47 protein-coding genes (1 of these 47 running past the window's edge) are annotated in these 57,671 nt (G+C 70.7%); 16 read left to right on the top strand and 31 right to left on the bottom strand.

The annotated features are described in order from the left end of the window. Positions 1 to 538: 538 nt before the first annotated feature. Positions 539 to 1,489, bottom strand: coding sequence for a LacI family DNA-binding transcriptional regulator (locus tag BN2660_RS03495; protein ID WP_091227386.1), 951 nt, complete (start codon positions 1,487 to 1,489; stop codon positions 539 to 541). 152 nt (positions 1,490 to 1,641) lie between these two features. Here BN2660_RS03495 and galT point away from each other — a divergent pair, with 152 nt between their 5' ends. Genes galT through galE form a run of 3 tightly spaced genes read left to right on the top strand, consistent with a single transcriptional unit; the run spans position 1,642 to position 5,181 of the window. Then, complete coding sequence (galT, locus tag BN2660_RS03500) at positions 1,642 to 2,871, top strand: galactose-1-phosphate uridylyltransferase (RefSeq protein ID WP_255305007.1); 1,230 nt, start codon at positions 1,642 to 1,644, stop codon at positions 2,869 to 2,871. Then, a complete protein-coding gene (galK, locus tag BN2660_RS03505; RefSeq protein ID WP_091227391.1) occupies positions 2,868 to 4,163 on the top strand; it encodes a galactokinase in 1,296 nt (431 codons plus the stop codon). Before galT ends, galK begins: the two co-directional genes overlap by 4 nt. 40 nt (positions 4,164 to 4,203) lie before the next feature. After that, entirely contained in the window at positions 4,204 to 5,181 is a 978-nt protein-coding gene (gene galE / locus BN2660_RS03510; protein ID WP_091227394.1) for a UDP-glucose 4-epimerase GalE, read from the top strand. A gap of 24 nt (positions 5,182 to 5,205) precedes the next feature. Here galE and BN2660_RS03515 read toward each other — a convergent pair whose 3' ends face one another. Genes BN2660_RS03515 through BN2660_RS03525 form a run of 3 tightly spaced genes read right to left on the bottom strand, consistent with a single transcriptional unit; the run spans position 5,206 to position 8,626 of the window. Beyond that, positions 5,206 to 6,531 carry an MFS transporter gene (locus tag BN2660_RS03515; RefSeq protein ID WP_091227396.1) on the bottom strand — a complete coding sequence of 442 codons (1,326 nt, stop codon included), beginning with the start codon at positions 6,529 to 6,531 and terminating at the stop codon, positions 5,206 to 5,208. Next, complete coding sequence (locus BN2660_RS03520; protein WP_091227398.1) at positions 6,528 to 7,445, bottom strand: polysaccharide deacetylase family protein; 918 nt, start codon at positions 7,443 to 7,445, stop codon at positions 6,528 to 6,530. Before BN2660_RS03520 ends, BN2660_RS03515 begins: the two co-directional genes overlap by 4 nt. After that, entirely contained in the window at positions 7,445 to 8,626 is a 1,182-nt protein-coding gene (locus BN2660_RS03525) for an ROK family transcriptional regulator (RefSeq protein WP_091227400.1), read from the bottom strand. Before BN2660_RS03525 ends, BN2660_RS03520 begins: the two co-directional genes overlap by 1 nt. 181 nt (positions 8,627 to 8,807) lie before the next feature. On the opposite strand from BN2660_RS03525, the gene BN2660_RS03530 reads away from it, so the two are divergent. Genes BN2660_RS03530 through BN2660_RS03540 form a run of 3 tightly spaced genes read left to right on the top strand, consistent with a single transcriptional unit; the run spans position 8,808 to position 11,054 of the window. Beyond that, the gene (locus BN2660_RS03530) at positions 8,808 to 9,275 is read left to right on the top strand and encodes an Lrp/AsnC family transcriptional regulator (RefSeq protein ID WP_091227402.1); all 468 of its coding nucleotides are present in this window, start codon (positions 8,808 to 8,810) and stop codon (positions 9,273 to 9,275) included. A gap of 28 nt (positions 9,276 to 9,303) precedes the next feature. Then, positions 9,304 to 10,710, top strand: a complete 1,407-nt coding sequence (locus tag BN2660_RS03535; RefSeq protein ID WP_091227405.1) for an NAD(P)/FAD-dependent oxidoreductase — start codon at positions 9,304 to 9,306, stop codon at positions 10,708 to 10,710. After that, entirely contained in the window at positions 10,707 to 11,054 is a 348-nt protein-coding gene (locus tag BN2660_RS03540; RefSeq protein ID WP_091227407.1) for a cupin domain-containing protein, read from the top strand. The genes BN2660_RS03535 and BN2660_RS03540 overlap by 4 nt, the downstream gene beginning before the upstream one ends. A 118-nt stretch (positions 11,055 to 11,172) precedes the next feature. Here the strand turns inward: BN2660_RS03540 and BN2660_RS03545 are convergent, their stop codons facing one another. The 7 genes from BN2660_RS03545 to BN2660_RS03575 all read right to left on the bottom strand — a co-directional run bounded on the left by BN2660_RS03545 (position 11,173) and on the right by BN2660_RS03575 (position 18,568). Further along, positions 11,173 to 12,168: a hypothetical protein gene (locus tag BN2660_RS03545; RefSeq protein WP_091227410.1), complete on the bottom strand. Its 996-nt coding sequence runs from the start codon at positions 12,166 to 12,168 to the stop codon at positions 11,173 to 11,175. Between the two features lie 245 nt (positions 12,169 to 12,413). Continuing rightward, positions 12,414 to 13,883 carry a carboxylesterase/lipase family protein gene (locus tag BN2660_RS03550; protein WP_091227412.1) on the bottom strand — a complete coding sequence of 490 codons (1,470 nt, stop codon included), beginning with the start codon at positions 13,881 to 13,883 and terminating at the stop codon, positions 12,414 to 12,416. 70 nt (positions 13,884 to 13,953) lie between these two features. After that, a complete protein-coding gene (locus tag BN2660_RS03555; RefSeq protein ID WP_176697076.1) occupies positions 13,954 to 14,961 on the bottom strand; it encodes a DNA-methyltransferase in 1,008 nt (335 codons plus the stop codon). Continuing rightward, the gene (locus tag BN2660_RS03560) at positions 14,940 to 15,989 is read right to left on the bottom strand and encodes a lipoate-protein ligase LplAB (RefSeq protein ID WP_091227415.1); all 1,050 of its coding nucleotides are present in this window, start codon (positions 15,987 to 15,989) and stop codon (positions 14,940 to 14,942) included. The genes BN2660_RS03555 and BN2660_RS03560 overlap by 22 nt, the downstream gene beginning before the upstream one ends. Positions 15,990 to 16,054: 65 nt before the next feature. Beyond that, complete coding sequence (locus BN2660_RS03565; RefSeq protein WP_091227418.1) at positions 16,055 to 16,792, bottom strand: DUF1684 domain-containing protein; 738 nt, start codon at positions 16,790 to 16,792, stop codon at positions 16,055 to 16,057. Positions 16,793 to 16,925: 133 nt separating this feature from the next. Then, the gene (locus BN2660_RS03570; RefSeq protein ID WP_091227421.1) at positions 16,926 to 17,780 is read right to left on the bottom strand and encodes an alpha/beta fold hydrolase; all 855 of its coding nucleotides are present in this window, start codon (positions 17,778 to 17,780) and stop codon (positions 16,926 to 16,928) included. Between the two features lie 50 nt (positions 17,781 to 17,830). Beyond that, positions 17,831 to 18,568 (bottom strand): copper homeostasis protein CutC, encoded by a 738-nt coding sequence (locus BN2660_RS03575; protein WP_091227424.1) that lies wholly within the window; start codon positions 18,566 to 18,568, stop codon positions 17,831 to 17,833. A gap of 82 nt (positions 18,569 to 18,650) precedes the next feature. Between BN2660_RS03575 and BN2660_RS03580 the strand changes: the two genes are divergently transcribed. The 3 genes from BN2660_RS03580 to BN2660_RS03590 all read left to right on the top strand — a co-directional run bounded on the left by BN2660_RS03580 (position 18,651) and on the right by BN2660_RS03590 (position 20,946). Further along, positions 18,651 to 19,091 carry a MarR family winged helix-turn-helix transcriptional regulator gene (locus tag BN2660_RS03580; protein ID WP_091227426.1) on the top strand — a complete coding sequence of 147 codons (441 nt, stop codon included), beginning with the start codon at positions 18,651 to 18,653 and terminating at the stop codon, positions 19,089 to 19,091. A gap of 5 nt (positions 19,092 to 19,096) precedes the next feature. Then, positions 19,097 to 20,440 carry an MFS transporter gene (locus tag BN2660_RS03585; protein ID WP_091227428.1) on the top strand — a complete coding sequence of 448 codons (1,344 nt, stop codon included), beginning with the start codon at positions 19,097 to 19,099 and terminating at the stop codon, positions 20,438 to 20,440. 71 nt (positions 20,441 to 20,511) lie between these two features. Continuing rightward, positions 20,512 to 20,946 (top strand): hypothetical protein, encoded by a 435-nt coding sequence (locus BN2660_RS03590; protein WP_091227430.1) that lies wholly within the window; start codon positions 20,512 to 20,514, stop codon positions 20,944 to 20,946. 157 nt (positions 20,947 to 21,103) lie between these two features. On the opposite strand, the gene rocD is transcribed toward BN2660_RS03590, so the two are convergent. The 8 genes from rocD to BN2660_RS03630 all read right to left on the bottom strand — a co-directional run bounded on the left by rocD (position 21,104) and on the right by BN2660_RS03630 (position 31,476). After that, on the bottom strand, positions 21,104 to 22,339 hold the full coding sequence (gene rocD / locus BN2660_RS03595; RefSeq protein ID WP_091227432.1) for an ornithine--oxo-acid transaminase: 1,236 nt from the start codon (positions 22,337 to 22,339) through the stop codon (positions 21,104 to 21,106). Then, positions 22,336 to 23,226, bottom strand: coding sequence for a dimethylargininase (ddaH, locus tag BN2660_RS03600; protein WP_091227434.1), 891 nt, complete (start codon positions 23,224 to 23,226; stop codon positions 22,336 to 22,338). The genes rocD and ddaH overlap by 4 nt, the downstream gene beginning before the upstream one ends. 174 nt (positions 23,227 to 23,400) lie before the next feature. Next, the gene (locus BN2660_RS03605; protein ID WP_255305008.1) at positions 23,401 to 24,501 is read right to left on the bottom strand and encodes an NAD(P)-dependent alcohol dehydrogenase; all 1,101 of its coding nucleotides are present in this window, start codon (positions 24,499 to 24,501) and stop codon (positions 23,401 to 23,403) included. A 1-nt stretch (position 24,502) separates the two neighbouring features. Next, entirely contained in the window at positions 24,503 to 24,733 is a 231-nt protein-coding gene (locus tag BN2660_RS03610; protein WP_091227436.1) for a helix-turn-helix transcriptional regulator, read from the bottom strand. Beyond that, positions 24,733 to 25,167 (bottom strand): hypothetical protein, encoded by a 435-nt coding sequence (locus BN2660_RS03615; RefSeq protein WP_091227438.1) that lies wholly within the window; start codon positions 25,165 to 25,167, stop codon positions 24,733 to 24,735. Before BN2660_RS03615 ends, BN2660_RS03610 begins: the two co-directional genes overlap by 1 nt. A 1,046-nt stretch (positions 25,168 to 26,213) precedes the next feature. Then, positions 26,214 to 29,981, bottom strand: coding sequence for a proline dehydrogenase family protein (locus BN2660_RS03620; protein WP_091227440.1), 3,768 nt, complete (start codon positions 29,979 to 29,981; stop codon positions 26,214 to 26,216). A 91-nt stretch (positions 29,982 to 30,072) separates the two neighbouring features. Continuing rightward, positions 30,073 to 30,912 (bottom strand): Rossmann-fold NAD(P)-binding domain-containing protein, encoded by an 840-nt coding sequence (locus BN2660_RS03625; RefSeq protein ID WP_141651230.1) that lies wholly within the window; start codon positions 30,910 to 30,912, stop codon positions 30,073 to 30,075. 3 nt (positions 30,913 to 30,915) lie between these two features. Next, positions 30,916 to 31,476, bottom strand: a complete 561-nt coding sequence (locus BN2660_RS03630; protein ID WP_091227442.1) for an acyl-CoA thioesterase — start codon at positions 31,474 to 31,476, stop codon at positions 30,916 to 30,918. 130 nt (positions 31,477 to 31,606) lie between these two features. Here BN2660_RS03630 and BN2660_RS03635 point away from each other — a divergent pair, with 130 nt between their 5' ends. Then, positions 31,607 to 32,113, top strand: coding sequence for a GNAT family N-acetyltransferase (locus tag BN2660_RS03635; RefSeq protein ID WP_091227444.1), 507 nt, complete (start codon positions 31,607 to 31,609; stop codon positions 32,111 to 32,113). A 132-nt stretch (positions 32,114 to 32,245) separates the two neighbouring features. On the opposite strand, the gene BN2660_RS03640 is transcribed toward BN2660_RS03635, so the two are convergent. From BN2660_RS03640 to BN2660_RS03650, 3 genes are all read right to left on the bottom strand, one after another. Further along, the gene (locus BN2660_RS03640; RefSeq protein WP_255305009.1) at positions 32,246 to 33,514 is read right to left on the bottom strand and encodes a cytochrome b/b6 domain-containing protein; all 1,269 of its coding nucleotides are present in this window, start codon (positions 33,512 to 33,514) and stop codon (positions 32,246 to 32,248) included. 401 nt (positions 33,515 to 33,915) lie between these two features. Then, the gene (locus tag BN2660_RS03645; RefSeq protein WP_091227447.1) at positions 33,916 to 34,887 is read right to left on the bottom strand and encodes an electron transfer flavoprotein subunit alpha/FixB family protein; all 972 of its coding nucleotides are present in this window, start codon (positions 34,885 to 34,887) and stop codon (positions 33,916 to 33,918) included. 1 nt (position 34,888) lies between these two features. Continuing rightward, a complete protein-coding gene (locus BN2660_RS03650) occupies positions 34,889 to 35,665 on the bottom strand; it encodes an electron transfer flavoprotein subunit beta/FixA family protein (protein ID WP_091227449.1) in 777 nt (258 codons plus the stop codon). Between the two features lie 110 nt (positions 35,666 to 35,775). Here BN2660_RS03650 and BN2660_RS03655 point away from each other — a divergent pair, with 110 nt between their 5' ends. The 3 genes from BN2660_RS03655 to BN2660_RS03665 are packed head-to-tail and all read left to right on the top strand — an operon-like array spanning position 35,776 to position 37,224. After that, on the top strand, positions 35,776 to 36,312 hold the full coding sequence (locus tag BN2660_RS03655) for a MarR family winged helix-turn-helix transcriptional regulator (protein WP_091227452.1): 537 nt from the start codon (positions 35,776 to 35,778) through the stop codon (positions 36,310 to 36,312). A 1-nt stretch (position 36,313) separates the two neighbouring features. Further along, positions 36,314 to 36,784, top strand: a complete 471-nt coding sequence (locus BN2660_RS03660) for an SRPBCC family protein (protein WP_091227454.1) — start codon at positions 36,314 to 36,316, stop codon at positions 36,782 to 36,784. After that, positions 36,781 to 37,224 (top strand): YdeI/OmpD-associated family protein, encoded by a 444-nt coding sequence (locus BN2660_RS03665; RefSeq protein ID WP_091227456.1) that lies wholly within the window; start codon positions 36,781 to 36,783, stop codon positions 37,222 to 37,224. Before BN2660_RS03660 ends, BN2660_RS03665 begins: the two co-directional genes overlap by 4 nt. Positions 37,225 to 37,348: 124 nt before the next feature. On the opposite strand, the gene BN2660_RS03670 is transcribed toward BN2660_RS03665, so the two are convergent. From BN2660_RS03670 to BN2660_RS03685, 4 genes are all read right to left on the bottom strand, one after another. Continuing rightward, positions 37,349 to 38,125 (bottom strand): enoyl-CoA hydratase-related protein, encoded by a 777-nt coding sequence (locus tag BN2660_RS03670; RefSeq protein ID WP_091227458.1) that lies wholly within the window; start codon positions 38,123 to 38,125, stop codon positions 37,349 to 37,351. A 140-nt stretch (positions 38,126 to 38,265) separates the two neighbouring features. Further along, entirely contained in the window at positions 38,266 to 39,171 is a 906-nt protein-coding gene (gene mmsB / locus BN2660_RS03675) for a 3-hydroxyisobutyrate dehydrogenase (RefSeq protein ID WP_091227461.1), read from the bottom strand. Next, on the bottom strand, positions 39,168 to 40,349 hold the full coding sequence (locus BN2660_RS03680) for an acyl-CoA dehydrogenase family protein (protein ID WP_091227463.1): 1,182 nt from the start codon (positions 40,347 to 40,349) through the stop codon (positions 39,168 to 39,170). Before BN2660_RS03680 ends, mmsB begins: the two co-directional genes overlap by 4 nt. A 48-nt stretch (positions 40,350 to 40,397) precedes the next feature. Further along, a complete protein-coding gene (locus tag BN2660_RS03685) occupies positions 40,398 to 41,900 on the bottom strand; it encodes a CoA-acylating methylmalonate-semialdehyde dehydrogenase (protein WP_091227465.1) in 1,503 nt (500 codons plus the stop codon). 149 nt (positions 41,901 to 42,049) lie between these two features. Here BN2660_RS03685 and BN2660_RS03690 point away from each other — a divergent pair, with 149 nt between their 5' ends. After that, positions 42,050 to 44,089 carry a beta-galactosidase gene (locus BN2660_RS03690; RefSeq protein ID WP_255305010.1) on the top strand — a complete coding sequence of 680 codons (2,040 nt, stop codon included), beginning with the start codon at positions 42,050 to 42,052 and terminating at the stop codon, positions 44,087 to 44,089. A 64-nt stretch (positions 44,090 to 44,153) separates the two neighbouring features. Here BN2660_RS03690 and pulA read toward each other — a convergent pair whose 3' ends face one another. After that, positions 44,154 to 50,177 carry a pullulanase-type alpha-1,6-glucosidase gene (gene pulA, locus BN2660_RS03695; RefSeq protein ID WP_255305011.1) on the bottom strand — a complete coding sequence of 2,008 codons (6,024 nt, stop codon included), beginning with the start codon at positions 50,175 to 50,177 and terminating at the stop codon, positions 44,154 to 44,156. An 824-nt stretch (positions 50,178 to 51,001) separates the two neighbouring features. Continuing rightward, positions 51,002 to 52,186, bottom strand: a complete 1,185-nt coding sequence (locus tag BN2660_RS03700) for a thiolase family protein (protein ID WP_091228034.1) — start codon at positions 52,184 to 52,186, stop codon at positions 51,002 to 51,004. A 156-nt stretch (positions 52,187 to 52,342) separates the two neighbouring features. Here BN2660_RS03700 and BN2660_RS03705 point away from each other — a divergent pair, with 156 nt between their 5' ends. Continuing rightward, the gene (locus BN2660_RS03705) at positions 52,343 to 52,930 is read left to right on the top strand and encodes an antibiotic biosynthesis monooxygenase (protein ID WP_091227470.1); all 588 of its coding nucleotides are present in this window, start codon (positions 52,343 to 52,345) and stop codon (positions 52,928 to 52,930) included. A 197-nt stretch (positions 52,931 to 53,127) separates the two neighbouring features. Here the strand turns inward: BN2660_RS03705 and BN2660_RS03710 are convergent, their stop codons facing one another. Further along, positions 53,128 to 54,027: a LysR family transcriptional regulator gene (locus BN2660_RS03710; RefSeq protein WP_091227472.1), complete on the bottom strand. Its 900-nt coding sequence runs from the start codon at positions 54,025 to 54,027 to the stop codon at positions 53,128 to 53,130. Positions 54,028 to 54,120: 93 nt separating this feature from the next. On the opposite strand from BN2660_RS03710, the gene BN2660_RS03715 reads away from it, so the two are divergent. Continuing rightward, positions 54,121 to 54,786 carry a type 1 glutamine amidotransferase domain-containing protein gene (locus BN2660_RS03715; protein WP_091227474.1) on the top strand — a complete coding sequence of 222 codons (666 nt, stop codon included), beginning with the start codon at positions 54,121 to 54,123 and terminating at the stop codon, positions 54,784 to 54,786. 791 nt (positions 54,787 to 55,577) lie between these two features. On the opposite strand, the gene BN2660_RS03720 is transcribed toward BN2660_RS03715, so the two are convergent. Together BN2660_RS03720 and araA are read right to left on the bottom strand one after the other, a co-directional pair. Continuing rightward, the gene (locus BN2660_RS03720; RefSeq protein WP_091227477.1) at positions 55,578 to 56,507 is read right to left on the bottom strand and encodes an aldose 1-epimerase family protein; all 930 of its coding nucleotides are present in this window, start codon (positions 56,505 to 56,507) and stop codon (positions 55,578 to 55,580) included. After that, positions 56,507 to 57,671: the 3' portion of an L-arabinose isomerase gene (araA, locus tag BN2660_RS03725; RefSeq protein WP_091227479.1), read on the bottom strand. It continues 353 nt past the right edge of the window; the window shows 1,165 of its 1,518 coding nt (coding positions 354-1,518); its start codon lies off the right edge, out of view; its stop codon occupies positions 56,507 to 56,509. Before araA ends, BN2660_RS03720 begins: the two co-directional genes overlap by 1 nt.

The following is a 57,671-nucleotide window of genomic DNA, read 5'->3' on the forward strand; positions in this document are numbered from 1 at the left end:
CCTCACGGCGCGCGGGGTCAATTACGCACCGCAGACGTGCCACTCGGATGCTCTGTTGACCCCGCAGCGGACGACGGATGCTCTTCTGACCCCGCAGCAGACGGCGGGGGGGCCCGGCCCCCCGGTGGGCGGCGGGGCGGGTCGCCAGGGGCGTGGTCGCCGACCTCCCGGCGCGCGGGGTCAATACCGCATCGGAAACGCGCGATTCGGGTGCACTTTTGGCCCCGCAGCGGACGAGGGGAGCACTTTTGGCCCCGCAGCGGCGACGGGTGGTGCCGCCCGGGTGGGCGGCGGGGCGGGTCGCCAGGGGCGTGGTCGCCGACCTCCCGGCGCGCGGGGTCAATACCGCATCGGCTACGTGCGATTCGGGTGCACTCTTGGCCCCGCAAGGGACGACGGCCAGCCTAGCTCACCGCACGCGGGGTCAATAACGCATCGGAAACGTGCGATTCGGGTGCACTCTTGGCCCCGCAGCGGACGACGGGTGCACTTTCGACCCGCAGCGGAGAGGCGACCCGGCAGCGGACGCCCGGCCGCGTCAGCGGGTGCTGGCCCGCTCGACGAGGAGGGTCGGGACGACGGCGGATGCCGCGCCGGCGGCATCCCCCTCGATCTCGGCGACGAGGAGCTCGACGGCACGATGGGCGAGCGCGCTGAAGTCCTGCCGGATCGTCGTGAGCGGAGGGCGGTAGTTCGCGGCATCCGGCACGTCGTCGAACCCGACGACCGCGACGTCCTCCGGCACCCGTCGCCCCCGCTCGGCGAAGGCCCGCAGCAGACCGAGTCCCATTTGATCGTTGGCGCAGAAGACGGCGGATGCAGCGGCAAGCGCGTCGCCCGCGGCGTAACCGGCATCCGACGACCAATCCCCGCGCACGACCGTGGGCGGCTCGATCCCCGCGGCCCCGAGGGTGTCGCGCCAGCCCCGCTCGCGCTCGGCGGCCGCGAACGAATCGGCCGGACCCGCGAGGTGGCGCACGGTCTCGTGACCGAGGCTCAGCAGGTGAGCGGTCGCCGCCGCCGCGCCGCCGACGTGGTCGCTGTGCACGGCGATCAGATCGTCCGACGCGGGGGCGTCGACGACGACCAGGCGCAGGCCCGCGGGCCGCTGCGCGGCGGGCACGAGCGCAGAGGCCTCGTTCAGCACGATGGCGCCGTCGACCTCCTGCGCGGCGAGGCGGTCGAAGGCATCCGCGACACTGTCTCCCGCGGTCACGAGGGTGAGCGCGTAGCCGCGCTCGGCGGCCGCTTCGGCGGTGGCCTGCAGCATCCGGGAGTTGCCCACCGTGGCGAGCGTGGTCACGACGAGGCCGATCGTCTGCGATCGCCCGGTGCGCAGTGCACGGGCGGCTCGGTGCGGCCGGTATCCGAGCTCCGCCATCGCCTTCTCGACGCGTGCGCGGGTGGCCGGATCGACGCGGGGGCTGTCGTTGACGACGCGGGAGACGGTCTGTCCTGAGACGCCGGCCCTGCTGGCGACCATCGCCATCGACACCCGCCCGGAGCTGGCCGATGCGGAGCGGCGTCGTCGGGGGCGATCGACACCGAGCGCGAGATCGTCATCCCTCACGGGGCCACCCTCCTGCCGTTCACAACTCCGGAATATTGACGTTACCACGGCGATGTGCCTACCATGTTGACGTGAACACGCCGAATCTTGCTGAGTTGTGCACCGAGCCCCTGACCGCCGGCATCGTCAAGCGGGCGACGACGCTCGCCGACGGTCGCGAGCTGATCTACTTCGACGACCCCGACACGATACTGGGCCCCGAGCGACGCGTCGACGCCCGCACGCTCGACACACGCGGCGAGACCGCCTCGATGCGGCTCGATGTGCTGACCGGCGATTGGATCACGGTCGCGGCGAACCGGCAGAACCGCGTGATGATGCCGAGCGCCGACGCCGACCCGCTCGCCCCGCAGACGCCGACCAATCCCTCCGAGGTCCCATCCCGCTACGACGTCGCGGTCTTCGAGAACCGCTCCCCCGCGTTCGGCCCCGCCCTCGCCGAGGCGATCGGCGCCGCCCCGGCCGCGAGCGACCCGCCCCGCGGACTCGACGACCTGGGCGCCCTCAACCTCGGCCGCACCCGCACCTCGGTCGGACGCTGCGAGGTCGTGTGCTTCAGCCCCGAGCACACCGGGTCGTTCGGCACCCAGTCGGTCACGCGCGCACGCACCGTGATCGAGGCCTGGGCCGACCGCACGGCCGCGCTGTCGACCCTCCCCGGCATCGAGCAGGTCTTCCCGTTCGAGAACCGCGGCGAAGCCATCGGCGTCACGCTGCCGCATCCGCACGGCCAGATCTACGCCTACCCCTACGTGACACCGCGCACGACCCGGCTTCTCGACTCGATCGACCGCACCGGCCCCGACCTCTTCTCGCGCATCCTGGAGTTCGAGCAGGCCTCCGAACGCGTCGTGTTCCGCGGAGAGCACTGGACCGCGTTCGTGCCCTTCGCCGCCCGCTGGCCGCTGGAGGTGCACCTGATGCCGCACCGACACGTCCCCGACTTCGCCGAGACGAGCGAGGCCGAGCGCGACGAGCTCGCCCCGCTGTACCTGCGACTGCTCCGCGGAGTCGACGCGCTGTACGACACCCCCACCCCGTACATCGCCGCGTGGCATCAGGCACCCGTGCACACCGGCCGCGACAGCGTGCGCCTGCACCTGCAGCTCACCAGCCCGCGGCGCGCGGCGAACAAGCTCAAGTTCCTCGCCGGATCCGAGGCCGCCATGTGGGCCTGGGCCGCCGAGGTCACCCCCGAGACCGGCGCGGCTCGCATCCGCGAGGCGATCGCGAAGGCCGACGCGGCACACGATCTCCACCGGAACGTCGACACCGAGAACGCAGACGAGGCCTCCGCATGACCGCTCACGATTCCACACCCGCATCGACGACGGATGCCGCCGCCACCGCGCTCTTCGCCGAACTCACCGACCGCACGCCCGACGGCGTGTGGTCGGCGCCCGGACGCGTCAACCTCATCGGCGAGCACACCGACTACAACGAGGGGTTCGTGCTGCCGTTCGCGATCCCCTATCGCACGGTCGCCGCGGTCGGCATCCGTGACGACGGCCGGATCCGGGTCGCCTCGACGTTCGCCGACGAGGAGGTCGAGGTCGCTCTCGACGACCTCGACGAGCTGTTCCCGGCCCTTCGACAGGCTCAGGGACCCACCGGGGAGCCGGCTCAGGGACCCAGCGGGGAGCAGGCTCAGGGAGCCACCGGGGAGCAGGCTCAGGGACCGGATGACCGAGAGAGGCTCAGCGTCCCCGAGTGGGCGGCGTACCCGCTCGGCGTCGCGTGGGCGCTGCGCCAGGCGGGAGCGAGCGGGCCCGGCGTCGACATCGCGATCGCCTCCGACGTCCCGGTCGGCGCGGGGCTCTCGTCGTCGGCCGCGATCGAGGGAGCCACGGCATCCGCCCTCAACGACCTGTGGAACGCCGGGCTCGACCGCACCGCCCTCGCTCGCATCGGCCGTCGTGCCGAGAACGAGGCCGTGGGCGCGCCGACGGGCATCATGGACCAGATGGCGTCGATGCTGGGCGAGCCGGATGCCGCGATCTTCCTCGACTGCCGGTCGCTCGAGGCCGTTCTCGTGCCCGTCGGCATCGCCGAGGCGGGCCTGGCGATCCTCGTCATCGACACCCAGCTGAAGCACGCCCACTCGACCGGCGGCTACCGTGAGCGCCGCGCCTCATGCGAGCAGGGCGCCTCGATCATGGGCGTGCCGAGCCTGCGAGACGTCTCGGTGAACGACCTCCCCCGCGCGCAGGAGCTCATGGACGACGTGACCTTCCGCCGCGTGCGCCACGTCGTCACCGAGAACCAGCGCGTACTCGACACCGTGCGCGTGCTGCGCGAGGACGGCGCCCGCGCCATCGGCGACCTGCTCGTCGCCTCGCATGCCTCGATGCGCGACGACTTCGAGATCTCGATCCCCGAGCTCGACACCGCCGTCGAGACCGCGCTGGCGGCCGGAGCGCTCGGCGCGCGCATGACCGGCGGCGGATTCGGCGGAGCCGCGATCGCGCTGGTCGAGCAGGATGCCGTGCAGGCGGTGTCCGATGCCGTGAACGCCGCGTTCGCGGCATCCGGCTACTCGGCCCCCGCCGTCTTCACCGTCACCCCGGCCGCGGGCGCGCACCGCGACGCCTGAGATACTGAATTCTCCCCTTCTCCACCACCAGAGGAGCACCATGTCCTGGATCGTCACCGGCGGCGCCGGCTACATCGGCTCGCACGTCGTCCGCGCACTCGCGGATGCCGGACTCACCCCCGTCATCCTCGATGACCTCTCCAGCGGGGTGCCCTCGTTCATCCCCGACGGCGTGACGTTCGTGCAGGGCAGCATCCTCGACCGCGAGCTCGTGGAGAAGACGCTCCGCGAGCACGACGCCGACGGCGTCATCCATGTGGCCGGATACAAGTACGCCGGAGTCTCGGTGCAGCGCCCCCTGCACACCTACGCGCAGAACGTCGAAGGCACCCGCGTGATCCTCGAGGCGATGGAGGCCGCAGGAGTCGCCAACATCGTGTTCTCCTCCTCGGCCGCCGTGTTCGGCACCCCCGACGTGCCGCTCGTCGTCGAGAGCACCGAGAAGAAGCCGGCCAGCCCGTACGGCGAGTCCAAGCTCATCGGCGAATGGCTGATCCGCGACCAGGCGGTCGCGACCGCCGACAGCGACACGCCCCTGCGTCACACCTCGCTGCGGTACTTCAACGTCGTCGGATCGGCCGACCCCACGGTCTACGACGTCAGCCCGCACAACCTCTTCCCGATCGTCTTCGAGAAGCTCATCGCCGGCGAGACGCCGCGCATCAACGGCGACGACTACGACACCGAAGACGGAACGAACGTGCGCGACTACGTGCACGTCGGCGACATCGCCGCCGCGCATGTCGCGGCCGCGAAGCGCCTCGCCGCCGGTGAGTCGATCGAGCCGGCGTACAACCTCGGCTCCGGCGACGGCCTCAGCGTGAAGCAGATCATGGATGCGATGGCCCGCGTCACCGGCATCGACTTCACCGCCGAGATCGGCCCCCGCCGCCCGGGAGACCCCGACCGCATCGTCGCCACGGGCGAGCTCGCCGCCCGCGACCTCGACTGGAAGATGCGGTACTCGGTGGACGACATGGTGCGGACGGGCTGGGAGGCGCGGCGTTCCGCCGTGTGAGTCCGGTGGTCCCGGGCTCCGGGATCACAGGTCGCGGGTGCGGATCGGGTAGAGGAAGAAGCACAGCCACCCGAGGGCCGAGAATGCCATCGGCACGACGGCGACCATCAGGCGGATGCCGCCGTCCACGGTCTCGGGCTGCGCGTCGCCGAGGGAGGCGTCGAAACCGGATGCCGTGAGCACGGCCGCCGCGACCACCGCCTGGAGCACCACGGATCCGCGCACCACGAAGCCGTTCACGCCGAAGTAGGCGCCTTCGCGGCGATGGCCCGTGCGGGTGGCGTCCTCGTCGATGATCTGCGCGAGCACGACCTCGAGCAGCTGCAGCAGACCGCCGACCCCGACCCCCACCGCGACGCCGACCAGCGCGGCGGCGAGCACGCTCGACGGCAGCAGGTAGCCGAGCACCGCGACCCCGAACACCGCGACGCTCCACAGCAGCGCCGAGCGGGGCGAGGTGCGCCGCACGACGGTGCTCCAGAGCACGATCGACGGGATGGCCGTGACGAAGATCGCCCCGAGCAGCAGACTCCCCTCGCCTTCGGCCGCGTGCAGCGAGTACCGCACGTAGAACGGGAGCGCGGCGAGGATCACAGCGATCGCCGTCTGCACGCACAGCGAGCCGAGCACGTACGGCACGAACGCGCGATTCGCGAAGGTGTACTTCAGCTGATCGCCCCACCTCATGGCCTCGGACGCGGCCTCGGGCACCCGACGCTCGATCATGCCGCCGCAGAACGACCACACGAGCAGCACCAGGCAGACCGCGCTGAGCACGATCGCCATGCCGGGCCAGCCGATGGAGCCGTACAGCACCGGCGCGCCCGCGGTGCCCAGCACCATGCCGAGGATCGCGAAGATCTGCCGCGGCACATTGCCGCGGGCACGCTCCTCCGTCGTGCGGAAGATCTCGGGGAACAGCGCCGAGATGTTCAGCACGACCACGACGAACGCGATGTCGTAGACCGCCACGACGACCAGGAACCAGACGATGAGACCGGCGGTCGGCAGCTCGGGCGGCATCCACACCAGTGCGAAGGCGGCCACGAGGGGCACTATGCCGATGCCGATCCAGGGGATGCGGCGGCCCCAAGGGGTGCGGATGCGATCGGACACCGCCCCGACGACCGGATTGAGCACCGCATTCAGCACCCCGTGCGCGATCATCGCCGCGGCCACCCATGCCGGTGCGACGCCGAGCTGCGTGACGTAGAAGTACACGACGAACGCCGAGAACGTCTGCGACATGAGCTGGGTCGGGAACCCCGATGCTCCGAACGCGATCGTCTGCGCCCGGGTGGGTGCGGCATCCAGACGTCTGTCGCGCAGACGGGACGTCACCGAGGTCATGCGCGGTCTCCGTTCCGTCCGTCGCGCTGCAGGTCTCGCAGCGCCCGCCACCCCAGCCGGATCAGCCCCTCCTCCGCGATCGTGTGCAGCACGAGGGGATCGGACAGCAGGCGCAGCTCCTGGCCGCGTTTCGCGGCGGCGACGTCGACGACGGCTCGCAGCTCGTCGTCATCCACCATCGGATGCAGGTAGATCTCGGTCACCCCTGGCGGGATCGAGCGCAGCAGCGCGATGAAGTCGTCTCTGACCTGCTCGTACGTCTCACCCGGCGCGGCCTCGAACGGGTGGGTCCACAACCGGTCGATGATCTCGACGCCGAGCGCATCGGCCGCAGCGGAGGCGGCATCCAGCTTCGCGTGGAGCTCGGGATCGGCCCCCGAGCCCTCCACGCTGCGCGGCAGCCGGAACGGCAGCCCGTGACGGGCTGCGAGCTCGAGCACCGGGCCGAGGAAGTCGCGGCCGGTGAGCAGGCCGTACACCGAGCCCATGTGGTTGTCGAGATGGGTGACGTCGGCGCCCGCGTCGAGGGCCGCCTGCAGCTGCGCGGCGATCTCGGCTGAGACGTCGGCGACCGCCGCCGTCTCCTCCACAAGGAGGACGTCCGCGGGGAAGAATCCGGCGTCGTCCGTGAGCGTGGTGCCCATGCCCGTGAGGGGCCGCCAGCGGTAGCGCGTCCACTCGCTGGTCAGCACGAGATGCACGCCGACGTCGAGGTCGGGGCGGGATGCCGCGAAGGACAGCGCCTCCGGCGACCACGCGCACGGGACCATCACCGTCGCGGAGTCCACGTATCCGGCATCGAGCAGCCCCGCGATCGCCGTGTTCGCCGCATGGCACATGCCGAAGTCGTCGGCGTTGACGATGATCGCCCTGGCTCCCTCACCGAGGCCGAGGCGGTCTGCGAGATCGGACATCAGCGACTCCCTTCGTCTGCGCCCCGCCTCTCGGCCTTCCATCGGGCGGTCCTGCGTTCGGCCGACGGGACGAGCTGTGAGAAGACGGTGGCGCGAAGCGCCGCCGCGGCCTGATCCACGGCTCCGACGAGCGGCGCCTCCGGCCCGAAGGACGACACGAGGAACCGCATCGGCAGCTGCGGAGCGAGCTCCTCGGCGACGGCGGAGACGGCGTCGACCAGGGCCGGGTGCGCGGCGGACCCGCTGAGGATGAACGCCTCGGGGTCGAGCACCAGGGCCACGCTGCCCGCGACGTAGGTGAGGCGACGCCCCATCTCCGCGGCCATCGCGAGGGCGGCGTCGTCGCCGGCGGATGCGGCATCGAGGTGGATGTCGAGCGCAGACAGCGGGTCGAGACCGTGGGCGGCGGCGAGGTCGCGGACGACGTCCTCGCCGAGCACCGGGGCTCCGATGGGCAGCGGGGTCTGCGGCAGGTACATGACCTCGCCGGCGACGCCCGAGAAGCCGCGATGCAGCACCCCGTCGAGGACGATGCCCGCACCGAGGCCGTCGTCGAGGAGCAGCAGCGCGAAGCTCGCCAGATCGGCGCCCGAGCCCTCGGTCAGCTCGGCGAGAGCGGCGAGGTTGACGTCGTTCTCGACGCGCACCGGGCAGCCGAGCCGCGCCGTGAGCGCCGCCCGGAACGCCCCGCCGTCAGGACCCTGGTCGTCGCGGATCCCGCCGTCGGCCGTCACGATGCCCGGAACCGCGATCACGGCGAGGACCAGGGGCCCCCGCACCGCGTCGCGGCAGGACTCCACCAGCGCCGCGATGTGCTCGACGCGGTCGCCCTGCAGCGGGAAGGGCGCATGCTGCTCGGCGCGCACGGCGCCCGTCGGATCCACCAGCACCACGTGCGCGGCGTGCGGGTCGACGTGCACGGCGGCGGCGAAACCCAGCTGCGGATGCAGGGCCATGCGGCTGGCGGCCGGCCCCCTGGTCTCCCGATCGACTCCGGCCGCGGCGACGGCGTTCGACGATTCCAGCATCCGCAGCACCTGCGTGACGGCGGTGCGCGACAGCCCCGTCTCGGCGACCAGCTCGCTGCGAGTGAGCGGTCCGCGACGAGCGAGCGTCTCGAGGATCGCTCGACCGTTGAGAGTGCGGAGCAGGGTCTGGGGTCCGGCGAGCGGCCGTGCCATGAGTTCCCCCCTCGGGTCGACGTCCGCCCCAGCATGACACATCGAGTCTCACCGGTCGAGGGGCGGCGGAGCCCGCCGCAGCATCCGCTCGTTCTCCTCGCAAAAGCGGATGCCGCCGATTCGCACCTGCGATTCGACGGAATCAGTTGCTCAACTGCCTCGCTCCTGTCAATATCGACACATGAGCCCCGCAGCGAAGCAACCCGCCCTCGATGACATCTCCAAGCGGATCGTCGAGCTCCTGCAGGAGGACGGTCGACGGCCGTACGCCGAGATCGGCCGCGAGGTCGGTCTCAGCGAAGCCGCTGCGAGGCAGCGTGTGCAGCGGATGACGGAGGCGGGGATCATCCAGATCGTCGCGGTCACCGATCCCATGCAGCTCGGCTTCCACCGCATGTCGATGATCGGCCTCCGGGTGAACGGCGACCCGCGGCTCGTCGCCGAGGAGCTGACGAAGATCACCGAGCTCGCCTACGTCGTCGTCACTCTGGGAACCTTCGACATCCTCGTCGAGGCGGTCTGCGAGAGCGACGAGCATCTGCTCGAGCTGATCTCCACCCGCATCCGCACGATCGCGGGTGTCGCCCACACCGAGAGCCTGCTGTACGCCGGCCTCTACAAGGACCTCTACAACTGGGGCACGCGCTGAGTCGCGGGTCAGAGAACAGGACAGCACCATGGGAACCACCGTCTTCGAACGCCGCCGCCCCGCGGATGCCGTGATCGACGCCTCGCTGCGCGACACCGCGCTCAGCGTGTTCTGGCTCGAGGACGTGCCGCGTCCCGTTCACCCACCCCTGTCCGGGACCATCGCCGCCGACCTCGCGATCGTCGGCGGCGGCTACACGGGGCTGTGGACGGCGATCCGGGCGAAGGAACGCGAACCCGATCGGCGGGTCGTCCTGCTCGAGGCGTCGCGCATCGCGTGGGCGGCCTCGGGGCGCAACGGCGGATTCTGCGAGGCGAGCCTCACGCACGGCCACGAGAACGGCCTGACCCGCTGGCCGGACGAGATCGATCGCCTGGAGGAGCTCGGCATCGAGAACCTCGACGGCATCGCGCAGACCGTCTCGCGCTACTCGATGGACGTCGACTTCGAGCGCACGGGGCAGCTCGCCGTCGCCGTCGAGCCGCACCAGGTCGAGTGGCTGCGCGAGGAGGAGGGGTTCCTCGACCGCGACGCCGTGCAGGCCGAGGTGCACTCCGACACGTTCCTCGCGGGGGCGTGGGAGAAGGACTCCTGCGCCATGCTGCATCCGGCGAAGCTCGGCATGGAGCTCGCCCGCGTCGCCGTCGACCTCGGCGTCGAGATCTACGAGAACTCCCTGGTGCGCTCCATCGAAGACGGAGACGCCGGGGCGGTCACCCTCGTCACGCGCGACGGCGGTCGCGTGAGAGCGGATGCCGTGGCCCTGGGCACCAACGTCTTCCCCTCACTCCTGAAGCGCAATCGCCTGATGACCGTGCCGGTGTACGACTACGTGCTCATGACCGAGCCGCTGTCGAGCGACCAGCTGGCGTCCATCGGCTGGTCGAACCGCCAGGGTCTCGCCGACAGCGCGAACCAGTTCCACTACTACCGCCTCACGGCAGACAACCGCATCCTGTTCGGCGGATACGACGCGGTCTACCACTTCGGCGGCAAGGTGCGGCCGGAGTACGAGGACCGCGCCGAGAGCCACCGGAGGCTGGCCTCGCACTTCTTCACGACGTTCCCGCAGCTCGAGGGCCTGCGGTTCACGCACCGCTGGGCCGGCGCGATCGACTCGTCGAGCCGCTTCTGCGCCTTCTTCGGCACGGCACGCAAGGGCCGCGTCGCGTACGCGTCGGGGTTCACCGGCCTCGGCGTCGGAGCCGCGCGCTTCGCCGCCGACGTCATGCTCGACCAGCTGTCGGGCGAGAAGACCGAGCGCACCGAGCTCGCGATGGTCCGCGAGAAGCCCATCCCGTTCCCTCCCGAGCCGGTGGCCTCGATCGGGGTCAACCTCGTGCGCGCCGCGATGGACCGCGCCGACCACAACCAGGGCAGGCGCAACCTCTTCCTCAAGACCCTCGACGCGGTCGGGATGGGGTTCGACTCGTGACCGCGCTCGCTGCGGGCGCGGTGGTGGATGCGGCGGCGCTGCGCCTCGAGCACGAGCCGCTGCCTGGGGACGAGATCATCATCGGCACCCCGACGACGGCCACGCACGCCCTGGCGACGATCGGCGAGGTCGAGGTCGGCATCTGGGAGATGACGCCCGGCACGGCATCCGATATCGAGGTCGACGAGGTGTTCGTCGTGCTCGCCGGTCGTGCGCGGATCGAATTCATCGACCCCGCGCTGCCTGCGATCGAGGTGATGCCCGGGTCGGTCGTGCGGCTGGCCGAGGGGCAGCGCACGGCGTGGACCGTCACCGAGACGCTGCGCAAGGTCTACATCGCCTGACGCTCTTCGACCACAGGTGCCAACTCAGCGTCCGGCCACCCGCTTCAGTTGGCACCTGCCGACGCAAAACACCGGCGGATTCCGACAACCGGCGCCAACTCGAACCGCGGACTGCGGGTCAGAGGCACCCGCCATGTCTGATCAGAGCCGCTCGCACCGTCTCTGCCGCCGTCGGCCGCGCGCCTCGAATGTGCGCCGACGTGAGTCGAACGACCTCATAGCCCTCTGCGGTGTACGCCGCATACTTCTCGATGTCGCGACTCCATTGCTCTCGCGAGGTCCGATGATGGTCCCCCTCGATCTCGACCAGCACCCGGAACTCCCGATACACGATCTCGGTGATTCCGAGAAGGCGTCCATGAGAGTCGCGGATCTCCACGTCCAGAGCCGGCTCCGGCAGGCCCGCCGCAGCAGCGTCGAGGCGATAGTCCGACTCCAGCGGCGAGGCGCTCCCGACTCGCACGGACTTGATCGCCTCGCGAAGCCTCGCCACTCCATTGCGGCGCCCCGCGTCGACCGCGGCGTGCAACTGCTCGACCGTGCAGAGAGCGAGGTCCTGTCGCCGTCGCGCGAACCGGTCGCGTGGAATCCTGACGAGCGCGTCCGCAACGTGGACGAGTTCGCGCACCGAGAGGTCGGGCGCGAGCATCGCCCAGGTGGATGCCGGACTCGTCACGGCGATGCCGTCGATGGTGCGAAGGGTAGCGAGCGTCGGCGCGACCTGTCTCCCCGCTATCCCGGAGCGACGTGGGGCGCGGTTCGGTGCCACCACGCCGACCTCGAGGTCGCCCGAGCAGTCGACCGGCAGTTGCCAGAATCCTGCAGCCGTACGCCCGACGAAGAAGGCATGCTTGACCATGAGCGGCCGATACAGCTCGGCTCGACGGCGCATATCCAGCCGCTGCGCTCGGTCGCGGGCGAAGGGATCGCCGGACCCCTCGGCGGTCGTCCGAAGACTCTCGGCATCCCCTGGGCTGACGACGAGCAGACCGCGGTGAGGATGCTCGAGGTCACGCGCCCTCATGCGGCGCGAAGTCACACCGGCTGCGCGAGCCTGCTCGGGAGTGAACACTGTGCCGAGTGACGACGGCAGGGGCGTGGGACGTCGCGACATCTCCCGAGAATGCCGAAGACCGTGCCGCTTCGTCACGAACGGTGGATGCTTCAACGCATGGCCTTGCTGTGGACGAAGAGTCCTCCCACCAGGGGCGCGCAGCGGGTCACGCCCGTCCTCCACGACCGCGGAGTTGGCACCCGATGCCGCCATTCACGAGGCCATTCCGGCAACAGGTGCCAACTCGATGCGGGTATCTGCGGCCTGGAGTCAGCGACCGACGCCCGGCCGCCTCATGAACCAGCTCAGACCAGCACCCGCACCGCCGCGTAGGCATCGGCGACGTCGTGCGTCGGCACGTCGTACACCCGCACGATCCCGGCATCCCCCTCGTGCTCCGGCCAGCCGGGGTCACCGGAGCTGACGAACGAGACCGCACCCGCGTGCACCTCGTCGGCCAACTCCTGCGGCGGATTCGGCCCGGCCAGCGCTTCGATCCCCGGCCCGTCGAGGCAGTCGAAGAAGAACGGCACGTCGAGGCAGTGCTCCGCGAATCCGAAGCGACCCGACGGCCACGAGAAGCGGTACACCCAGGTCGGCGCGTCGCCGCGGTCTGCCGCGACGCGGAGGACGCCGGCGCGGAACATCCGGTCGGTGAGCACCCGCCCCGCGAGCCGCGCCGTGCGGCGGCGCACGACGTCGGCGTTGGCGGCGAGGTAACCTGCGCGGAGGCTCCGGTCGAGTCCGAGTCGGTCGAGCATGACACTGCGGGGCACCCAGCGCAGGACCTTCGCGACCCTGCCGCCGAAGACCATCGTGAACTCGTCGTCGGTGGCACCGAGCACCAGCGGCTTGTCTGCACCGACTCCCGCGCGGAGCGACTCCCTGGTCGGCCGTTCGATCAGCTCGCCGTCGACCACCGGCCCGAGCGACAGCCCGTCGTCGACGAGGGTCGCCATCGTCCGGGGAGTGACCCGGATCGCCGCCTTCTGCAGTGCGAGCATCCGCTTCTCGTCCACGGTCGCCCACCCGTCGACCGTCGGCTCCACGCCTGCCTTCGCGGCGAGCACGCGACCGAGGGCCTCGGCACGCGAGGCGGCGACGTCGGTGAGGGCCGACGAGATCGCGTAGACGCCGTGGAACAGGTGCTGCGCCTTCGGCATCCCGAGCAGCGTGAGCACCGCTCCTCCACCGGCGGACTGCCCGGCGATCGTCACACGGCCGGGGTCTCCGCCGAACGCGGCGATGTTGTGCTGCACCCACTGCAGCGCGAGCAGCCAGTCCCGGACGCCGCGGTTCGACGGAGCGCCCTCGATCGAGCCGAAGCCGTCGAATCCGAGGCGGTACGAGATCGACACGGTGACGACGCCGTCGCGGTTGAAGTTGCGACCGTCGTACCAGGGGCTCGCCGGTGATCCCGACGTGAACCCGCCGCCGTGGATCCAGACCAGGACCGGCAGCCCGGCATCCGCGGGATCAGGGGTGAAGACGTTCACGGTGAGCGTCGACTCGCCCTCCACACTCGGCTCGGGGATCAGCGTCTCGCCCTGGTCGCCGCGCTGAGCCGTCGCGCCGAACTCGAGCGCGTCGCGCACTCCGTGCCACGGCCGGACCGGCATCGGCGCCTGGAACCGCAGCGCACCGACCGGCGGCTCCGCGAACGGGATGCCGAGGAACGCGGCCGAACGCGGCATCCGCTCATCGCGACCCGAGCGCCATCGTCCGCGCACCCGCCCGTCCGCAGTCTCCACCTCGACGTACTCGCTATCCGGCATGGAGTCATTCTCTCCGAACTCTCCGTCGGGCGACGGTCACCCGCCGAGCGCGGTCACCCGCCGAGCGCGGTCACCCGCCGAGCACGGTCACCTCGGCATGCGGCATCCGCTCGGTCATCACCCTGACCGCCGCGGGATTGTCGTCGACCAGCACCGCGTCGCGACCGAGCGCCGATGCCACTGCGCCGGTGGTGCCGCTGCCGGCGAAGAGGTCGAGCACGCGGTCGCCGGGGCGGCTGGAGGCGCGGACGATGCGACGCAGTATCCCCTCGGGCTTCTGCGTCGGATACCCGGTCTTCTCGCGGCCCGTCGTGGGCACGATCGTGTGCCACCACACGTCGGTGGGCAGCTTGCCGCGCGCGGCCTTCTCGGGCGTGACGAGCCCCGGGGCCATGTACGGCTCGCGGTCGACGTCGTCGGCGTTGAAGACGTACGCCCGCGGATTCTTCACATATACGAGGATCGTGTCGTGCTTGGTCGGCCAGCGTCGACGCGACTTGGCACCGTAGTCGTACGCCCAGATGAGCTCGTTGAGAAAGCACTCACGGCCGAACACGGCGTCGAGCATGACCTTGGCGTAGTGCGCCTCGCGGTAATCGAGGTGCAGGTACAGGGTGCCGTCGTCGGCGAGCAGGCGCCAGGCCTCTTCGAGCCGCGGCATGAGGAACGCGCCGTAGTCGTCGAACCGGTCGTCGTACGTGCGCAGCATGCCGCGCACGCGCTCGTACGCGTGCCCGTGGAACCCGTGCCGGACCTCGGCGGGCGCCGCCTCCGATGCCGGGGCGGATGCCTGTGCACTATTCAGCACGGACGGGGCGTCGCCGGTTCCGGAAGCGCGTGATTCCGGGGCACTGTCGTCAGCCGCACCCGATCCCTGCTGAATCGTGTACGTCCGGGTCGCCGTGACGACCTGTCGCTCCTGCGCGCGGCCGGTGTTGAACGGCGGATCCAGGTAGACCAGCGTGAAGGACCCCGAGGGCAGGGTCGCGGCGACCGCGAGATTGTCGCCCTGGATGATCGAGACGGCTCCCCGGGCGGCGGGCTCGGCGGCGTGGGTCACGGAACCCGATGCAGCCACGCGTCGGTGGAGAACTTCGACTCCACCAGCGCCTCGGCGTCGGCGTACTCGTCGGGCGTGATCGCGCCGTCCTCGGCGGACGTGAGCGAGCGGAACGTGTCCTTGAATCGCTCGATGATCTCGGCTCGCGGCAGTCCGGTCTGGCTGCGCAGCGGGTCGACGCGCTTGGCGGCCGAGGTCGTGCCCTTGTCGCTGAGCTTCTCCCGTCCGATGCGCAGCACCTCGGTCATGGTCTGACCGTCGATGTCGTACGAGAGGGTCGCGTGGTGCAGCACTCCCCCGTTCGCGAGGCGCTTCTGCGCGGCTCCGCCGATCTTGCCCGACGAGCTGGCGATGTCGTTGAGGGGCTGGTAGATCGCGTCGATCCCGAGCGACCGCAGCGCCTGCAGCACCCAGTCGTCGAGGAACGCGTAGGAGTCGGCGAACGTCATGCCCTGCACGAGGGATGCCGGCACGTACAGCGAATACGTGATGATCTGTCCCGCGGCCATGAGCATCGCCCCACCGCCAGAGATGCGTCGCACGACGTCGAAGCCGTGGCGGGCAGCGCCCTCGGGGTCGACCTCGTTGCGGTACGACTGGAACGATCCGATCACGACGGCCGACTGGTCCCACTCCCAGATCCGCAGCGTCGGACGTCGGCGCCCTTCACCGACGCGGGAGGTCAGCACCTCGTCGAGCGCGAGGTTCATCTGCGGCGACACCGCCTCGTCGTGGACGATCTCCCAGTCGAAGTCGCGCCACCCCGGCGCGGTGACGAGAGCGCGGCGCACCGCGGTGCCGACCGCTTCGGGCGTGAAGCCGAGCAGCTGAGCCCCCTCGGGCAGGGCGGCGCGCACGGCGGCGGCGATGGCGGTGGCATCCGATTCGACCGCGAGGCCGGTGACCGCGGCGTTGATGTCGTCGAGCGCGGTGTCGGGCTCGAGGAAGAAGTCGCCGGCGAGGCGGAAGCGGGCTATGCGTCCGTTCTCGACCTCGAGGTCGACGACGACGAGCTTTCCTCCGGGGACCTTGTATTCACCGTGCACGCCTCCAGCTTAACGCGCGGGCCGCGCAGGCGGCGCGGAGAGCACGCGACACCGGATGCCGTGGCTCAGCCTCCGAGCACGACGGCGCGCTCGCCCGCGCGGATCGGCAGCGAGAAGCGGTTGGCGTCCGGTGGCTGCGGGCAGAGGAACTGGTCGGAGAACGCGCAGGGCGGCAGGTACGCCCTGTTGAAGTCGATGACGGCGGTGCCGTCGGCATCCGGCTCCTCGATCGGCAGGAACCGGAACCGGTACGTCTCGACGCCGTTCGTACCGTCGGCGAACACCGCCGTGAGTCCGCCCTGCGACGAGCGCGTCACGTCGAGCGAGAGCGGGATGCCGTCGAGCCGGAAGCGAAGACGGCCGGCGAGCTCCGACTCGGTGACCACGCCGTCGACGGCGGTGATCGCGATGCGCTCCCCCGGCGTCGGCTCGAATTCGGCGCGTATCCGCCACCCCTCCCGCGGCGGATACGCGTCGATCGCGCTGAAGCGCTCGCGCTGCGGCCTGCGCGGGTTGAACACCCGCAGCGCCAGCGAGCCGCGTCGATCGAACACCCGCAGCTCCCTCCTGCCGAGCCGCAGCGACTCGGCAGCCCGCAGGGTCACGATCGAGCCGGAGGCGCCGAGGTCGCTGCCGCGGATCCCCCCGTCCCCCGTGAGCGCCCAGAGCCCTGGCACGCCCTCGACGGCAGCGGGCTCGGTGATGAGCCAGTTCGTCGACTCCAGCGCGGCCGGCCCGTACTCCGCGCCGGCGTACCGCACGCGTGATGCGTGCCAGACTCGCCAGTCGTCGTCGAAACCCACCCCGCACCTCCCTCTCGGGGCGAATCTACGGCGCGACGGGCGGGCGCGGCGCGGCGTCCGTCATGCGGATTCACCCGCTGTCACACGCGTTCACGGCGCGTAACACGCGGACTCGCGGAGGACGCTGCGCGCGTCAGCGTGCGGGGATGCGCGCGTCGAGCCACGCGAGCACGTCGGCGCGCACCTCGTCCTGCTGCAACTCGTTGAAGATCTCGTGGCGCGCGTCGGGATACACGAGCGTCGTGACGTCGGTGAGGCCCGACCGCGAGCGATACTCGTCGGCCAGCTTGTGCACGCTGCGCGGACCGCCGACCGGATCGTCCCGGCCCACGAGCAGCAGCAGTGGGATGTCGCGGCCGAGATCCTTGCGCGGGCGTCCGTACAGCCGGGCGGCCTCGAGAGGACCGAACAGCGTGAGCAGCGGCACATCGGTCGTCAGCGGATCGTCGGCGAACGACGCCCACACGGCCGGGTCGCGGCTCAGCCACTCGAGGCCGGTCGCGTCCTCCGCCTTCCATCGTGCGTTGAGGGGTGCGGCGTTGAGCGAGCCCGGCATCCGCAGCGCCGAGCCCGAGAGGATGACGGCATCCCATGCGTCGGGGTGGTCGTTCACGAGCTTCTGCGCCAGGAACGACCCCCATGAGTGCCCGAGCAGCACGAGGGGCAGGTCGGGATGCTCGTCCTTGATGATCTCCGTGAGCTGCCAGATCGCGGCCTCGGCCGCGCGGAGGCCGCCCTTGCCGAGTCGGCCCAGGCCTGCGGGACCCTCGTGCTGGCGGATGCCGGTGCGGCCGTGCCCGCGGTGGTCGTCGGCGAAGACGTGGAAGCCCGCCCCGGTGAGGGCGGCGATCAGGGTGCCGTACCGACCGGCATGCTCGCCGACACCGTGCAGCAGCTGCACGACACCTCGGGCTTCTCCGCTCGCCCGGTGGACGTCGTACACGATGGCGATGCCGTGGGCATCGGTGAATTCTCGGGTTTCCGTCACGCCCTCACCCTATCGATGACGCCGCGTCGCGAAATGCCCGTCCGCGTCGCTCAGCGACCGAGGGCTGCGACGACACCCTGCGCGGTGGCGAGGTCGGTGACCTCGTAGCCGCCGACGCCGTCGGAGGCGGACCCCATGCGCACACCGCCGTCCTCGCTCACCGATCGCTTGGCCGAGAAGTGCAGCGCGTCGACGCCGACCGCGGCGAGTGCGGGCGCGCTCGCGGCATCCACCCCGCTGCCCGCCATGATCTCGATCGCCCCCGCCGCCTCGGCGACGAGCGTGCGCAGCGTCTCGAGGCCGTCGATCGCCGCCGAGGCGCCGCCCGAGGTGAGTACGCGCCGGAGCCCGAGGTCGCGCGCGGCGACCAGGGTCGCGACCGGATCGGCCGTGACGTCGATGGCGCGGTGGAGGGTGACGGATGCTCCGCCCGCGGCGTCGCGAAGGCGTCTCATCGCGTCGATGTCGAGCGACCCCGCCGTGTCGAGAGCGCCGACGACGACGCCGTCGGCCCCGGCCTCGATCGCCCGGCGGACGTCGCGTTCGGAGATCGCGAGCTCATCGGCGTCGTAGTGGAAGCCCCCGGCGCGCGGACGGATGAGGACGTGCACCTCGGGCCCGGCCGCTCGCGCGGCCTCGATCGACAGTTCCAGGGTCGCGGGCGACGGGGTGAGTCCTCCGAGGGGCAGCGCGCTGGCGAGCTCGACGCGGGCGGCGCCCACGGCTCCGGCGATGCGGACCCCGGCGGGATCCTGGACGGCGATTTCGATGGCGAGGGTACGGGTCACCCGTCCATTGTGGCGTGCGCACGACGCACTCCCCGGCATCCGCCTTCCCTTCCTCTCCAGAATTACTTAGACTGTCTAAGTAATGTCTGCGTCCGACGAATCCCTCCAGCTCACGGCGACAGACCTGCGCATGGCCGCCTTCCGGCTCGCCCGGCGCCTGCGATCCGCCCGCGCCGTCGACGCCATGAGCGACGCCCAGCTCGCCGTGCTCGCCACGCTGCGGATGCACGGGCGCCGCACGATCACCGCTCTCGCCGAGCGCGAGCGCGTCACCGCACCGTCGATGACGAACATGATCAACGGTCTCGAGGAGCAGGGATTCGTCGTCCGCACACCGGATGCCGAGGACCGCCGCCGCGTGCAGGTCGACATCACCGACGCGGGCACCGAGATCGTGATGCAGACCATCCGGCGGCGTGACGAGCTGCTCGCCGCCATGCTCTCGGAACTCGACTTCACAGAGAAGGAGCTCGCGACCCTGCGAGAAGCCAGCGCCCTGATGCGGAAGGTGGTCGACCCGTGAGCGCCATGTTCCGTTCGTTCGCGAACATCAACTACCGCATCTGGTTCGCAGGCGCCCTCGTCTCGAACGTCGGCGGGTGGATGCAGGCGACCGCCCAGGACTGGGTCGTGCTCACCGAGCTCACCGACAACGACGCGGCGGCGATGGGCGTCACCATGGCGCTGCAGTTCGGGCCGCCGCTCGTGCTCGTGAGCCTGACCGGGTGGGTCGCCGACCGGTTCGAACGCCGGCGCATCCTGCTCGCCACCCAGACTGCGCTGCTGCTCCTCGCGATCGCGGTCGGCGTGCTGCTGCTGAACGGCGTCATGACGCTGCCGATGATGTTCGGGTTCGCGGCGGCCTTCGGCGTCGTCAACGCGTTCGACGCCCCGGCGCGTCAGGCTTTCGTCTCCGACATGGTGTCGGCCGCCGACACGTCGAACGCGGTCGCCCTGAACTCGGCATCGTTCAACCTCGCGCGCATGGTCGGCCCGGCGGTGGGCGGTCTGCTCATCGTCGCGATCGGCTCAGGATGGGTGTTCATTGCGAACGCCGTGACGTTCCTCGCCATGCTCGTGGCTCTGCTCATGCTGCGCGCCGGCCAGCTCGCGCCGAGGCCGAAGAACCGCAGTCGGGGCGGCCTCGCCGAGGGCTTCCGGTACGTGTGGGGGCGCAGCGACCTGCGTGTGGTGTTCGTGACGGTGTTCCTGATCGGCGCCTTCGGCATGAACTTCCCGATCTTCGCCTCGACCATGGCGCTCGAGTTCGGGGCCGGCGCCGACGGCTACGGCATCCTCAGCTCGGTGCTCGCCATCGGCTCGCTCGCCGGCGCCCTGCTCGCCGCCCGGCGCGACAGGGCGCGGGTGCGCGTCGTGATCCTCGCGGCAGGAGGCTTCGGCGTGGCCGCGTTCATCTCCGCGGCCATGCCCACGTACGCCTCCTACGCCGTCACTCTGACGTTCACGGGCTTCATGATCGTGACGCTGCTGACCACCGCGAACGGCTACGTCCAGATGACGACGGACCCCGCCCTCCGCGGCCGCGTGCTCGCGTTGTACATGGCGGTGATCATGGGGTCGACTCCCGTCGGCGCCCCGATCGCCGGCTGGGTGGCCGACACCTTCGGCCCACGGAGCGCGATCATGCTCGGCGGGACAGCAGGATTCGTCGCCTGCGCGATCGGCGCGATCTGGGTGTTCACGTCGGGGCGCCTGCACCGGTCCGAGGACAGGCGGTTCCTGCTCACACTCGATGAGACGAGGCCGCTGAGCGTCATCGACGCGCCCGAGCTCGCCGAAAAGGCCGACCCGGTCGAATTCAGCGACGAGGCCTCGGTCACCACGCCCATCCGCATCGCGAAGCAGGACTGACCGCACGACGATCTCCGGGGCGTTTGTCAACGCCCTGGGCGATGTTTCCCGCGCGTCCTATCGTCGGTCGCATGAGCAACGACACAGGACGCACCCCGCACCCGGAGGAGCCGGCTGAGGGCTCTCCCGAGATCATTCCGGAGCACAACACGGCTCCGGACGGCCAGTCGGCCGACCACGAATCCGACGAGCTCAACGGCAACGCGCAGGGCGCGGCCCAGGGCGGCGCCATCCAGGGCGACAGCTCTGAGGGCGAGTCGCCGCGCGGCGCCATCCAGGGCGACGCGGGATTCGACGAGAACAGCCAGGGCGCAGCCCAGGGCGGCGCCATCCAGGGTGACAGCTCGCACGGCGAATCGCCGCGCGGCGCCATCCAGGGCGACGCCAGCCGCGACCCCGATGCCGCCCTCGGCGGCGACAGGACCACCGAAGAACAGCTGGACGCCGACAACGCGGTGGAGCAGGACACCCTGCGCACCCTCGACCCCGACGACACGCCGGCCTGAGGAGGCGCCGGGGCGCGCTGAATCACCCGGGGGGGTGGCGCGCATCCGGCGGAGACCGACGGAGGAGACAGCGATCCACGGACAGATGCACCGGCATCCGTCCGTGGATCGTTCGCGTCTCCGCAGCGGGGTCGAGTGAGGCGGCGGGTTCGACCGGTCAGCCGAGCACGAGCTTGAGCTGCTCCACCGCCCAGTCGAGCTCGGTCGCGCGGATCACGATCGGCGGCGCGATGCGGATCGTCTGGCCGTGCGTGTCCTTCACGAGCACGCCGCGCTCGAGGAGCTTCTCGGCGATCCGACGACCGGTCCCCCTGGCGGGGTCGATGTCGACACCGGCCCAGAGACCGGCGATGCGCACCTCGGTGACGCCGTTGCCGATGAGCGGCTGAAGCGCCTCGGCGAGGTGGGCGCCCAGAGCGCGAGCGCGCTCCTGGACCTCGCCCGACTCGAGCATCTCGACCACGCGGAGTCCGACTGCTGCCGCGAGCGGGTTGCCGCCGAAGGTCGACCCGTGCTCCCCGGGGCGGATGACACCCAGGACGTCGGCGTTGCCGACCACGGCCGAGACCGGCAGGATGCCGCCACCCAGCGCCTTGCCGAGAAGATACAGGTCGGGCACCACGCCCTCGCGGTCGCAGGCGAACGTCTCGCCGACACGACCGAGACCCGACTGGATCTCGTCGGCGATGAACAGCACGTTCTTCTCGTCGCAGATCTCCCGGATGCGACGGAGGTACCCCTCGGGCGGGATCACGACCCCGGCCTCGCCCTGGATCGGCTCGACCAGCACCGCGGCGGTGTCGTCGGTGATCGCGGCGGCGATGGCATCCGCATCCCCGTAGGGGACCACGTCGAAGCCGGGCGTGTACGGACCGAAGCCGGCTCGCGCCTCCTCGTCGTCGCTGAAGCTGACGATCGTCGTCGTGCGACCGTGGAAGTTCCCGGCCGCGACCACGATGCGCGCCGCGCCGTCGGCGATGCCCTTGACGCGGTAGCCCCAGGCCCTGGCGACCTTGATCCCGGTCTCCACCGCCTCGGCGCCGGTGTTCATCGGCAGCACCATGTCCTTGCCGGCGAGGTCGGCGAGCGCCGCGGCGAACGGCTCGAGCCGGTCGCTCCGGAACGCGCGGCTGATCAGCGTCACGCGTCCGAGCTGCTCGGTCAGCGCCGCCACGAGGGCCGGATGCCGGTGGCCGAAGTTCACGGCGGAGTACGCCGCGAGCAGGTCGAGGTAGCGCTTGCCCTCGATGTCCGTCACCCAGGCGCCCTCACCCCGCGCGATGGTCACCGGAAGCGGGTGGTAGTTGTGCGCGACGTGCGGCTCCGCCTCCGCGGTCGCCACGGCCTCCTGCGCCTCGGCGGGTGCAGGAGCCTGAGCCTGTCGAAGGGTCATGACCGGCCCCGCAGCTCGAGCGTGCAGCACTTGATGCCGCCGCCGCCGAGGAGCAGCTCCGACAGGTCGATCATGATCGGGTTGTAGCCGCGCTCGCGCAGCTGCTTCTCGAAGCCCTTCGCGCGCGGCGACATGATGACGTTGTACCCGTCGCTCGAGGAGTTGAGGCCGAACACCGAACCGTCCTCGTCGGACACGAGGATGGCGTCGGGGAAGCGCTCCTCGAGAATGGCGCGGCTCGCGTCGTCGAAGGCTCCGGGCAGGTACGCGATGTTCGCGCGCTCGGGCCCGCCGTTCTCGACGCCCTGCACGGGGTCGAGCACCGCGATGGCGGTGTCGAGGTGGTAGAAACGCGGGTCGGTGAGCGTGAGCGACACGACCTCCCGGCCGAAGACCTCGCCCACCTCGTGGTGGCTGTCACCCGTCGAGCGGAATCCGGTGCCAGCGAGGATCACGTCGCCGACGAGCAGGAAGTCGCCCTCACCCTCGTTGACCTCCTCGGGGATGACGGTGTCGTAGCCGGCACCGCGGAACCAGTCGGCGAACGCCGGTGCCTCGCCCTGACGCTCGACGAAGCGGAACTTCGGCACGTACGCCCGTCCGTCGATGACGAACCCGCCGTTGGCGGTGTAGACCATGTCGGGGTAGCCGGCGAGCGGCTCGATCAGCTCGACCTCGTGACCCAGCTCGACGTACAGGTCGTGCAGCTTCTGCCACTGCTCGACCGCCCTGGCCGTGTCGGTGGGCTTCGTCGGCTCCATCCACGGGTTGATCGAGTAGTTCACCGTGAAATGCGCCGGCTCGCACATCAGATAGTGGCGGCGGTGCGCCGTGCGGGCGGGTGCAGCGCTGACGGCGGTCTCGGACGCAGTGGTTTCGACAGACATGGGGCTCCTCGAACGAGATGCGGCGGACGCTGTCCAGGGGCCCGGCGGTCCTTCGACCCGGTCCGCTCGTCGAGAGCGGAGGCCGGGGAAGATGCGACTCGAGCACGCCGGCATCCATTCTGTCATCCGCGCCCTGGACGTGGCCAGAGCGAGGATCCGACAGGCGGCTCCGGGTCACGCTCCTCGCACGACCACCTTGCCGACGGTGTGGCCGGCCTCGACGTGGGCCAGGGCGGCGGATCCCCGGTCGAAGCCGTACTCGCGCTCGATGACGGGTGTCAGCCGGCCCTCCGCCGTGAGCTCCAGCAACTTCGTCAGCACCTCCGGCCGCGGAGTGGCCGCGAGCGGGCGGATGCGGCGAGACGAGCCGAGCGACAGGAACGCCGCCTTGAGCATCCGTGGCACGGGCCCCATCAGATGCCCGCCGTCGCCCGTGACGAGCACGATCCGGCCGCCGGGCACGACCAGCCGCTGCAGGTCGCGCAGCCCGATGCCGCCGGCGATGTCGATCACCGCGTCGAAGTGCCCGTTCGGAAGGGACGACAGCGGCGACCGGCGATGGTCGAGCACGCGCGCGGCGCCGAGGTGCGTGACGAGAGCGGCGTTGCGTGCGCCGCACGTGGCCCACACCTCCGCACCCCGCAGCGCGGCGAGCTGCACCCCGAACGTGCCGACGCCCCCGGACGCCCCGATCACGAGCACCCGCGGTGGGGTGTGGGGCGTCGCGGTCGACCGGGCCCCGGGCGCTGCGCCGGGCCTGGCGTCGGACGCGGCGTCGGGGTGGCGGAGTCCGACACCCGCGGCATCCAGAGCCTGCCACGCGGTGCCGCCGGCGATGGGCAGGCAGGCGGCCGCCTCGACGCTGATGCCGGGCGGGATCGGGACGAGACGCCCCGCGGGAACAGCGACGTACGCGGCGAGCCCGCCGCCGCCGACGAGCTCGCCGACGACGACCTCGCCCACCTCGACGCCGACGACGTCCGGACCGACGGCCACCACGGTGCCTGCGACCTCCATGCCGCGTACCGGATGCTTCGGTGCGGTGAGGCCGAAGACCGGGCGCACGAGCAGCGGGTCCCCCAGCATGAGTCGCACGTCCCCGGCGTTCAGCGCGGTCGCGTGCACGCGAAGCAGGACCTGTCCCCGCGCGGCGGCGGGCACCGGGATCTGCTCGAGGCGGAACCCGTCTGCCGAACCGTACGTCTCCCGTCGCCAGGCCGGCATGGTCGGAGGGATCGCCGCGGGATCCGCCGACCGGGTCATGTCATCCGTCATGTCATTGCTCCTTCGTGGCGGGTTCCGGGTACTGGAACAGGTCGTCGAGTCCCACACCGAAGGCCCGGGCGATCTGGAACGCGAGCTCGAGCGTCGGCGAGTACCTCTCCTGCTCGATCGCGATGAGTGTCTGGCGGGTGACCCCGATGCTGCGGGCGAGCTCGGCCTGGGTGAGGCCGGCGCTCTCGCGATGCGCGCGGATGCTGTTGGAGACGAGGGTCGGCTTGACCATCAGACGAGGCCTCGGCGGTAGGCGACGACCCGGGCGATGCTGCCGACGACGGCCGACACCGCGAAGCCGGCGAACATCGTGTTCGCGATCCAGAACACGTCGGCGCCCATCGCGCAGAGGACGATCACACCGAGCCCCGCGATCACGACGAACGCCTGCTCGACGCGGCTGCCCATGCGGCTGATGTCCCGGTCGCGGATGTCCGACTTCCCGACGCCGTCAGGATCGCGCGCGCCCGCCACCATCCCCCAGAGGATGCTGACCACGATCGTGACCACGATGCTCAGGCCGATGGTCCACAGCATGAGCGGGAACCAGTCGACGTCGGTCAGCGACCCGCCGCCGGCCTGCTGCAGCACGAGGATCACGTAGACCGTGATGGCGATCACACTGACGACGAGACCCGTCCAGACGTTGCGCTCTTCGTAGACCATGACCACTCCTATGTAAAAGATTCTTGACACGAGCGTACGTCTGTGTTGGCACTGTGTCAAGAATCTTTTACATTCCGGGATGTCCCCGCCCGGTGCGGGGCCAACAACGCATCCGTCGACCGATGCGGGGTCAATAACGCATCCGAATCGGCCGTTTCCGGTGCGTTTTTAACCACTCACGACCCCACCGGGCGGATGCCGGTACGCGGCCGACGGGGCGGCGGCGGGCGAGCCAGCCGCGCTCGGAGCGGCTCGGAACACGCGTTCCCCCATGCGGGGCCAATAGCGCATCCGAATCAGCAGTTTCCGGTGCCTTTTTGACCACTCACGACCCCACCGGGCGGATGCCGGTACGCGGCCGAGCGCGGCGGACGAGGCTGGGCGGCGGAGCGGCCGGGCGGGGACGGGGCGGGGCCGGGCGAGCCCGCCGCGCTTGGGACGGCTCGGAACGCGCTCTGCGCCCGATGCGAGGCCAATAGCGCATCCGAATCGGCCGATTCCGGTGCGTTCTTGACCACTCACGGCCCAACCGGCCGGATGCGGAGCGGCGCAGCGGAGCGGCGCAGCGGAGCGGCGCAGCGGAGCGGCTCTGCGCCCGATGCGGGGCCAATAGCGCATCCGAATCAGCAGTTTCCGGTGCGTTTTTGACCACTCACGACCCCACCGGGCTAACGCGGGGATGCGGCGGGGCTGCGCAGCACGACAGGGCGAGCCAGCCGCGCTCGGGGCGGCTCGGAACGCGCTCTGCGCCCGATGCGGGGCCAATAGCGCATCCGAATCGGGCGTTTTCGGTGCGTTTTTGACCACTCACGACCCCGCCGGCCTAACGCGGGGATGCGGCGGAGCCGGGAGAGCCGGGACGGCGTGGCGGAGCGGGGCGGCGGCTCGGAACGCGCTCTGCGCCGATGCGGGGCCAATAACGCAGCCGAATCGGGCGTTTCCGGTGCGTTTTTGACCACTCACGATGCGTGGGCCGGGGGGCGAGCCGTGGGCCGGGGGGGCGAGCCGCGGACCCGGGCGACGCAGCAGAGCCAGCGGCGCAAGGCTCAGATGACCGAGGCGCTCCAGTCGTCGGGGTTGCCGTAGCGGTGCGCGGTGATCGCGATCGCCTGCTCGTGCACGAAGGGCAGCAGCTCGATGCGTCCCGCCGACGTGACCTCGCCGTCGTACACCGCGAGGTCGGGGTCGCCGTCGACGGCCTCCGCGAGTGCCCTATGCAGTGCGCTCACGGCGGCTCGCGACCCGACGAGGCGGATGCGACGAGCGCGCGCCGACCCGTCGACGTCGGCGTCGACGTCTCCGGCGGATGCCGCACCGCGCCCCCGCATCCGCTCGATCCACTCGTCGTCGCTCTCGAGGAAGACGACGGCTCCGAGCTCGCCGAGGGCGTGGCGCACCTCCGCGGGCAGGCCGACCGGCGTGGACAGGGTGAAGCCGGCGCCGGCGCGAACCGCGGCGACGACGACGCGCAGCAGCTGCTGCCACTCGGCGTCGGCCGTGGCCCTGATCGCGACGGGCACGGGTCGATACCGGAAGAGGTTTCGTTCGACACCGAGATGCGACACATCGCGCACCTGGCCGAACTCGCGATCCCACGCGAGGGCGTCCGACAGGGCCGACCGGCGGAGCCACTCGAACGCCTCGAAGGCGAGCGAGGGCTGGGCGGATTCGATCAGCGCGGTGATGCGGGAGTCCAGGCCGCGCAGGTGCAGGGTGCTCGACGCGGGACCCGAGCCGGTCGCGTGCCAGCGGCCGAGCCCGATGAGGTAGTTCGGGCCGCCCGCCTTCGCCCCGGGGCCGACGGAGGAGCGCTTCCAGCCGCCGAACGGCTGCCGCTGCACGATGGCGCCGGTGATCCCGCGGTTCACGTACAGGTTTCCGGCCTGCACGCGGTCGAGCCACAGCTCGAGGTCGGCGGGATCCTGCGTGTGCAGGCCGGCCGTCAGCCCGTACTCCACCGCGTTCTGCAGTTCGATCGCCCGCTCGAGCGTGGGCGCGTACATGACCCCGAGCACCGGACCGAAGAACTCCTCGGTGTGGAATCGCGACCCGGGCTGCACGCCGACGCGGATGCCGGGACGCCACAGCCGTCCGCTCGGATCACCGGAGGCGACAGCGGGTTCGATGAGCCACTGCTCCTCACCCTCGAGCTCGGTGAGCGCCCAGGCGAGCTTGCCCTGCGGTCGCTCGATCACGGGCCCGACCTCGGCGAGCGGATCATCGGGCCAGCCGACGTGCAGCGATCGCGTGGCATCCGCCAGCTGCCGGGCGAACCGCTGCGACCGGCCGACGGGGCCGACGAGGATCGCGAGCGAGGCGGCCGAGCACTTCTGCCCCGCATGCCCGAAGGCGCTGCGCACCAGGTCGGCGACGGCGAGGTCGAGGTCTGCGGATGGCGTGACGATCATGGCGTTCTTGCCGCTGGTCTCGGCGAGCAGCGGCAGGTCGGGGCGCCACGACCGGAACAGGGCGGCCGTCTCCCAGGACCCGGTGAGGATGACGCGATCCACCGACTCATGCGAGATGAGAGCCCGCCCGAGGTCGCCCTCCTCGATGTCGACCAGTGCGAGGACGTCGCGCGGGACGCCGGCCTCCCAGAGGGTCTCGGCGATCACCGCGGCGCAGCGGCGCGACTGCGGGGCCGGCTTGAAGACCACGCCTGATCCGGCGGCGAGCGTCGCGAGCACGCCCCCGGCGGGGATCGCGAGCGGGAAGTTCCACGGCGGCGTCACGACCGTGACACGCGCCGGCTCGAACGCGGCGCCGGCGACGGCATCCAGTTCTCGCGCCTTGGCGGCGTAGTACCGCGCGAAGTCGACGGTCTCGCTGACCTCGATGTCGGCTTCGCCGAGCACCTTTCCCGTCTCGGATGCCGCCACCTCGATGAGATCGCCGCGTCGCGCCTCGAGCGCGGCGGCCGCACGCAGGAGCACCTCCGCGCGCTCCGCTGCCGGGCGGGCTCCCCATCGGATGCCGGCTTCGGCGACCTGGGCGATCGCGGCCTCGAGCGCCGTGGCGTCGTCGATGCGGGCGGCCTCGATGGTCGCCTGCCCCAGCGTGGAGTCCGCGATGCGCGCGGAGATGTCGCGCGCCCAGTCGCGGTTGGCGGGGAGCGACGGGTCGCTGTCGGGGGTGTTCGTGAAGCCCGGGGCGCCGCCGGACCCCTCGTCGAGCTCGCGGGGCGAGTAGACGGCGGTCTCGAGGAACGCCTCGCCATCGTCGTCCGACCCGCGCGAGATGCCCAGCACGGCCTGGGTGAGGTCGTGCTCGGGAGCCGGGGCCGCAGGCACAGGGCGCACCGATTCGTGCACGGGGGCCTGACGATCCTGCGTGCGCCGCGGTCCCGTGTGCAGGGTCGGCGATGTCGACCGTTCGAGCGCGTCGAGGAACCTGTCGCGTTCGCGGGCGAACAGCGTCTCGTCGTCGCCGAGCCGGAAGGCCGCGGAGAGGAAGTTGTCGCTCGACGCGTTCTCCTCGAGGCGGCGCACGAGGTAGCTGATCGCCACGTCGAACTCGGCGGGCTTCACGACCGGCACGTAGAGCAGGACCTCGCCGACCTCACGGGACACCGCCTGCACCTGCCCCTGCGCCATGCCGAGCAGCATCTCGAACTCGATCGGAGGCTGAGCTCCGGCGGCCTCCGGATCGGGAGTCCCGCCGACGAGTCCGCGCTCGCCGGCGAGCAGCCAGGCGTACGCGATGCCGAACAGATTGTGCCCGGCGATACCGAGACGCACCGCTCGCACGTTCTCGGGGCGCAGCGCCCAGTCGAGGCAGCGCAGGTAGTTGGCGTCCGTGTCGAGTTTGGTGTCGTAGGGGGCCTGCGGCCATCCGTGCATCCGCGCCTCGACATGCTCCATGGCCAGGTTCGCGCCCTTGACGAGCCGCACCTTGATCGCGGCGCCACCGCGGTCGACCCGGTCGCGCGCCCAGGCGGTGAGCTCCTGCAGGGCGGGCAGCGCGTCGGGCAGGTAGGCCTGCAGCACGATGCCCGCCTCGAGCCGCTCCAGCCGCGGGTCCTCGAGCAGGCGCGTGAACACCGCGATCGTCAGGTCGAGGTCGCGGTACTCCTCCATGTCGAGATTGATGAAGGTGCCGTCGCTCGCCGCGGTGAGATACAGCGGCAGCAGGCGCTCCACGACGGCCTCGACGACCTCGTCGAATGCCCACATCGAGATATGGCTGATGATCGCCGACACCTTGACCGAGACGTAGTCGACGTCGGGGCGGCGGATGAGATCGTGGATGCCGTCGAGACGGCGCTTCGCCTCGGCGTCGCCGAGCACGGCCTCACCGAGGAGATTGAGGTTGAGGCGGGCGCCCGAGGCCCGGATCCTCTCGATCGCCGGTCCGAGCTTCGCGGGACGGGCATCGACGACGAGGTGGCCCACCATCTCGCGCAGCACGCGACGGGCGATGGGCACGACCGGCGAGGGGAGGATCGGCGCGACGCCCCCGCCGATCCTCACGGCGGAGCGCAGGTACCACGGCAGGAAGTCGGGGACGATCGGCGCGATCCGGTGCAGACGGGATGCTGCGGCGCCCAGGCTCTCGGGGCGCATGACCCCGTCGACGAATCCGAGCGTGAACGGCAGGCCGTTCGCGTCCTGCAGGACTCCGGCGAGGCGCGCCGCTGCCGGGTCGACGTCCGCGGCCGCTGCTTCCACGACCCAGCGGCGCGCGAGCTCGACCGCACGGTCCGCGAGCGGGGTCGATGCGGGGTCCGCGTGGGCGTCCGCACGGTCCGCGAGCGGGACGGAGGCGGGGTCGGACGAAGCCGATGCAGCATCCGAGGGCAGCGACGGGTCAGCCATGTCCTCAGCCTAGAACTGCGGGCGGCACTCGTCGCCGAGCGGCGCGGCGGTGGCGTCTCGCGCCGCTTCGCAGGCCTCGCTCGACGACGGGTCAGCGCTGAGCGATCATCTCGGCGTAGCCCTCGCGGAACGTGGGATATCGAAGCTCTCCCAGCAGCGAGCGCAGGAGGCTCCCGTCCAGCACCGTCCCCCCGCCGACCGGCGGCTCGACGGCCGGTGGCACCGGTACCCCGAGCTGGGCGGCGATGAACTCCGCGACATCCCCCAGCTGCACCGGCTCCTCGTCCACGCCGTGCACCAGCGCCGGGGGCGCCTCGGCCCGCAGCAGCACCTCGAGCAGCCGAACGAGGTCCGTCTCGTGGATCCGGTTCGTCCGCCGCGTGCCGTCGATCGCGTCGCCCGCACGCACCCGACGGATCAGCGAATCGCGCCCAGGACCGTAGATCCCCGCCGGCCGCACGACGACGGCGCCCAGCAGTTCCTGAGCCAGTCGCTCGCCCTCGACGAGCGACTGGCCGCCCGGGCTCGACGACTGCGGAGCATCCGCCTCCGTGAGCGGCTCGGGCCCCGGCCGCCCCTCGAACACCCGCGTCGACGACACGAACACGACACGCGGCGGAACCGACGGAAGGGCATCCGCGATCGCCGGCAGCGCGAGCGGATAGATCGACCCCTGCTCGGGATTCGCGCGGCTCGGCGGCAGCGTGATCACGACCGAGTCGAACTCGGGCAGCGGCTCTGCGAGCGGCTGCTCCAGGTCGGCCGCGAGGGTCCGGAAGCCCGAGGGCAGACCGGACGCATGCCGCCGGATCGCCGTCACCTCACCGCCGTGCGCGATCACCCGCTCCCCCAGCCGCACGCCGATCTTGCCGCATCCGACGAGCAGCGTGCGCCCTGGCATCCGTCGGTCGAGTCCCCATGCAGACGTCATCGGTCAGCTCCAGACGCTCGGCGCGGGAGTGCGGGTGGGAGGAAGAGCGGATGCCGCGGCCCAGTCGTGCACCCAGGCGTCGATCTCGGGCACGCCCTCGGGCTTGCCGACCGCGGCGAACAGCTCCTCGTTCGAGACGGTGCCGCCGGTGCGTCGCAGCATCCGCGCCCTGACGATCGCCCGTGCGTACACCTCGCCGTCGACGACCGCGCGGTGCTCCAGGAACAGCGCCTTGTCGTCATGCCCGATGAACCGGGATTGCACCTCGAACCGCTGCCACAGCTGCAGCGACTTGCGGAAGGTGATGGTCTCGCTCGAGACGACGGCATACCAGCCGTGACCCTTCATGGCGTCGAACAGCCCGGTGCGGATCAGCAGATCCCAGCGCCCGAGGTCGAACAGCGACAGGTAGCGGCCGTTGTTCATGTGCCGCAGGATGTCGATGTCGGTCGGCAGAGTGGTCAGCCTCACGGTGCCGATGGCCGTCGGATCGAGGGCCTTGCCCCGGCGCACCCGTCGACGCGCGGAGAGGATGACGAGCAGGGTGCGCCAGATCACGTTCACGAGTGTCGATCGTAGCCATCGACGCACGGACCGCGAACTTCGTTGTACGGAACCTCCAGCGGTCCGAGCGGCGTCGGCGACCGCATCCGCTCGATTTCGTGATCCGATATGCCGCGCGTAGAGTCGCGACATGAGCGCCGATGCCCAGCCTGAAGTCATTGTCCGTCCGGTCCGTGATGTGGACGCGGAAGCCCTCGGTCGCGTGCACGCCCAGTGCTGGCACGAGACCTACGACCACCTGATCAGCAAGGCCGCTCTCGAGAAGGTGTCGCCGCGCCGCATGGCCGAGCTGTGGACGCACTGGGCGGCGCAGGGCCCCGAGTTCATCATGAACGCGGCCCTCATCGACGGAGAGATCGTCGGCTTCGTCGGCTCCGGCCCCGCGCGCGACAAAGATGCTCCGGCCTTCCGCGAGCTCTACTTCATCTACCTGCTCGACGCGTACCACGGCACGGGCATCGGCCAGAAGCTCTTCGACGCCGCGGTCGCCAAGGACGAGCCCCTCTACCTCTGGGTCGCGGAGGACAACCCCCGCGCGCATCGCTTCTACACCCGCAACGGGTTCAGCCTCGACGGAGCGACGCACACCGAGCCGTTCCTCGGCGAGACGCTCACCGAGGTCCGCTTCGTGCGCTGAGCGCCTGACCCGCGTGCAGTATTCAGCATGAACGGCCCCCGGAGCGCATCCGGGGGCCGTTTCTCTGCTCCTGAGCGCATCCGTGCTGAATTCTGCACGGGGCGCCGCCGTCGGGAGTCCTGCGAGCGCCGCTCAGCGCCCGGAGACGTTCCCGAACACCTTGGCGATCGGAGCGATCACGAGGGGGCGGGCGGCGATCCATCCGATCGCGATCACCACGAGGGATGCCACGAACACCCAGAACCCGGTCCAGGTGACCGCGTCCTGCGACGCGTACATGTGGTTGAGGTTCCGCAGGAATCCGGTGAGCATCACGAGCGCGACGTGCACGATGATGAACGCGACGAAGTACAGCATCACCGGGAAGTGCAGCGCCCGCGCCCATTCGATCGGATACGCCTTCGACAGCCGCTCCGCCTTCTTCGGCCACATCCCCGACATCCGGAAGCCCGTCACCGCGGCCAGAGGGGCAGCGAGGAACACGGTCGCGAAGTACGCGAGCTGCTGCAGGCTGTTGTAGTTGTTCCAGCCGTTCTCGTGCGGCCAGTCGAACGAGAGGTACTGCAGCGCGGCCGACAGCGCGTTCGGGAAGACCTCCCAGCTCGTCGGCACGATGCGCGCCCAGTGACCGGTCGTGAACAGCAGCACGACGAAGATGACGCCGTTCACCAGCCACAGGATGTCGAGCGCCTGATGGAACCAGATCGTCAGGCTGATCTTGCCCTTGGCGTTGTTGCGCGGCGTCCAGAACGCCGTCGGGCGCTTCTCGGTGCGGATGCGGAGACCCGATCGGATGATCAGCACCATCAGGAAGACGTTGAAGAAGTGCGCCCAGTTGACCCACGGCGCGAAGCCGGGCTCGACGGGCACGGCGGGCTCGTACTCGCCGGGGAACGCGGCGAGGAAGTCCTGCATGAACGGGAAGCTCAGGAGGGCGCGCACGAACGCGACGGCGGCACCGGCGAGGATGCCGAGTGCCGCAGCTCCGAGGAGTCCGGCGATGGCCTGCGTCCACGTCGGGCGACGGCGGTCGGATGCCGGAGCGGACGCTGCCGGGGAAGCCGCGGGCATCCGTCGCGGTGCACTGCCGTCCCAGACGGTGCGGGGCAGGGCGAGCGGGATGCCGACGTCGCGCTCGGCGCGCACGGCGACGGACGACGGGGCGGGCGCCTCTTCGAGGTCATCCGGCGAGGCCGGCGGAGCCGACGGGGGCGCCGCCGTGACCGGCATGGACGCCGGGGACGCCGTGGCCGCCACTCGCTCTTCGACGCTCGTCGCCACCACCGTGCCCGCCGGAGGCCACGGCTCACCGCCCGCGACACGCGGAAGGCCGCGGCGTACGGTGCCTGTTCCTGCGACGACCGGCGCTGGCTGTTCGTCGAGCGAGGGCGGCGAAGCCACCCGAGACGAAACGCCCTCCTCGACGACCGGCGCAGATTGTTCGTCGAGCGAGGGCGGCGAAGCCACCCGAGACGAGGCGCCCTCATCAACGACTGACGCCACCGCCGCGCCCGCAGGAGGCCATGGCTCGCCGCCGGGAACCCGAGGCAGACCGCGACGGAGGGAGGACACTCCTGCACCGTCGCGCGTGTCGTCTTGCTCCGCTCGCTCGACGATCGGGGAGAACGCCTCCGCTCGCTCGACGACCGGGGAAGACGCCTGGTCGTCGACCGAGGACGGCGAAACCGATGGAGACGGAACGCTCTCCTCGACGCTCGACGCCACCACCGCGTCGGCAGGAGGCCACGGGTCGCCGCCCGGAATCCGCGGGAGGCCGCGTCTCAGCATCCGCGTGGTCATCGCTACTTCTTCCGCGCCTCAAGGGCGGCGATCACCTGCGGGACGACCGTGAAGAGGTCGCCGACGATGCCGAAGTCGGCGACGTCGAAGATCGGCGCCTCCGCGTCCTTGTTGATCGCCACGATGTTCTTGGCGGTCTGCATTCCCGCGCGGTGCTGGATCGCGCCGGAGATGCCGAGAGCGACATACAGCTGCGGGGACACGGAGACTCCGGTCTGGCCGACCTGGTGCGACTGGGGGATGTAGCCCGCATCGACGGCGGCGCGCGACGCGCCGACAGCCGCGCCGAGAGCATCTGCGAGCTCCTCGACGAGCACGAACTTCTCCTTCGACGCGAGTCCCCGTCCGCCCGACACGACCCTGATCGCGCCGCGCAGCTCGGGCCGCGACGACGTGACCTCGACGGACTCGACCGCGCCGACGGTCGCGGCTGCGGCACCGGATGCCGACACGTTCAGCGCCTCGACGGTCGGCGAGGCGACCGCTTCGGCACGCGCCTCGACCGCACCCTGGCGGACCGTGATCACCGGGGCCCCGAAGGTGGGAGCCGCATCGACGAGGTACGCCCCGCCGTAGACCGAGTGGTGCGCGACGATTCCGTCGTCGTCGCGTGAGACGCCGACCGCGTCGACGCACAGCGCGAGCTTCGCGCGCACGGCGAACCGCCCCGCGACATCGCGGCCGCTGATCGAGTTCGAGATGAGCACGGCATCGGGCTGCACCTGCGCGAACGCCGTCTGCAGCGCGTCCACGATCGGAGCGGTGAGTGCCGTGGCCTCGGCGTCGGCGGTCAGCACGACGGATGCCCCGGCGGCGGCGACCGTCGCGGGAGCCTCGGCGTTGCCGCCCACGACGAGTGCGACCGGGGAGCCGACGGTCGAGGCGGCGCCGATCAGCGCGGCCGTGCTCGATGCGACCGCACCCGACGGGTCGACGTCGACGAGCACGAGGATCGGGTTCTCGGGGTATCCCATGTCACACCAGCCTGTTCTGCACGAGGAATTCGACGAGCTTCTCGGCGGCGTCGCCTTCGTCGACGATCTTCACGCCGGCCGCGCGAGGCGGCTTCTCGGACACCGAGGTCATGATCGTCCGCGGCGCGACCGCCGGATCGGCCGAGACGCCCAGGTCGTCGAGCGACAGCACCTCGAGCGGCTTCTTCTTCGCGGCCATGATGCCCTTGAAGTTGGGGAACCGGGCATCGGGCAGCGCCTCGGTGATCGAGATCACGGCGGGCAGCGACGCCGAGATCGGCTGCGCACCGGCATCCGCCCCCCGCGTGCCCGTGATGCCCTCGGCGGCGATCTCGACAGCGGTGAGCGCGGTCGCGTGCGGCCAGCCGAGATGCTCCGCGATCATCGCGGGAATCACGCCCCCCGAGCCGTCGGTCGACAGGTTGCCGGTGATCACGAGGTCGGGCTCGGCCCGGCGGATCGCGGCGGCCAGGACCTCGGCGGACAGACCGAGGTCGGCTCCGGCGAGCTGCTCGTCGGCGATGTGCACGGCGGATCCCGCCCCGATCGCCAGGGCACGGCGGACGGATGCGGTCGACCCCTCGGGGGCCATCGTCAGCGCGACCACCTCGGTGCCCTCGTTCTTGTCCGCGAAGCTCAACGCGACCTCGAGAGCGCGCTCCGTGATCTCATCGAGCACCACGTCGCCGGCACCTCGCTCGGCGAGTCCGGTCTCGAGATTCAGCTTGCGGTCGCCGTAGGTGTCGGGCACCTCTTTGACCAGGACGACGATCTTCATCGATTGCTCCTCACGACTACCTCGATTCTAGTCCCCTGAAACTGAGTCCCACCCTGCGCGCAACTGAGAACCAGCCCCGCGGTGATCGGGTCATGCCCTACCGTAGAAGCGTGATCCGACCCCGCCCGCTGCCCGTGGATCCGCTCGCCGAGGCGAAGCGGCAGTGGATCGCGCACGGATGGACGGATGCCGCCGACGGCATGACCGTCGTCACGTCCGTGATGCGCGCCCAGCAGTTGCTGCTGGCGCGGGTGGATGCCACGCTGAAGCCGTTCGCGCTGAGCTTCGCCCGCTACGAGATGCTGCGACTGCTCGCCTTCAGCCGTGCCGGTCGACTGCCCCTGTCGAGTGTGGTCGCTCGACTCCAGGTGCACGCCACCACCGTCACCAGCACGGCCGAGCGTCTCGTGCGTGACGGCCTCGTCATCCGGGAGCCGCACCCCCACGACGGTCGCGCAGCGCTGCTCGTGCTCACCGACACCGGTCGCGACCTCGTGGACCGCGCGACCACCGCCCTCAACGCCGACGTGTTCGCGCACCCCGGCATCAGCGACGCCGACGCCGCCGAGCTCGTCGCGATCGTCGCCCGTCTGCGCAAGGATGCAGGCGACTTCGCGGATCCTCGGCCTCAACCCGATCCGCTCTGACATGGCCCGGTTCGTGCTCGAGCGCGTCATCGCCGCCCCGCCGGCCGCCGTGTTCGCGTCGTCGCTCGATCCCGGGCTGCACCTGCGGTCGATGCAGCGGCACCGCGAGACGATGGTCGAGGCACCTGCAGGCGGTGCGTTCACGGAGGGATCGACCGTCACCTGGCGCGCGCGACACTTCGGCATCCCGTTCCGGCTGCGTTCACTCGTGTTCGACATCGACGAGCCCCACCGCTTCAGCGACCGCCAGATCGCAGGCCCCTTCGCGTCGTACCTGCACGAGCATGTGTTCGAGGAGCATCCCGACGGCACCCTCATGCGCGACACCGTCACGTTCCGCTCCCCCCTCGGCCCGCTCGGGCGGCTCGTCGACCGGCTGGTGATGCGCGCGTACCTGCGGCGGCTGATCTCGGAACGCAACGACGCCCTGGCATCCGAGATCGAAGGGCCCGGGCGTACCCTGTCGGCATGAGCGAACTGCGCCTGCACACCACCCTCGAAGGTCGCGGTCCCGCCGCGGCGATCATCCTCACCGACGAGCAGGTCGCCGCGTTCGGGGCGGGCCGGACGTTTCCGGTCGCCGTCACGATCGGCGGGCGCACCGCCCGGCTGCGCCTCGCACGCATGGGCGGGCAGAACATGATCGGGCTCAGCAAGGCCGCCCGCGCCGAGCTGGGGGTGGAGATCGACCAGGAGGTCGACGTGGTCATCACGGTGGATGCCGCCGAGCGCGAGGTCGAGATCCCGCCCGCGCTGACTGCGGCGCTGGACGCCGACCCTGCGCTGCGCGCCGCCTTCGAGGCCCTGTCGTACTCGGTGCGCAAGGAGCACGCCCGGTCGGTCGCCGACGCAAAGCAGTACGCCACCCGAGAGCGCCGCGTCGAGAAGATCGTCGAGGCGCTGCGCGGCTGACCCGCCGGCCTCGCGTGCACAATTCAGCAGCAACGGCTGATCCGCCTGCCGAATCGGCGTCGACGGGACGTTCTGGCCCCGGTCATGCTGAGTTGTGCACCGCGGCTCCGCGCGACTCCGCGGCTCAGCGGTTCTGGAAGTCCGGCGCACGCTTCTCCCGGAAGGCCGCCATGCCCTCCTTCTGGTCCACAGTGTCGAACAGCGCGGCGAAAGCCTGCTTCTCGTGCTCCAGACCCTCGGCAAGAGACGTCTCCATCGCGGCGTCGAGGGCGGCCTTCGCGGCGAACAGCGACGGCAGCGACTTCGAGGCGATCCCCTCGGCGAGCGTCGTCGCCTCCGCGAGCAGTTCGGATGCCGGGACGACACGTGACACGAGGCCCGAACGCTCCGCCTCCTCGGCGCCCATGAACCGGCCGGACAGCACGAGCTCGGCCGCCTTGTAATAGCCGACGGCGCGGATGAGACGCTGCGTCCCGCCCATGCCCGGGATGACGCCGAGGTTGATCTCGGGCTGACCGAACTTCGCGGTGTCGGCCGCGAGGATGATGTCGCACATCATCGCGAGCTCGCATCCGCCGCCGAGCGCGAAGCCCGACACGGCGGCGATGACGGGGGTGCGCACCGCCGCGAACTCGTGCCAGATGCCGAAGTGGTCGGTCTCGAGCATCTCGGCCGCCGACATGGCCTCCATCTCCTTGATGTCGGCACCGGCGGCGAACGCCTTCTCGGATCCGGTGACGACGATCGCGCCGACGCCGTCGTCGAGGTCGAACGCCTGCGCCGCGGCCGTGATCTCCTCGGCGATACGGGCGTTCAGGGCATTCAGCGCCTCCGGCCGGTTCAGGGTGATCCAGCCCACCCGTCCGCACTGCTCGACCAGGATCGTCTCGTACTCGGTCATCGTGGACCCCTCTCCGTCGTGGTCATCTCAGTATGTCGGGCGCCCGTCTCGCACACGCCGCCTCGATCCGCACACGGATGCCCCCCGACAGTGTGCGGATCGGGGCACCGTGTGCAGATCGGGACGGGGACCACGCAGACTCACACGCGGCCGTCGCGGATGTCGGTGATGATGCCCGAGAAGTCGCGGGTCGCGCCCTCGCCCGCGGCGAACGCGGCGTAGAGCTCCTGGGCGAGCCGGCCCATCCTGGCATCCGTCGACGTCTGCTCGATCGCCTGCAGCGCGAGCCCGAGGTCCTTCGCCATCAGGGCTCCGGCGAATCCCGGCTGGTAGTCGCGGTTCGCGGGGCTCGTCGGCACCGGGCCGGGCACCGGACAGTTGGTGGTGATCGACCAGCACTGACCGGATGCCTGCGAGACGACGTCGAAGAGCGCCTGGTGCTCGAGCCCGAGCCGCTCCCCCAGCACGAACGCCTCGGCGACGGCGATCTGCGACACGGCGAGCACCATGTTGTTGCACACCTTGGCGGCCTGCCCGAGGCCGGGTCCGCCGCAGTGGACGATGCGCTTTCCCATGACCTCGAGCAGTGGCAGAGCGGCCGCGTAGTCCTCGTCGCTGCCGCCGACCATGAAGGCGAGCGTCCCCTTCTCGGCGCCGACCACTCCGCCCGACACCGGCGCATCGATGTTGCGGTGGCCCGCGGCGAGCGCGAGTGCGTGGGCGGCGCGGGCCTCGTCGACCGCGATGGTCGACGACTCGATGAACAGGGTGTCCGGCCGCGCGGCGGCGAGGAGTTCGGTGCGGTACGCGTCGATCACGTGCCTCCCCGCGGGGAACATCGTGATGACGACGTCGGCGGAGGCGACGGCATCCGCCCCGCTGTCCGCCACCGGGATGCCGGCCTCCTGCGCCGCCTCGATCGCCGCGGGGACGAGGTCGAACCCGTGCACCTCGTACCCCGCGGCGACGAGGTTCTTCGCCATGGGCAGGCCCATGTGGCCGAGGCCGAGGAACGCGACGCGGGATGCGCCGGATGCCGTGCTCATGATGCGCTCCGCATCGACGCCGACCCTGCCGGCCGCAGCATCTCCCGGCCGACGATCAGGCGCATGATCTCGTTCGTGCCCTCGAGGATCTGATGCACCCTCAGGTCGCGGACGACGCGCTCGATCCCGTAGTCCTGCAGGTAGCCGTAACCGCCGTGCAGCTGAAGCGCCCGGTTCGCGACGTCGAACCCGGCATCCGTCGCGAAGCGCTTGGCCATGGCGCAGCGCATCGTGGCATCCGGCGCGTGCTCGTCGACCGCCTGGGCACCGTCGCGGACCATGAGTCGGGCCGCCTGCAACTCGGTGCGCATGTCGGCGATCGCGAACAGGATCGACTGCTTCTCGGCGAGCGGCTCACCGAACGCCACGCGCTCGTGCACGTACTGCACGGCCCGGTCGAGCGCCCACTGCGCTCCGCCGAGCGAGCAGGCGGCGATGTTCAGGCGACCTCCGTTGAGCGCGGACATCGCGATCGCGAATCCCCTGCCTTCGTCGCCGAGCAGAGCGGATGCCGGCACCCGCAGGCCGTCGAAGATGACCTGGCGCGTGGGCTGCGCGTGCCAGCCCATCTTCTTCTCGGGTGTGCCGAAGCTGAGACCCTCGGCGTCGCCGGGGACGAGGAACGCGCTGATGCCGCGGGAGCCCGGCTCGCCGGTGCGTGCCATGACCACATAGACCGCCGCCTCGCCGGCCCCGGAGATGAACTGCTTGACGCCGGTGAGCACATAGTCGTCGCCGTCGCGCACCGCGCTCGTGGCGACGTTCGCGGCATCCGACCCGACCCCCGGCTCGGTGAGGCAGTACCCGCCGAACTCCTCCATCGCGGTCAGCTGCGGGAGCCACCGGCCGCGCTGCGCGTCGTCGCCGTACGTGTCGATCATCCACACGACCATGTTGTGGATCGAGATGTACGCGGCGACGGCGGGATCGCCCTGGGCGAGCTCCTCGAAGATCGCGACGGTGTCCGAGCGGCTGAGGGCCGTGCCGCCGAAGTCCTCGCGCACGTAGATGCCGCCGAGTCCGAGCTCTCCCCCACGCCTGAGCGATTCGCGGGGGAAGATGTGCTTCTCGTCGCGCTCGGCCGCGAACGGGGCGAGCTCGGTGTCGGCGAACTCGCGCACGGCGTCGAGGATCGCCTCGCGCTCCTCGACGGTGGTGGTGACGGTGGTCATGGTCATGTCGATTCCTTGTGGGAGTGGGTCCCTGAGCCTTTCGAGGGGCGAGGGTCAGTGCATGGTCGGGATCACGAAGCTCGCGCCGTCGCGGATCCCCGCTGCCGGCCAGCGGCTCGTGACCGTCTTGGTCTTCGTGTAGAAGCGGAAGGCGTCGGCACCGTGCTGGTTCAGGTCGCCGAATCCGCTGCGCTTCCAGCCGCCGAAGGTGTAGTACGCGATCGGCACGGGGATCGGCACGTTCACCCCGACCATGCCGACCTCCACCCGAGCGGCGAAGTCGCGTGCGGCGTCGCCGTCACGCGTGAAGATCGCGACGCCGTTGCCGTACTCGTGCTCGGACGCCATCCGCAGAGCCTCCTCGTAGTCGGCGGCCCGCGCGATGACGAGCACCGGGCCGAAGATCTCCTCGCGGTAGATCGCCATGTCGGTCGTGACGTGATCGAAGAGCGTCGGCCCGAGGTAGAAGCCCTCCTCGTGCCCGGGCACGGAGAGCCCGCGCCCGTCGGCGAGAAGAGTCGCCCCCTCGTCCACGCCCTGCTGGATGTACCCCTCGACGCGTTCGACGGCCGCTCTGGTGACGAGCGGCCCGTAGTCGACGTCGGCGGCGAGCGAGGGGCCGACCCGCAGCTGCGCCACCCGCTCCGTGAGCTTCGCGGCCAGGGCCTCGGCAGTCTCCTGCCCGACCGGCACCGCGACCGAGATCGCCATGCAGCGCTCGCCCGCCGAGCCGTAGCCCGAGCCGATGAGCGCGTCGACGGCCTGATCCAGATCGGCGTCGGGCATCACGATCATGTGGTTCTTGGCCCCGCCGAAGCACTGTGCCCGCTTGCCGTGGGCGGCGGCCGTCGCGTAGATGTACTCGGCGATGGGCGTGGAGCCGACGAACCCGACGGCGCGGATGCGGTCGTCCGTGAGCAGGGCGTCGACGGCCTCCTTGTCTCCGTGGACGACGTTGAGGACCCCGGCCGGCAGACCCGCCTCGAGGAACAGCTCTGCGATCCGCACCGGCACCGAGGGGTCGCGCTCGCTGGGCTTGAGCACGACGGCGTTGCCTGCCGCGAGCGCCGGTCCTGCCTTCCACAGCGGGATCATGGCGGGGAAGTTGAACGGCGTGATCGCCGCCACGACGCCGAGGGGCTGCCGCATCGAGTACACGTCGATGCCCGCGCCCGCTCCGGTCGAGTATTCACCCTTCAGCAGGTGCGGGGCGCCGGCGGAGAACTCGATGACCTCGAGTCCGCGCTGGATGTCGCCCTTCGCGTCGTCGACCGTCTTGCCGTGCTCGCTCGCGAGGAGTTCGGCGAGCGAGGTCATCTCGCGCTGCGCGAGGTCGAGGAACCGCAGCAGCACCCGTGCGCGCTTCTGCGGGTTCGTCGCCGCCCACTCGACCTGAGCGGCCTCGGCGTTCGCGACGACCCGCGAGACCTCTTCCGCGGAGGCGAGCGGCACGCGAGCCTGGACGGATCCGGAACTCGGATCGAACACGTCGGCGAAGCGGCCGCCGTCGGGGGTGAGCAGCGATCCGCCTACGACATGGGGGATGGTACGAGTCATTGTGCGATGTCCCTTCGTGCCTTCTTTGGCACTGTGACGATGGTACTTCGGCATCCGCTCATTTACTAGGGCGTCCTTGCAGTTTCCGAAAGCCCGGCGACTCGACGGGGGGATGCGCTGGGAAAACGCTTCCCGGTAGGCTGGCGGACATGCACTACGGCGCCGACTACAACCCCGAGCAGTGGCCGCGTGAGATCTGGCCCGACGACGTCCGGCTCATGCGCGAGGCGGGCGTCACCATGGTGAGCCTCGGCATCTTCTCGTGGTCGCGCATCCAGCCGGCGGAGGGCCGGTTCGACTGGGAGTGGCTCGACGAGATCATCGGACTGCTGCACGAGGGCGGCATCCGGGTCGACCTCGCGACAGCCACGGCATCCCCTCCCCCGTGGGCGTCCGCCGCGTACCCCGAGATGCTCCCGCGGGATGCCGACGGCTCGATCTTCTGGCCGGGCAGCCGGCAGGCGTTCGCGCCGTCATCGCCCGTCTACCGCCGACTCGCGTCCGAGCTCGTCACCGCCCTCGCGGAGCGCTATGCGCGGCATCCGGCCGTCGTGCTGTGGCACGTCAACAACGAGCTCGGCTGCCACCTGAACTACGACTACTCCGATTCCGCACGCGACCACTTCCGGCGGTGGCTGGAGCGCAAGTACGCGAGCATCGAGGCGCTCAACCACGCCTGGGGCACCGACTTCTGGTCGCAGCGATACACGGCATTCGACCAGATCGTGCCGCCGCGCAAGGCTCCGTACAGCATCAACCCCACGAGCGTGCTCGACTTCAAGCGGTACACCTCCGACACGCTGCTCGAGCTCTACGTCATGGAGCGCGACATCATCCGCGCGGCGGGGGCGACGCAGCCGATCACGACGAACTTCATGGGCGCGTTCCCTCCCGCCGACTACTGGAAGTGGGCGGCCGAGGTCGACGTGATCGCCGATGACAACTACCCCGACCCGAACGATCCCGAGTCGTTCCGCGGTGCGGCCTTCGCCCGCGAGCTCATGCGCGGCCTCAAGCCGGGCGTCCCGTGGATCCTCACCGAGCAGTCGACGAACGCCCTGAACTGGCGGCCGACGAATCCGCCCAAGGCGCCCGGCCAGATGGCCGCGCTGAGCGCGCAGGCCATCGGCCGGGGCGCCGACGGCATCATGTTCTTCCAGTGGCGTCAATCCCGCCGCGGCAGCGAGAAGTTCCACTCGGCCATGGTTCCGCAGGCGGGTCTCGAGACCCGCACCTGGAAGGAGGTGGTCGAGCTCGGAGGTCAGCTCGCTCAGCTCCCCGATCTTCCCGATGTCTCCTCGCACGCCCGTGTGGCGCTCGTCTTCGACTGGGAGAACTGGTGGGCCATCGGGGGTCGCGACCACCCCGTGCCCCTGGACTACCTCGCACTCGCGCACCGCTGGCACGCGGCCCTGCACCGGCTGCACCTGTCGATCGACATCGTGAACACGACCTCCGACCTCAGCGCCTACTCGCTCGTGGTGGCTCCGCAGCAGTACCTGCTCGGCGACGAGGGAGCGGCCACCCTGACCGCCTACGTGGCACAGGGCGGCTCGCTCTTCGTCTCGGCGTTCAGCGACGTCGTCGACGAGGACGACGCGTTCCGCGAGGGCGGGTTCATCGTGGGTCTCCGCGAGGCGCTCGGGGTGGCGCTCGAGGACTTCGGCGCCCTCGTCCCGCCCGAGACGCTCACCACCCCCGACTCGGCCGGCGAGACCGCGACGCACATCGAGGGCGACGGACCGGGGCAGTCGGAGGCGCCGCTCGACGGCCCCGCCGGGCGCATCGTCGGGCAGTACCTCGCCGAGGAGCTCATCGTGCAGGATGCCGAGATCCTCGGCCGCTTCACGGAGGGGCGCACCGCCGGCCGCGCCGCATTCACGCGCAAGTCCTTCGGCGACGGGCACGGGTACTACCTCGCGACGATCCCCGACGACGACGGGATGCTCGCCGTGCTGCGCTGGCTCGCGGGCGAAGCCGGAGTCACGGCGGAGATCGAGGGGCTCCCCCCGCGCGTCGAGATCGCGCGGCGCGGCAGCATCCTCACCGTCATCAACCACGGCACCGACCCGGTGTCGGTCGATGTGCCGGGCACGGACGTGCTCTCGGGGTCCACCGCGGTCCGTCGCGAGCTCGGCGCCTTCGGGTGGTGCTTCATCGACACCGGCGGGGTGCTCGGCGCCCGCTGACACGGAGAGAGCGGATGCGGCTCGCCGCCGCATCCGCTCTCTCCGTGATCCCGTGAGCTCTCGCTCAGTAGACGATCACCGGAAGCGGGAGCCTGCCCCGCGAGTCCTGCCACGGTTCGGTGCCGTCGAAGCTCACCGTGAGCAGGTGCAGTCCACGGCCGAGCTTCGGCACGGCGACCGAGACCGACCCTGCGGATGCCGTCGTCAGCTCCACCGTGGCGACGACCTTGCCGCGATCGCGCACGGTGACCGTGCCCACCGGGGCGCTGCCGTCGGCCGACGCGACCGAGACCTTCACGGTGGCGCTTCGTCCCGACTTCACCAGCACGTCCGCCGATGCGCGCACGGAGGTGTCGATCGGCTGCACCTGGTCATCCACGAGCACCGCCACCGACCGCGCCGGCACGGTCACGGTGCCGGACGCCGCATCCCACGTCGTCGTCTTCACGACGGCATCCGCCCCGTTCGCCTGAGCCGGGGTGAGGGCGAACGACCGCCCGGCCAGCCCGCTGACCGTCTGGGTGACGGCATCCGGCGAGGCGTTGAACACGACCAGCGCACCGTCGAGCTCGGGGTCCGCATCGCCGCCGACGAGGTCGTCGATCTGCATCGTGATGACGCCGGGCACGGCGCCCTGATCGCCGTGGGGGAACGTCACCTTCTGCTGGATCAGGTCCGCCGAGCCGAGGCGCAGCAGGTCGACCTCTTCACGCACGCGCAGCAGATCGAGGGCGGATGCCTCTGCCGCGGCCATGTCGGCGGCCGCCGGCTTCAGGGCGGGGTTCGACAGCAGCGGCGCCATGACCGGCCACTTCTCCTGATTGTCGGCCGCCGTCGGCAGCCCGGACCCGAAGGTGGACTCCTGTCCGGTCCAGTCGATGCGGTTGAACCAGTCGCCCGAGTTGTAGCTGTTGCGATCGAGGGACTTCGACCGCAGCAGCTCGGTGCCCGCGTGCCAGAACGAGGGCGACTGCGAGAGCGTCACGGTCGCCAGCGACAACGTGTTCATGCGCACCCGATCGCTCATCGAGGTGTCGACGGGCAGCTTGAGCACAGAGAGGTCGTACAGCGTCTCGTTGTCGTGCGCGTCGACGTAGTTGATCACTTCATCCGGCTGATCGGCGTACCCGGCGGCCGAGCCGCGGTAGTCGATGTCCTCGCCCGCGGTCACCGCCCCGTCGCTCGTCGTGAAGGCGTAGTCGCGGAGGTTGCCGGCGAGCCCGAGCTTCACGAGGTCCGTCTCGTGCCCGAGGTCGGCGAGCGCCTGCTCCGTGGAGCCGTTGACGGGGTCGCCGTTCGGGTCGGTGCCGAGCCCCGTGCCGAAGCCCTGACGGAACGTCGACGAGGCGTCGACCGGGCTGCCGCCGTGCACGGCATCCCGCAGCCGGTCGTTGAACGTGCCGATCCCGGTACCGCCGAGCTGACCCTGCGTGGCCTGCTCGAACAGCGCGTCGTCTGCGACCTCGCCGAAGTTCCATCCCTCGCCGTACAGGTACACCGCCGAGCCGTCGACGCCGTCCTTCTTCAGCGTGAGCGCGTCGAGCGCGTCGCGGATCGCCTGCATATTCGTCGTCGAGTGGTGCCCCATGAGGTCGAACCGGAACCCGTCGACCTTGTAGTCGCGCGCCCACGTGACGATCGAGTCGACCATGAGCTTCTGGGCGGCGAGGTGCTCGGTCGCCACGTTCTGGCAGCAGGTCGAGGTCTCGACGCCGCCCGCCGCGTTCAGCCGGTGATAGTAGCCGGGAACCACCTGGTCGAGCACCGACCTGTCGGCCTGACCCGATGCCGCGGTGTGGTTGAACACCTCGTCGAGCACGACCTGCAGGTCGAGGTCGTGCAGCGCGCCGACCATGGAGCGGAACTCGCCGACCCGCGCGCCGCCGTCGGCGTCGACCGCATACGAGCCCTCGGGCGCCGAGAAGTGGTACGGATCGTAGCCCCAGTTGAACGCGTCGGCATCGGCGACGGCCTGGATGCAGGCCTGCTGCGCCGTGTCGGCGGGGCCGAACGAGGCGAGGTCGCAGTCGGGTGCGGCCTGCGCGGCGCGGTCCTCCTCGATCGAGGCGATGTCGAACGACGGGAGCAGATGCACGGTGTTGATGCCGGCATCCGCCAGCTGTCGCAACTGCTGCGTGCCCGCACTGTCGCGAGTGAACGCGAGGTAGGTGCCGCGCTCGGCCTCCGGCACGCTCTCGTCGCTCGCCGAGAAGTCGCGGATGTGGAGCTCGTAGATCGCTCGGTCGACCGAGCGCTCCACCAGCGGAGGCTTCGCCTTCTGCCACTGCTTCGGCTGCCAGGCCTTGTCGTCGAGGTCGATCGCGACGGAGCGCTCGGAGTTCAGGGTGAGGCCCACGGAGTACGGGTCGGTGATCCGGTTCGTCTCGATCGCGCCGGTCGTGGGGGCGAACACCACGACCTCCCACAGGTACTCGTCGCCCTTGAGGTCCTTCTTGCCCTTCACCTCCCAGACACCGGACGCCGCATCCCAGGCCGCCTCGTGGCGCACCGGGTCGCCGTCGGCGCCCTCGTTCCAGGTCAGCAGCGTCGCACTCTGCGCGGTGGGCGCCCACAGACGGAAGGTCGGGTTCTTGCCCGAGAACGTCACGCCCAGATCGACGTCGTCGAGGGCTGCGGCGTAGAGGTCGTCGAGCACGCCGGCGATCTGCACTCCCGTGAAGGCGGTGAGCGCGCCGGCCTCATCGCGCTGGGCGACGGCGAGCTGCGTGCGCAGCAGCGCCGCGGCATCCGCCTCCGGCACTCGAAGGGCCAGGTAGCCCTCGAGGGCCGGGAAGCGGGCGAGCTGCTCGTCGGTGAGACCGCCGTCGATGACCGTGAGGTCGATCGGGTCGGAGCCTGCGACCTCACCGTCGACCACCGCGAGAGACGCGTCGGTCGCGGAGTACAGCTGGTACGACGCGCCGTCCGGCGAGCCGAGGGTCGCGGGCCACGCGATGGTCTCGGCATCGATCCACTGCGCGCGCTGCTCGCCGGTGCCGGGGAGCACCGGGTCGGCACTCGTGACCTCGAGGACATGCGTGGCCAGCGTGTAGCGGAAAGACGTCACGCTGCCCTCGGTCGCACTGAACGAGATGTTCGCGCCGTCGCGCACGCCGTCGGCGCCGTAGTTCTCGGCCCAGCTCACATCGTGGGCCACCTTGAGCTCGTAGGCGCCGGTGGGCAGGTCATCGGTCGAGAACTCGTAGACGCCGTCGCGGTCGCCGTCGGCCATGAGCGTGCCGAGGCAGTCGGGCGACCAGTCGGCCGCGCAGCCGAGCTCGTCCTGCAGAGAGCCGGGCAGCGTCACGATGGGTCCGTCGGCGGTCGACTGCACGATGTTCGTGCGCGGGTCGAAGTAGAACGTGATCGGTCCGCCGGAGTGCGTGATCGACACGTTCGCGCCGTCGGGCACGCCGTTCGCGCCGTAATTGATCGCCCAGCCGCCGTTGACGGCCGCCTTGAACTCGTAGTCGCCGGCGGGCAGATCGAAGGTTCCGGCCCAGACGCCGTCGGCGCGCAGCGCGAGCTTCGCCTTCTCGCAGGCGGGATCCCAGTCACCGGCGCACCCCATCTCGGAGTTGAGGCTGCCCGGAACCGTCACCATGTCGATCGGCGACTCCGGCTCCTCGGGCACCTCGAGCGTCACGGCGTTGCCCACTGAGGCGTAGGTCGACGCGGCGGCGTGGTGGCCCGCGGCATCCGTCGTCACCGCGCGGTACTCGAGGAGCGTGCCGTTCGCGAGGTCGCGGATGTCGTGGAAGACGCGTGGGTCGGTGTCCTCGGCGGTGCCGAGCGGCTGCCATTCGTCGGAGCCCACGACGCGGTAGGCGAAGCTCGTCTGCGCCCACTGATCGGCGATGTCCGCCTGCACCGCGGACTGCCCGGTGACGCCGGCGCCGGCGGCCGGCGCCGCGACCGTGAGCGCCGCCGCCTCGGCCGGTGCGCTCACCGTCGCATCGGCCTTCCACACGACGGCGGAGAGCGCCGGGACGGTGACGGATGCCGCAGCACCGGCATCCGTGCTGATCGGCGTGGCATCGCCGTACAGCACCTCGTACGATGCGTCGGCCGTGAGCGTCGCCAGGTCGACCGTCTGCGACGTCGCGGCGTTGTTCACCGCGACGAGGTACTCGACCTTCTCGTCGGCGTCGACGCGGGAGAACGCGTAGACGCCGGCCCCGGCGGCGGCGTGCCGTTCGATCTGCGCTCCGCTCTCGAGAGCCGGATGCGTCGAGCGCAGATCCGAGAGCGCCGCGACGTGCTCATAGAGCGGGGCATCCGTCGCATAGCGATCGACCGAGCCCGCCTGCTCTCCCGTGATGAGGTTCTGGTCCGCGTACTCCGCGACCTGCGTGGCGAACAGCGACTGGCGCGCGTTCTTGTCACCGCCGGCGCCCGTGAATCCCTGCTCGTCGCCGTAGTACACGACCGGCTGACCGCGGGTCAGGAACATGAGCTCGTGCGCGAGCTCGTCACGCTGCAGCGGAGCATCCGTCGACTGCAGGAACGATCCGACCCGGCCCATGTCGTGGTTGCCGAGGAAGGTCGGCAGTGCGGTGGCCGACGAGTCGGGTGTCGTGTACCGATCGTCTCCGGCGAACAGCGACTGCAGACCCTTCGCCGAGTTGCCGGACGCGTAACTGACGGCCGAGGACTGGAAGGTGAAGTCGAGGATCGAGTTCATGTCGGTGTCGCGGACGTACGGCGCGAGCTTGACCGGGTCGGCGTCGTAGACCTCGCCGAACATGAAGAAGTCGTCGTTGCCCTGAGCGTGCGCGTAGTCGAGGACGTCGGTGGTCCACTGCTCCCAGAACTCGAAGTTCACGTGCTTGACGGTGTCGATGCGGAAGCCGTCGATGCCGAGGTCGATCCACTGGTCGTACACCTCGACGAAGCCGTTGACGACCGTGGGGTGCTCGGTCATGAGGTCGTCGAGACCGTCGAAGTCGCCGTACGTGACCGACTCCCCCGACCAGGTCGAGTTGCCGCGGTTGTGGTACAGCGTGGGGTCGTTCAGCCAGGCGGGGACCTTCACGTCGACCTCCGCCTCGGCGATGACCGGGGTGTAGGGGAAGCTCGTCGCCGGGTCCAGCGCGGGGAACTCCCCCGTGCCCGCATGGTCGGCCGGATCGAACGCCGTGCCCGCGGCATCCGTGTACGGGCTCGTCGCCTGGTCGATGTAGGAGTACTGGCCCTCGGCGTAGTCGATCACGTCGGCGGTGTGGTTCGTGATGATGTCGAAGTACACCTTGATGCCGCGCTCGTGCGCATCGGCGATCAGGGCCTCGAGTTCGGCGTTCGTGCCGAGGTGCGGATCGATGCGCGTGAAGTCGGTGATCCAGTAGCCGTGGTACCCGGCCGAGGCGTTCGCCCCCTCGCCCTGCACCGGCTTGTTCGCGAAGCTCGGAGTCAGCCAGATCGCTGTGGTGCCGAGACCCTCGATGTAGTCGAGCTGCTGCCGGATGCCGGCGAGGTCGCCGCCCTGGTAGAAGCCCTTGTCGGTGGGGTCGAAGCCGGTGGCCATGCGGTCGCCCTCGAGCCCGCCGGCGTCGTTGGCCGGGTCGCCGTTCGCGAAGCGATCCGTCATCACGAAGTAGAACTGCTCTCCCGCGCCGGCCTGGCGCACGGGTGCGGAGATCAGCGCGTCGTCGTCGGACGTGTATCCGTCGCGGAGGTCGGTGACCTCGAGTCCCACCCGCTTGCGGGTGTCGTCGAACGTGAAGCGCAGGGTCGCGGGTCCTGCGATGGTCAGCGGGATGTTGTCGCCGCCGCCGTCCAGACCGTAGGCCTCGTCCCACGCGTCGTTCAGGGCCACCTTGTACTCGTAGTCGCCGGCGGGCACCTCGAACTCGGCGGAGTAGACGCCCTCCGCACCGGTCGGGGCGAGCTCGGTCTCCGCACAGTCGGGGGCCCAGTCGGCCGCGCACCCCAGTTCGGACTGCAGGGAGCCGACGAGCGCGACCGTGCGGTCGGCGGCGGATGCCGGGGCGATGCCGATGCCTGCGAATCCCGAGGCGAGGAGCGCGGTGACGGCGAGGAGTGCGGTCGAGCGCGAGGCAGTCTTCTTCGACGGTGCCAGTGTGAACACGTGATGCTCCCTGAGTGGCTGCGGACACGACGACGTGCCCGGATGCTGTGCGAGTGAAGCTAGCAGGTGGGCGACGAATGCTGCAAGCGCTTCCAGTGGTGCTGTGGCGATAAGTCGGTGCGTGGGCTCGATCTCTTGGCCGAAAGTCGTAAGCGCTTGCAGACGCGCGTGCGAGGCGCGATCAGGAGTTCGTGCCTCGTTCACCGTTCGGACACCTCGGCCGGGTACAACTGCTTGAGCGCGGACACAGAGACTCAGACCGGATCGGGTAGTCACGTCACCCGCGCGACACGGTGAGCGTCTGCTCCCGGTGCGGTGACACACCGCACAAGACCCCCGCCGAATCGGGTCGGCGGGGGTCTTCTCTGTTCGGGGCGCATAGGGTGGCGCGCGCTGGGGAAGGCCGCGTGCGCTTTGGGAAGGCCCTGTGCGCTTGGGAAGGCCGAACCCCGGGATTTCGGCCTTGCGAAGCGCATTCGGCCTTGCGAGGTGTGCGGCCTTGCGAGGTGCGCGGCGTGCGGCGGCGCGGGATGCGGCGGCGCATGGTGTGGCGCGCGCTTCGGAAGGCATCGTGCGCTTGAGAAGGCCGAACCCCGGGATTTCGGCCCTGCGAAGCGCATTCGGCCTTGCGAGGTGTGCGGCGGCGCGGGGTGCGGCGGCGCATGGTGTGGCGCGCGCTTCGGAAGGCATCGTGCGCTTGAAAAGGCCGAACCCCGGGATTTCGGCCTTACGAAGCGTATTGGGCCTTGCGAGGCGTGCGGCGGCGCGGGGTGCGCGGCGGGGCGCGGGGTGGGCGGGGGCGCGCGCGGGGCGGATGCCGCGGGCTAGAGGCGCTCGACGAGCGTGGCGTTCGCCATGCCGCCGCCCTCGCACATGGTCTGGAGGCCGAAGCGTCCGCCGATCGCGTCGAGGTGGTCGACCAGCGTGCCGAGCAGCCGGGTGCCCGACGAGCCGAGCGCGTGGCCGAGGGCGATCGCACCTCCGCGGGGGTTCAGCTTCGCAGCATCCGCCCCGAGCTCTGCCGCCCACGCGAGCGGCACCGAGGCGAAGGCCTCGTTGACCTCGTAGGCGTCGAGGTCGTCGATCGAGAGTCCGGCGCGCTCGAGAATGCGCCGGGTCGCCGGGATGGGTCCGGTCAGCATCATGAGCGGGTCGTCGCCGACGACCGAGAAGGCATGGAACCTCGCCCGCGGCGTGAGCCCGAGCTGCTCGGCGCGCTCGGCGCTCATGAGCAGCGCCGCGGAGGCCCCGTCGGTGAGCGGCGACGAGTTGCCGGGAGTGATGCGCCAGTCGAGGTCGGGGAATCGGGCGGCGAGGGCGTCGGTGCGGAACGCCGGCTGCAGACCCGAGAGGGCGGATGCCGTAGTGCCCCGCCGTACGGTCTCGTCGGCGACGGCATCCGGCGCTTCGGCCACCCCGACGACCGTGCGATCGAAGAATCCGTCGTCCCAGGCGGCGGCGGCACGCCGGTGCGATTCGGCCGCGTAGGCGTCGAGGTCGTCGCGATCGAGGCGCCAGCGCTGGGCGATGAGCTCGGCGGACACCCCCTGATTGACCAGACCCTCGGGGTAGCGCTCGCGCAGGCGGGGCGACATCGGGCTGCCGCCGGCCGCCGAGGATCCTAGCGGCACGCGGCTCATCGACTCGACCCCGCCGACGATGACCGCGTCATACGCACCCGCCATGATTCCCTGAGCGGCGAAGTGCACGGCCTGTTGACTGGATCCGCACTGCCGATCGATGGTCGTCGCCGGCACCGTCTCGGCGAACCCCGCAGCGAGCACCGCCTGCCGGGCGATGTTCGACGACTGATCGCCCACCTGGCTCACGCAGCCCAGCAGCACGTCGTCGACCTGCGCCGACTCGAGCCCGCTGCGATCGAGGATCGCCGTCAACACGCCGGCAGCGAGGTCCACCGGGTGCACCCCTGACAGGGCCCCGCCCGGCTTGCCGCGCCCGACGGGGGTGCGGACGACATCGATCAGGACGGCTTCGCTGCGCGTGCTCATGAGTCCCATTGTCACCCCGGGCGTGCCCGGTCGGTCGATTCGGGCGGCAGCGCCCCGCATCCGAAATACAATCGTTGGTGCGCCCGCACCCCGGCGCATCCCCCACCGTCGAGGCGCCCGCGACCCGGGCCGACCGCTCTCTCCGAGGACCGCACCATGTCCAGCGAACCCATCACCGTGTCCATCCGCCGCGAGGTCGACCCCGAGCATGTGGCCGCCGCCACCGCATGGGTGCAGACCGGCGTGAACCTCGCCCACCGGTATCCGGGGTTCCTCGGTTCCGGATGGGTGCGCGACGGCGAGGACTCGCAGATCTGGCACATGCTCTACCGGTTCGCCGACGAGAAGTCGCTCATCGCGTGGGAGCAGTCCGGGGAGCGCGAATGGTGGAAGTCGACCGGAGACCAGTTCGTGCGCAGTGAGCGCGTGCACCGCCGCACCGGCATCGAGGGCTGGTTCGACGAGCCGACCACCGACACCATCACCCTGCCTCGAGCCGACGGCACGACGACCACCGTCGCGATGGTCAGCACTCCCCCGCGGTGGAAGCAGGCGGTGTCGATCTGGCTCGGGTTCTTCCCGCTCAACCTCGCCTTCACCTATGCGCTGAGCCCCGTGCCCGGCTGGAACGAACTCCCGATCTGGCTGCGGGTGCTCGCCACGACCGTCGTGCTGACGCCGATCATGACGTACTGGGTACTGCCCTGGGTCACCCGCACGCTGCGGAACTGGCTCAATCGCTGACGTTCGGCCGCCTGGTGCGTCGGCGGCGCCCGCGCCGCGCCCGCCCGCGCCGTTCGCGCCGCCCGCCCGCCGCGCGCTGAAGCCATGCGGGGCCAATCGCGCATCGGAATCGGCCATCTCGGGTGCCGAATTGACCCCGCACCGGCAGAGGGATGCTTTTTCGACCCCGCATGGTCGGCGGCCCGCCGTGCCGCCGGTCAGAGGCCGACGACGGCCTCGCGCAGCGCCGCTTCGACGGCGGCGACTCCGTCGGTCAGCGGCCCCGGGCGGCGCACGAGGTACAGGGTGTTGATCGGGGGATCGTCGCTGGGCCGCAGATCCACCAGCCGGCCGTCGTCGAGTTCCTCGGCGATCAGATAGGTCGGCAGCACCGTCACGCCCGCACCGGCGACAGCGGCGGCGGCGAGCGCGCGGAGGTCGGGCACGGTCAGCGAAGGGTCGCGCTCGAGACGGATGCCGAACGCATGGCGCCAGTATCTCCGGAGGATCGGCACGTCGCGAGCGTAGGCCAGCAGGGGCGCCGAGGCGAGCGCATCCGGCCGCAGATGCGGTGACGGCGCGATGCCGACCGAGGGGGCGGCGACCAGCGCGAACTCCTCGTCGACGAGGCCCTGCGCCGGGAGCGTGCGACCTCGCGGGCGCACGGCCGAGATCACGAGGTCGAGGCTTCCCGCTCGGAGCCGGTCGAGCAGGTCGTCGGCGAGCCCGGGAGTCACGGTAAGCCGCAGCCCCTCGGCCACGGCGGGAGCGAGTGCCGGCACGGCGACGTGGGCGAGGAACTCCGCGGCTCCGCCCAGACGGATGACGGGGTGTTCGGCCGCACGAGGCGAGCCCATCGCCTCGGCGAGCGCATCGAGCGGCGCTGCCAGACGGGACGCCAGCTCGTCGGCATGAGCGGTCGGGCGGATGCCGCGGGCGTGGCGTTCGAACAGCGGCTCGCCGACGCGCCGCTCGAGAGCTTGCAGCTGCGCGGTGACCGACGACTGCGCGAGGCCGAGCGTGCGCGCCGCAGCCGACACGGATCCCGAGCGGTGGGCGGCGAGGAACGTCCGCCACAGCCCGACATCCTGCAGCCCATCGGAATTCCGATCACTCATATCGGCAGGCTATCGGAATCATGCCGCGACGACGCCCGTTGACTCCAGCATCGCATCCGCCCGGCATCCGCCGACCGACCTTTGGGAGCATCCATGTCCACCGTCCTCTTCGTCGTCACCGCCGCCCGCAGCTGGACCCTCTCCGACGGCACCGAGCACCCCACCGGCTACTGGGCCGAAGAGCTCCTCGCGCCGTACCGCCTGCTCACCGCCGCCGGCCACGACGTCGCCTTCGCCACCCCGGGTGGAGTTGCGCCCGTCGCCGACGCCGCCAGCCTCGCCGAGGGCGACGCCGAGTCGCTCGCCGCGATCGCTGGGCTCGCTGCGCCCTTGGTGCTCGCCGACATCGATCCCGCCGACTACGCCGCCGTCTACTACCCCGGCGGCCACGGCCCGATGCAGGATCTCGCGGTCGACAGCGACTCCGCCGCGGTGATCGTCGCGACGGTCGCGGCAGGTCGTCCGCTGGCCGCCGTCTGCCACGGGCTCGCCGCACTTCTGCCCGCCCGCACCGCCGACGGTGAGTCCGTGATCGCCGGTCGCCGCATCACGGGGTTCTCCGACGAGGAGGAGCGCATCGGCGGCCTCGCCGACCGCGCGCCGTTCCTGCTCGAGACGTCGCTGCGGTCGCTCGGAGCCGAGGTCGTCGTGAGCGACCCGTGGAGCGATCACACCCTCTTCGACGGACTGCTCATCACCGGCCAGAACCCGCAGTCGTCGGCATCCGCCGCTCGCGCGCTCATCGCGGCGCTCGCCTGACGCGCCGGTGCGCGCGCATCCGTGTGCGCATCCTTCCCGCTTCGCATCCTTCCCGCTTCGCATCCCCCGCTTCGCATCCCCCGCTTCGCATCCCCCGCTTCGCATCCCCCGCTTCGCATCCCCCGCTTCGTGCGGGGTCGATAACGCACCGGAATCACACGTTTCGGATGCGAAATCGGCCCCGCATGGAGGCCGGATGCGGAATCGACCCCGCATGGAGGCCGGACGCTCGACCTACCACTCACGAAACGGCATCCCCCGCTCTGGCACCGCTCACCACCCGGGCGGGGTCAATAACGCACCGGAATCACACGTTTCGGCTGCGAAATCGGCCCCGCATGGAGGCTGGATGCGGAATCGACCCGCACCGGCGAATGGATACTCAATCCACCACTCACCGGACGGCATCCGCCCGCTCTCGCACCGCTCACCACCCGGGCGGGGTCGATAACGCACCGGAATCACACGTTTCCGATGCGGAACTGGCCCCGCATCGAGGCCGGATGCGGAATCGGCCCCGCATGGAGGCCGGACGCTCGACCTACCACTCACCGGACGGCATCCGCCCGCTCTCGCACCGCTCTCCCCCCGCGCGGGGTCAATAACGCACCAGAATCACACGTTTCGGATGCGGAATTGGCCCCGCATGGAGGCCGGATGCGAAATCGGCCCCGCATGGAACTCCACTACGAAGTCCCCCCGGGTGGGGTCAATAACGCACCGGAATCACACGATTCAGCCCCGAAATCGACCCCGCACGGAACTCCGATGCGGAATCGGCCCGGCCCGGCTCAGATCGCGGCGATCCGCCACGAGGCCGCGTGCGTGGCACCGGGCTCGAGGACCACGAGATCCACGCCGGAGCTGAACGCGTCGGGCGGACACGTCATCGGCTCGACCGCCAGCCCGATGCGATGGCTCGCGGCGATCCCGGGGGTGTCGGCCGTGTGCACCTGCACCCACGGGCAGCGCTCGTCGAAGCTGATCGCGACGCCGGTACCGGCATCCGATACGAGCCGCACCTCGGCGACGCCGCTGTCGCGCGCGAGCGCCGTGAAGGCGTGGTCGATGAAGACGTCGGCGATGCGGCGCGGCGCGCGGAAGTCCCACTCCGGATGCTCGTCGACGGCCTCGACCGCCACCGGGCTGAGGCGGTCGGGCGTCACCGTCAGCACCTCGGATGCCGGCAGCGTGAGCGTCCACTCGTCGACCCGGCCGTCGGAGCCGGCCACGAGGTACGGATGCGGTCCGGTGCCCCAGGGCGCGGCATCCGCCCCGAGGTTGTGCGCGGTGACGGTCTGGTGCAGTCCGTCGGCGTCGAGGCGGTATTCGACCTCGACCTCCACGCGGAACGGATAGCCCGACTGCGGCTCGATGACGGCTGCGACGACGACCCGGTCATCGAGCACCAGGCGATCCTCGAACTCCGCCCAGGCGAGCAGCCCGTGCAGGGCCTGACCGCGAGCGGGCTCGGTGAGCGCGAGCCGGTGCTCGATGCCTCCGAACGTGTAGCGCCCGTCGACGATGCGGTTCGGCCACGGCGCGAGCGTGGCGCCGCGATACGCGGGACGCACCTCGTCGGCGTCGAACGGCACGACGAGGTCTCGTCCCTCGTATGTCAGTGAGCGCAGCGACGCACCGACGCTCGCGATCACCGCCTCGTACCCGTGCGCGGCCAGAGACAGCTGACGACCCGATCGCGGCCGATCGATCCCCGACATCAGAGACCCTGCGCGAGACGGTAGTAGGCCTGGTTCCAGCGGACCTGCTTCTGGAACTCGGGCAGCGTGGTCGACTCGTCGATCACGAGCAGCTCGACCTCTGCCATCTCGGCGAAGTCGCGGAAGGTCTCGAGACCCACCGCCGTCGACATCACGGTGTGGTGAGCGGCACCCGCGGTCAGCCAGGCCGCGGCCGACGTGGTGAAGTCGGGGGCGGGCTTCCACACCGCGCGCCCCACCGGCAGCTTCGGCAGCGACTGCCGCGGCGGCACGTTCTCGACGACGTTGGCGGTGAGGCGGAATCGGTCGCGCATGTCGCTGAGCGCCACGACGATCGCGGGCCCGGGGTCCGCCGTGAACACCAGGCGCACCGGATCGTCCTTGCCGCCGATGCCGAGCGGATGGATCTCGAGCGTCGGCTTCGCGGTCGTGAGCGAGGGCGAGACCTCGAGCATGTGCGCACCCAGGATCAGCTCGTCACCGGGGGTCATGTCGTAGGTGTAGTCCTCCATGAGGCTCGCGCCTCCGGGGAGACCCGCGCCCATCACGTTGGCCACGCGCACCAGAATGGCGGTCTTCCAGTCACCCTCGGCGCCGAAGCCGTAGCCCTCGGCCATCAGACGCTGCACCGCGAGGCCCGGCAGCTGCGTCAGCGCGCCGAGGTCCTCGAACGAGGTCGTGAAGGCGCCGAAGCCGCCCTCCTCGAGGAACGAGCGAAGACCGACCTCGATCGCGGCCCCGTCACGCAACGACTGGTGGCGCTCACCACCGCGACGCAGCTCGGGCACGACCTCGTACAGCTCCTCGTACTCGGCCACGAGGGCGTCGACATCGGAATCGGATGCCGCGGCGACGGCATCCGCCAGGTCGTTCACGCCCCACGTGTTGACCTGCACGCCGAAGCGCAGCTCGGCCTCGGTCTTGTCACCCTCGGTCACCGCGACGAAGCGCATGTTGTCGCCGAAGCGGGCGAGCGTGAGCGAGCGGGCGGCGGCGAGGCCTGCGGCCGCCCGCTGCCAGGTCGCGATCTCCCGGCGCACCCGAGGATCGCTCGCGTGACCGACGACGGTCTTGCGCGGGACGCCGAGGCGCGTCTGGATGTAGCCGAACTCCCGGTCGCCGTGCGCCGCCTGGTTGAGGTTCATGAAGTCGAAGTCGATGTCG

This window comes from Microbacterium sp. 3J1 (assembly GCF_001049495.1).
Classification (GTDB): domain Bacteria; phylum Actinomycetota; class Actinomycetes; order Actinomycetales; family Microbacteriaceae; genus Microbacterium.

Bases quoted from the DNA above. Each gene is read 5' to 3' on its own strand.
- BN2660_RS03495 (WP_091227386.1), bottom strand. From the start codon at position 1,489: ATGGCGATGGTCGCCAGCAGGGCCGGCGTCTCAGGACAGACCGTCTCC.
- galK (WP_091227391.1), top strand. From the start codon at position 2,868: ATGACCGCTCACGATTCCACACCCGCATCGACGACGGATGCCGCCGCC.
- galE (WP_091227394.1), top strand. From the start codon at position 4,204: ATGTCCTGGATCGTCACCGGCGGCGCCGGCTACATCGGCTCGCACGTC.
- BN2660_RS03515 (WP_091227396.1), bottom strand. From the start codon at position 6,531: ATGACCTCGGTGACGTCCCGTCTGCGCGACAGACGTCTGGATGCCGCA.
- BN2660_RS03520 (WP_091227398.1), bottom strand. From the start codon at position 7,445: ATGTCCGATCTCGCAGACCGCCTCGGCCTCGGTGAGGGAGCCAGGGCG.
- BN2660_RS03525 (WP_091227400.1), bottom strand. From the start codon at position 8,626: ATGGCACGGCCGCTCGCCGGACCCCAGACCCTGCTCCGCACTCTCAAC.
- BN2660_RS03530 (WP_091227402.1), top strand. From the start codon at position 8,808: ATGAGCCCCGCAGCGAAGCAACCCGCCCTCGATGACATCTCCAAGCGG.
- BN2660_RS03535 (WP_091227405.1), top strand. From the start codon at position 9,304: ATGGGAACCACCGTCTTCGAACGCCGCCGCCCCGCGGATGCCGTGATC.
- BN2660_RS03545 (WP_091227410.1), bottom strand. From the start codon at position 12,168: ATGTCGCGACGTCCCACGCCCCTGCCGTCGTCACTCGGCACAGTGTTC.
- BN2660_RS03550 (WP_091227412.1), bottom strand. From the start codon at position 13,883: ATGCCGGATAGCGAGTACGTCGAGGTGGAGACTGCGGACGGGCGGGTG.
- BN2660_RS03580 (WP_091227426.1), top strand. From the start codon at position 18,651: ATGTCTGCGTCCGACGAATCCCTCCAGCTCACGGCGACAGACCTGCGC.
- BN2660_RS03585 (WP_091227428.1), top strand. From the start codon at position 19,097: ATGTTCCGTTCGTTCGCGAACATCAACTACCGCATCTGGTTCGCAGGC.
- BN2660_RS03590 (WP_091227430.1), top strand. From the start codon at position 20,512: ATGAGCAACGACACAGGACGCACCCCGCACCCGGAGGAGCCGGCTGAG.
- rocD (WP_091227432.1), bottom strand. From the start codon at position 22,339: ATGACCCTTCGACAGGCTCAGGCTCCTGCACCCGCCGAGGCGCAGGAG.
- ddaH (WP_091227434.1), bottom strand. From the start codon at position 23,226: ATGTCTGTCGAAACCACTGCGTCCGAGACCGCCGTCAGCGCTGCACCC.
- BN2660_RS03605 (WP_255305008.1), bottom strand. From the start codon at position 24,501: ATGACGGATGACATGACCCGGTCGGCGGATCCCGCGGCGATCCCTCCG.
- BN2660_RS03610 (WP_091227436.1), bottom strand. From the start codon at position 24,733: ATGGTCAAGCCGACCCTCGTCTCCAACAGCATCCGCGCGCATCGCGAG.
- BN2660_RS03615 (WP_091227438.1), bottom strand. From the start codon at position 25,167: ATGGTCTACGAAGAGCGCAACGTCTGGACGGGTCTCGTCGTCAGTGTG.
- BN2660_RS03620 (WP_091227440.1), bottom strand. From the start codon at position 29,981: ATGGCTGACCCGTCGCTGCCCTCGGATGCTGCATCGGCTTCGTCCGAC.
- BN2660_RS03625 (WP_141651230.1), bottom strand. From the start codon at position 30,912: ATGACGTCTGCATGGGGACTCGACCGACGGATGCCAGGGCGCACGCTG.
- BN2660_RS03635 (WP_091227444.1), top strand. From the start codon at position 31,607: ATGAGCGCCGATGCCCAGCCTGAAGTCATTGTCCGTCCGGTCCGTGAT.
- BN2660_RS03645 (WP_091227447.1), bottom strand. From the start codon at position 34,887: ATGGGATACCCCGAGAACCCGATCCTCGTGCTCGTCGACGTCGACCCG.
- BN2660_RS03650 (WP_091227449.1), bottom strand. From the start codon at position 35,665: ATGAAGATCGTCGTCCTGGTCAAAGAGGTGCCCGACACCTACGGCGAC.
- BN2660_RS03660 (WP_091227454.1), top strand. From the start codon at position 36,314: ATGGCCCGGTTCGTGCTCGAGCGCGTCATCGCCGCCCCGCCGGCCGCC.
- BN2660_RS03665 (WP_091227456.1), top strand. From the start codon at position 36,781: ATGAGCGAACTGCGCCTGCACACCACCCTCGAAGGTCGCGGTCCCGCC.
- BN2660_RS03670 (WP_091227458.1), bottom strand. From the start codon at position 38,125: ATGACCGAGTACGAGACGATCCTGGTCGAGCAGTGCGGACGGGTGGGC.
- mmsB (WP_091227461.1), bottom strand. From the start codon at position 39,171: ATGAGCACGGCATCCGGCGCATCCCGCGTCGCGTTCCTCGGCCTCGGC.
- BN2660_RS03680 (WP_091227463.1), bottom strand. From the start codon at position 40,349: ATGACCATGACCACCGTCACCACCACCGTCGAGGAGCGCGAGGCGATC.
- BN2660_RS03685 (WP_091227465.1), bottom strand. From the start codon at position 41,900: ATGACTCGTACCATCCCCCATGTCGTAGGCGGATCGCTGCTCACCCCC.
- BN2660_RS03690 (WP_255305010.1), top strand. From the start codon at position 42,050: ATGCACTACGGCGCCGACTACAACCCCGAGCAGTGGCCGCGTGAGATC.
- BN2660_RS03700 (WP_091228034.1), bottom strand. From the start codon at position 52,186: ATGAGCACGCGCAGCGAAGCCGTCCTGATCGATGTCGTCCGCACCCCC.
- BN2660_RS03705 (WP_091227470.1), top strand. From the start codon at position 52,343: ATGTCCAGCGAACCCATCACCGTGTCCATCCGCCGCGAGGTCGACCCC.
- BN2660_RS03710 (WP_091227472.1), bottom strand. From the start codon at position 54,027: ATGAGTGATCGGAATTCCGATGGGCTGCAGGATGTCGGGCTGTGGCGG.
- BN2660_RS03715 (WP_091227474.1), top strand. From the start codon at position 54,121: ATGTCCACCGTCCTCTTCGTCGTCACCGCCGCCCGCAGCTGGACCCTC.
- BN2660_RS03720 (WP_091227477.1), bottom strand. From the start codon at position 56,507: ATGTCGGGGATCGATCGGCCGCGATCGGGTCGTCAGCTGTCTCTGGCC.